We start from the raw sequence: 57,671 nt of genomic DNA, 5'->3' as shown, positions 1-57,671 counted from the left end.
CCTGGTGCTGCCGGGTCAGCTGTCGCGGGGGCGGGCGTCGGCCGGTCTGCCGCGGAGGGCCCGGGAACGGGGGAAGTGGGCTCGGCTCCAGCGGGGACCCTTCCGGAAGGGTCGGCGTCCGGCGGCCAGGAGGGGGCGACGTCCGGTCGTGCCCTGGCGGGTGGCTCGTCAGGCGGCTCGGTGCAGGGCACGGCAGGTGGCACGGAGCAGGGCACGGCGGGAGGTGGCCAGGCCACGGGCACCACGGGTGGGCGGGAGCCCCAGATCCCGGGATCAGGCGTGGCAGGCGCGGTGCCCGCGGCGCCGGGGGGCGCGGCCACCAGCACGCCCCAGCCCGCCGTCGAGCGGGCGATGACGCCCTCGAAGAGCGCCTCGACCAGCTCCGCACCGGTCTCCGGGGGCGATGACGGCGCGGGCCTGCTGTGGTCGGACGAGTTCGGCGGCGCGGCGGGCGCGGCCCCGGACCCGGACACCTGGATCACCCAGACCGGCTCCGGCTGGGGCGACCGGGAGATGCAGTGCTACACCCGCGACCCGCGGAACCTGGCGACCGACGGCCGCGGCCACCTCGTGATCACCGCGCGCAGGGAGCCGTCCTGCGACGGCGCGGGCTTCTCCTCCGCGCGAATCGAGACGCTCGGCAGGCGAACCATGCGCTACGGCTACCTGGAGACCCGGGCCGTGCTGCCTACCGGCCGCGGCGCCTTCCCGGCGGTGTGGCTCCTCGGCTCCGACATGCCGGCCGTCGGCTGGCCGGCGAGCGGCGAGCTGGACGTCGTCGAGGCGGTCTCGACGGCGCCCACGACCGTGCACACGAACGTCCACGGCGTGGACACCGCCGGCGCTCACTGGCAGGCCACCTGGGGCAACGGCGGGATGTACGACGCCGGGGCCGACCTCGCGGCGGCCTTCCACACCTACGGCCTGGAGTGGACGCCGTTCGCGCTGCGGTTCTACTTCGACGGCCGGCTCATCCGCACCGTCACCCGTGATCAGGTGCCGGTCTGGCTGTGGGACCGGGAGCACTACGTGATCCTCAACGTTGCGGTGAACTCGGAGGGCGCGAGTGCCTCGGCCGCTGACTACCCGCAGTGGATGGCGGTCGACTACCTGCGGGTCTACGGCGCCAAGCCGTGATACTCCGACTGCCCTGGCACCCCAGCCGCCCTGATGCCACCGCGCAGGCTCCGGCCGCCGCGCCGCGCCGCGCCTCGGCCCGGTCGGCCCGGTCGGATCAGGAGGGGACGGCCAGGGTCAGGGCGAAGTCGCCGTCCGGGTCCGTCCACTGGTGGCTGACGGAGAGTCCGGCCGCGGCCAGCTCGGCGGCGATCGAGTCGAGAGTGAACTTGGCGCTGATCTCGGTGCGCATCTGCTCGTCGGCGTCGAAGCGGGCGACCAGATCCAGGGCGCGGACCCCGACCTCCTGCTCGCGGACGCTGCGCAGGCGCATCTCGATCCAGGAGTTCTCCGCGTCCCAGGCGGCGACGTGGGCGAACCCGCGCAGGTCGAAGTCGGCCCCCAGCTCCCGGTTGATCACCGAGAGAACGTTGCGGTTGAAGGCGGCTGTCACGCCGGCGCTGTCGTCGTAGGCCGCGACGAGGCGTCGCGGGTCCTTCACCAGGTCGGCGCCGAGGAGCAGGGCGTCGCCGTCGGCGAACTGGTCGCTCAGGGCGCGCAGGAAGGCGGCGCGCGCCGCGGGCCGCAGGTTGCCGATGGTTCCGCCGAGGAAGGCCACAAGCCGCCGGTCGCCGCGGCCTTCACCGTGGCCGCCATCAGCACCGGCAGCGCCGGCGCCCGCCGCCGCGCCCGTATCCGCGGCGGGCCGGGCGCCGGGGAGAAGGCCGAGGTGGCGCTCGAAATCCCCGACCACCGCGTGCACCGAGATTCCCGGATACGCCCGCAGGATGTCCTGTCCGGCCTGGAGCAGGGTCTCCTCGTCCACGTCGAAGGGGACGAAGCGGCGTAGCACCCCGGTGGCGCGCAGCGCGTCGAGGAGCAGGCGGGTCTTCTCCGAGGTGCCGGAGCCGAGCTCGATGAGGGTGCCGGCCGGGCAGACGGCGGCGATCTCGGCGGCGTGCGCGGTGAGCACCGCGTGCTCGCGGCGGGTCGGGTAGTACTCGGGCAGGCGGGTGATCCGGTCGAACAGCAGGCTGCCGGTGGCGTCGTAGAACCACTTGGGTGGCAGCTCACGAGGGCGGGAGGTCAGGCCGGCGCGCACGTCCGCGGCGAGCGAGGCGTGCCGTTCGGTGGCGGCGAGGTGGCGGTCCACGGTGATCTGCGGGGCCTGGTCCGTTCGGGCGGGTTCGTCGGGCCTGCCCGACGGGGCGGACCCGTTGGTGGCCGTGGCGGGATGCGGCTGCCTGCCGGGCACGGGAATCGTCTCCGGGGCGGTAGCCGGTGTCCTCGATGTCATCGTGGTGCCCTCCGTCTGCCTCGTACGACTCACCGTAGTCGTTCTAAGAGATCAAACTACTAAGAGTAACTTTGTGTGTGTCGGCCACCAGGAGATATTGGTCCGGTACGTCGACCCAACCGGATTCGTCATCATCTGGCTCACTGGCGACGACGATCCCGTCCACCTCCTCGCGGTAGCTGAGGGTGTCCCGCCAGGTGCTCGCCACGAGCTGCGTGCCGTCGGTCACCAGCAGGTTCAGCCGGGACGGCGTCCCGTCCGGCTCGCGCAGCCCGCCCAGCGTCAGGACGACGTCCGCCACGGCCCGCGGCAGTGGCAACCGGGACGCGCTCTCCCACAGCAGGGCGGCCACGATGGCCGAGTCGCAGCGGGAGTCCGGCACCGGCGCGCCGGGCCGGGCCGCCAGCTCCCGCAGCGCGCCGTCGGCGGCCACCCGCCCGTTGTGGCTCAGCAGCAGCCGGCCTTCGGCGAAGGGGGCGGTCGCGGTCTCCTCGACGGGCATCCCGACGGTGGCGCTGCGCACCGCGGCAAGCACACATCCCGAGGTCACGGCGCCGGCGAACGAGCTGTAGGAGGCGTCCGTCCACATCGGCACCGCGCGCCGGTAGCGGGCGGGTTCGGGGCGCAGGCCGGGCGCGTACCAGCCGACACCGAAGCCGTCGGCGTTGACGGTCCCGTGCCGCATCCGGCGGGGCGCCCACGACTGGCGCAGCAGGCTGGACGGCCGGTCGAGGGTCAGCTCCGCGAGCGTGCGCGGGGCACCGAGCCAGGCCAGGTGACGGCACACGGGCAGGCGTGACCTTTCTGCGCGCGGGACTCGGCGCCGTGCCCCCGGCGGGGTCAGGGGGTGTCGGCGTCGCGGGCGAGCCGGAACCCGGCGAAGATCTGCCGTCGGATCGGAAAGTCCCAGTTGCGGAACGTGGAGCGGACGGCGCTGGGATCGGTCGCCCAGGAGCCGCCGCGCAGCACCCGGAACCGGGCCGGGGCCGCATCGCGAGGATAGAAGACCTCGCTGTACTCCCGGTACGGGAACGACGCGAAGCCCGGATAAGGGGTGAACCCGCCGCCGGTCCATTCCCAGACGTCCCCGATCATCTGTTCGGCGCCGTACGGGCTCGCGCCGGCCGGCCTGCCGCCCACCGGTGCGGGCCGCGCAGTGCGGTGCCCCAGGTTCGCAAGCTCGGGAGTCGGGTCGGTGTCGCCCCATGGATACCGTCGTGAACGCCCGGTGACGGGGTCGTGCGCACACGCCTTCTCCCACTCGGCCTCCGTGGGCAGCCGTCGTCCGGCCCAGCGGGCGTGGGCCTCGGCTTCATACCAGCACACGTGCTGCACGGGCTCGTCGAGAGGCACCGGTTCGACCCGCCCGAATCGGCGGCGTGTCCAGACGTCGCCGTCGCGTGACCAGAAAAGCGGCGCCGTCAGGCCCTCCTGGCAGCGCCACGCCCAGCCCTCGGCGGACCAGAGCCGCTCGTCGGCGTAGCCGCCGTCCGCGATGAACGCCAGGTGGGCCCGGTTGGTGACCGGGTAGCGGCCGAGGCGGAAGGCGGGCAGGAACACCCGGTGCGCCGGCCGCTCGTTGTCGTACGCCCACGGCTCGGTCGACGTGCCCATGGTGAACTCGCCGGCCGGCACCAGGACCTCGGCCGCCTCGTCCACCGGCCCGGCCGGGGATGGCGGCGCCGGCCGCGGGTCGGCCAGGACGGGCGGGCCCGCGCGCAGCTGCAGCGTCGCGAGCATCGTCTCGTCGTGCTGGTGCTCGTGCTGGATCACCATGCCGTAGACGAACGACCCCGACAGCAGCCGAGCACGCCGGTGGACGGCCGCGCCGCCGTCCCGCTCACCGTCCCCGTTCGCGGCCCCGTTCCCGTTCCCGGCTTCGGGTCCGGCGGCCTCGCCGGCCGTCTCCGGGGCGTGCAGCAGGTCGGGGTCCAGCCCGGTCAGGACGTCCATCGCCCGCCCGCGGACGTCCCGCAGGTACGCGCGGGCCTCGTCCGGGCCGAGCAGCGGCAGCGCGGTCCGGCTGGCCCGGCTGTGCCGGAAGGCGTCGTAGACGTCGCCCAGGCCGGGGCGCAGCTCGGCCGCGCCGGTCAGGGCGCGCAGCAGCCAGATCTCCTCGTAGTTGCCGATGTGCGCGAGATCCCAGACCAGCGGTGACATCAGTGGCGAGTGCTGGCGCAGGAGGTCGTCCTCGGTGAGGTCGGTGTAGGCGAGCGACCGGTCCCGGGCCGCCGCCAACCCCGCCGCCAGCGCCTCCGCGTCGAGGGCAGGAGCGGCCGTCGGGCCGGCAGGGGCTGCCGGGTCGGGAGCGCCGGCCCGGCCGGTGGCGGCCGCCACCGCGGCGGCGGCGGGGCCACGGGTGGTGGTCGGGTCGCCGGTCAAGGGACTGGAACGCACTGGGACGCCTCCTCGCGCAGCAGCTCAGCCGGCCCGCGCGCCTCGAAACGCGCGTTCAGGTCGTCGGCCGGGGAGCGCCCCCGCCGCGTGTAACGGTTGGCGAATGCCTCCACCGCGGCCCGCAGCCCGGGATCGGCGTCCGTCCGGGCGAGCGCGTCCAGGGCCAGGTCGACGCACCGCACCGCCGCACGGTGCAGTGCCGGGTTCCGCAGGCCGAGCTGGGCCGCCAGCCGCCCCTGCCGGGTGACCGGGAGGCACGCGGCGAGCGCGGCCCGGGCGGCGGCCGGCTCGTCGAGGAGCACCGCCGGCACGGCGACGGCCACCGGCCACAGGTCGGACGGCTGAGCGTCCAGGTAACGCAGCTCCAGCCAGCCACGTGGCCGGACGGGCGGGAACAGCGTCGTCGCGTGCCAGCCGAGGTCCTGGGCGGTCGGGGGGCGTGCCACCGGCCCCGCCCCGGCCATCCAGTCCCCGAAGGTCGTCCGGTTCCGGACCGGCTGGTACCGCCCGTCCGGCTCGCCGACCATCATGAGGTCCGCGTCGTGCAGGTAGCGGGCCCAGAGCCAGGCCAGCTGGGCGTCTCCGGTGGGCGGCGCGCCGGGGGCGTCGCCGCACCCGCCCAGGCCCGCCTGGGCGAGCCACGCCGTCGCCGGCGCCGCCGGGTCGGGCAGGACCGGCCCGGTGCGGCTCGCGTCGATACCGGCCCAGACCGCCTGGCGACCCGACTGCCAGGAGATCTGCCGGCCGTGGGCCAGCGGCGACGCGGCGAACATGGCGATCAGTACCGGCTCGAGCGCGTGCGCGAGCCGGAAACGCTCGACGGCCTGCGCCGTGTCCGTGCCGATGTCCAGGTTGACCTGGACGGAGGCGGTCGAGCACATCATCGTCCGGCCGTCATCGCAGTCCCGGGTCAGGAAGTGCTGCTCCATGGCCACGTACCGGGAGGCGGTGGTGTGGCGGACGGGCGTCCGCAGCGGGTCGACACCCATGCCGACCAGGCCGAGCCTGCGCCGGGCGAGGGCGCCGCGGACGAGCGTGAGGTCGGCGCGCATCGCGTCCACGGCGGCGGTCAGGTCCAGCGGAGGACCCGAGAGCTCGAGCTGGCCGCCCGGCTCGAAGGTGAGCCGGCTGCCGCCGGGAAGCCGCGGGGCCGAGTCGGTGCCCGGCGGGCCGCCGTCGCGGGCCTGGCCGTTCTCCCGGCCTCGGTCCGGTTGTCGGCCCTGGTCACCGGGGGCGAGGACGCTCTCCAACGCCGCGGCGGTCTCGTCCGCGGGGACGGGCCGGCGCGGGTTCGCGACGTCGACGACGAACCACTCGGTCTCGATGCCGACCCGGTTCGTCGTGGCCGCGTCCGGAGCCGGTGAGCCCGGGGCGGCGGGGGTCACGTCCCGGGCGGCGAGGCGCAGGAGATCGTCGAAGGTGGCGATGGGAGTCGCGGCTCCAACCGCGGTTGGAGCCGCAGTAGGAACAGTGGTCTCTGTGTGATCTGCTATGTGATCTGTCCCGCTGATCAACTCGGGTCGAGCGGCCGGTGCCTCCTCGCCGGTCGTGCCCCGTCGTCGGCGTCCAGAAGCCTCAGGTGTCACGCAGGGTGGCATCGAGTGGCTCCTCTCTCGGCGCCTCGATCCTCAGAAGGCGCCTGTCGTGAGGGCGTTCTCCCCACGGCGGCGGCCCGGCTACCCCTCGTGGGGCCGCCGTGGGCTGATGCCCACCCGACACAACCCGTGGTGATGGCTTCCACTTCCCCAAAGGTGGGACATGGGACCTCCGTGGTTCTTCCGGTTATTCCACGCTTCAGGGCTGTTGTGGTTGTGAATTGGATGGAAGTGTGACTCTGATGGGGGAGATTCCCGGTAGCGCGCGGTGACCAGGGCACGGCAGACTCGCAGTCACCCCCCTGCGGTCCGCCGAAGCGCGGCGGCGATATAGACCTGACGGGAGGTGGTGACCGCGGACACGTCCGATCGCGTGTCGGCCGGTAGGTCGGCCATGGCCGAATACCTGCGCCGAAGACAGTTGTACGCCGCCGAACGCGGCGACAGATCACGACGGGTGATGATCACTGCGGCGGCGGGCGCCATCGGTGCCGCCGTGCTCGTGGGGCTCGTGTGCGGTGCCGCCGGGCTCGCGGGCGGGACGGTCGCGCAGGTCGCGGTGCTCACCGGGCTGGCCGTGCTCGGTGTCCTGGCCGCCCGGCACTACCGCGTGCCGCCGGAGATCGAGGCCTGGCGGGTGGACGCGGAGGCCGAGCGCCGTACCGCCCGCTCGCTGGACCGCCTCACCCGCGCGGGCTACACCGTCCTGCACGACCGCCAGCTCGCCGACTCGGCGGGCAACATCGACCACCTGGTCATCGGGCCGTCAGGCGCCTGGGTGGTGGAGACCGACGCCCACCGCGGGCCGATCCGGCAGAACGCGGCCGGGGTGTGGGCGGGCAAGGTGCCGCTGCGCGCCATGCTCGGCCTGGTCGCCTGGATGGGCGAGGAGGCCACCGGCCAACTCGTCGCCGAGCTCCCCTCCGGATGGCAGCTCGAGGCACAGTCGGTCGTCGCCTTCGCCCGTACCGAGGTGCCGAACGGCCTGGCCCTGGTCGACGGCGTGCTGCTGCTGCCGATGGCCGGAGTCGCCGACTACATCCTCTCGGCCGGGGTGGTGCTGCGCCCGATCGATGTGGCGATGCTGGTCGACGTCGCCGAGCGGGTGTTCCCTCGCTACGAGGTCGCCGGGCCGCCCCCGTCGTGGCCGACCCGCTCGCGGCTGCGCGGCCTGCTGCGCCGGTAACGGCGCCAGGCCTCTGGCGCGGCGCGCCGGGCTCACCCGGTCGCGCCGCGACCGGGTCTGCCCGGGCCCTTCGGCTGGCGCGTCGAGCCGGGTTCAGCCGGGTTCAGCCGGCGGTGTCGGGCCCGCTCGTGCGACCGCCGCGGCCGTGGTGCGGCGGCGAGTCGATGATGTGCGGATCGCCCACCTGGATGTGGTGGAAGCCGTCCCCGGCGAGCGGGGGCGCGGACCAGCGCGGCTGCTCGGCGACGAGGTTCTCCTCGACCTCCTCCGCCGGGTCGTGCCCATACCCGTAGCCACTGTCGTGGTAGCCACCGTCGTGGTGACCGCTGCCCGGGCCGGACCGGTCGCCGGCGGGCGTGCCCGGCGGCGGGTCTCCCAGCGGATGTCCGGTCTCCAGCGCCGGGGCGGCGGCCCGCCGCACGAAGGCCGGTGGCCCCGGGGGGTCGGTCCACGCGCGGGGGGTGAGCTCGGGCGGGTCGAGCTCGCTGGGGTCCAGGTCGTCCGGCACGAGGTTGGTGTCGTCGATCTCGCCGTGCATCTTCGAGCCGTTGAGGACGACCGGGATCTCCAGGTCGCCGACGACGTGCTCGACGTAGAAGGCGCGGTTCTGGATCAGCCACAGCGCGTAGCCCGGGTCCAGGCGGGGGAGCAGGTCGGCGGCCACGTCCGTGAGCCCGAGGGCCTCCTGGGTGTCCGAGATCTGGTCGGACGCCTGCTTGTACAGGATGCGGATCGCGGTCTCGGCGAGCAGGCCCTTGGCGATCTCCACCGAGTCGGGGGAGGCGGAGAGCAGGTCGGAGATGCGGTGCGCCACGATCGCGTTGGCACAGCCCCACTGACGCGCCAGCTTCTGCTGGGCCGACAGCCGGCGGACCAGCCCGGCGAAGCGCATCAGCCGCCAGCACTCGTCGTAGACCACGTAGCGCTGCACGCCGTCCTGGCGCATCAGCGCGGCTTCCATCCATGCCTGCGCACAGGTCATGATCAGCGCGATCATCTCGTCGCTGCCCTGGACCCGCTCCAGGTTCAGCACCGCGATCGGCCGGTCGAAGTCCAACGGGGACGTCGTCGGGCCGTCGAAGAGACCACCGAGAGCACCGTGCGTGAGCCGGCGCAGGGTCAGCGTCGCGTCTCTGGACGCGTCGCGCAGCTCGGTGGCCGTCATCGGCAGCGCCGAGCAGTCCTCCTCGCTCGGGTCGGTCATCGCCTCGAGGACGTGTGGGAGCAGAGGGGTGGCCCAGCGGTCCGGTGTCGCGCCGGTGATCTGCCGGGTGACGACGTCCAGCGCGAGATCGACGGCGGTGTGCTCGGCCGGGGTGAGCGGTACCCCCTTCGCGGTCTCGATCAGTGACGAGAGCAGGGACGAACGCGCCCGCTTCACCTCGCGCGCCCAGTCGGCGTCCGCGATGCCGCGCGGGCGCGGAGGGGCGTCCAGCGGGTTGAGCCGGGTGGACATGCCGGGCCCGATGTATGTCGGCTCGCAGCCGAGCCGGCGCGCGAGCCGGGTGTACTCACCCTTCGGGTCACAGGGGACAGCGGCCTGGTACCCGAAGGCCGAACCCCGCGAGATCAGCGTCTTCAGCAGCGCGGACTTGCGGGAGCCGACGGCCCCGAACACCGCGAAGTTCGGGTTCTCGATCACCTGCTGCCGGTAGAGCTCGAAGACATCGAAGTCGAACGAGTTGCCCGACCAGACATGCCGGCCGATGTACATGCCGGGCGCGTCGAGCCCGGAGTCGACGACGAACGGATAGATCCCGGCGATCTGGGCCGTGGTCTCCATATGGGCTGGCAGGCGCAGCTTGTGATACGCCCGTCCGGCGAACGGGCCGAGCAGCTTCGGGGGCTGCGCGCCGCGGCGCAGGGCGGCCTGCGCGCGGCGCATCGCGGCCCGTTCGGCGTTGGCCGCGGCCCGCTCGGCTCGCCGCGACCGGCGGTCGTGCGCCGCCGCGGCCTTCGCGCCCCGGCGGCGGGTGCGCGGGCTGCCGCCGAGGTCAACGAACCCGTCGGCGTCGCGGCCGGGATCATGGCCCGGGTCGATCTGGTCGGCGTCGTCGTACTCGTAGTCCGCGTGGTAGTCGTCGCTCGCGCCGGTGCCGCTACCAGGGGCGTCGTAGCGGATCGGGTCGCCCCAGGCGGCGTCGCCCCCCACCGCGGGCGGGCGGGAGGTCACGCAACCCCCACGGCGAGCGGCAGCGCGCCGACGCTGAAGCCCTGGTCCTGCTCGCCGACGAGACGGACCATTTCGAGGCGGCTGCGCGAGGCCAGGGTCTCGGCCTCACCGCAGGCGTCCGCGAGCGACTCGAGGTCGTCGGCGGAGACGGTGACGAACCCGTGGAACCGGAAGGCGCCGAAGCCCGCGATCAGCTCCTGCTCACGGCGTTCGACCTCGTCGGCCTCGGCCACATCCCGCTGGGTCGTGACCTTGCCGACCTTGTCCCGCATCTGCTGCTCACCGAGGTGCGCCATCCGGCGCCGGTTGACCGCCTTCTCCGCCTTCCGGCCGGGCAGCGGCTCCACGACGAGCGACACCGTGCGCCGGCACGTGGTCTCCATCAGCAGCGGCGCGAGGAAGGCTGCCGGTGAGGGAACCCGAGGCCAGCCGTTGATCCAGTACGTGGTGTGGAAGCCGGAGTCGGTGCGGTAGTGGTCCCAGGCGTTGACCGTCCGGACCGGGCCGGCGATCGCCGGGTCGATGCCGGACGGCAGGCCCTTCAGCCCACCCGCGAGGTCGGTGCTCGCCCCACCCCGCGCATCGATCATCTCGATCGAGTACGGGTCGTAGGTGGTGCGGATGACCGCGGCCAGCGCCCGCGGTGGCAGCCAGCCGACGGTGCTGATCGACGCCCTGGCGAGTGCCGCCTCCATCGTCCGCAGCTCACCGAGCAGGACGGCGCACGCGGCCTGGTCGCCGCCGCCGGCGCGTTGGATCGCCCGGCGGGCGTCCTTCGCCCGGAGCTGGAAGGAAAGGTAGGTCTCGTGCCGCTGCGCCACCGGCCCGGCCGCGTCGATGACCTGCTCGTACGCCTGCGACGCCCACGAGTCGTCGTGATGACCGCGCACCCGCCAGTGCCGCTGGAGCTGGTCGCCCGAGTCCGGCAGCGTCCGCTCCAGCCACTGGATGCGGGACAGCTTGCCGCCACCACCGGTGAGACCGGCCAGCAGTTCGCCCCAGGCATCCACCCGGGCCTGCTGGTCCCCGGACTCGAGCAGCGCGAACTGGCTGCCCTTCACCTGGAGGACAGCGGTGTAGGTCTGCTTCTTCACGTCCTTGACGACAGCCACGTACCGGCTGCCACCGACCGGAACCGACAACATGACCAGGCTCGACAGCGGTCCTGGCAGGACCGTCCTGGTGATCCGGTCGTCGCCGGGACCGAGCCGGAAGAACCCTCCACGGAACACCGTCTCGCCCGTCACCTTCTGCATCGTGAAGCCGAACACGATCGGCACCCACTGGTCGAGGTTACGATCCTCCACCCGGACGAACGCGACGAAGGCGAACCCCGCGGCAAGCAGCAGCCACACGGGCACGAATACCAACGGCGAACGCAGCGCTCCCAGAACACAGAGCATCACGCCGATCAGGAGCGCGAGCTGAGGCCAGCGCATGCCGAGGAGCACACCGCCGCGCTCCAGCGGCCCGAAGCGGTAGCTGCGTTCAGCGGCCATGAGCTGCTCACCCACCCCCGGTACGCGCCGGCGGGGTGACCCGCGGCTGTGGTGACGGCGTCACCGGGGGCCTGCCGGCCGAGGCGCCCGCCGATCCGCTCGGCGCGGACGCGGTACTGCGCCCGCCGCCTGACGTGCCCGGACGGGCCGCGCCGCCGCCACCTGACGTGATCGCCCGCGCTGTCTGGGGCCGCGCGGTGGACGTAGCCCGGACCGAAGCGGTCGCCCGCGTGCCGCTGGACGCCGCCTCGCGGCCGCCGGCCACAGCCGGGGCCGCGCCCGAGCGGGTGACCCTGGCACGAACGCCGCGGACCGCCGCGGTTCCGGCGGTTCCGCCAGCCGCCCCCGCGGCGGCCCGGGCCGGAACTCCGAGCGGGGAGCCGACGCCACCGCGACCCGGGCGAACACTCGGGCGGGCCGTCGGCACACCGGCGCCCGCGATGGCACCGGCGTCGCCGAGCATTCCCCGGTTCCGGGTCTGCAGACGCGAGCCGATCCCACGGAACGTCTCCCGGGACGAGGAACCGAGCAGAGCACCCGCTCCGTGCCCGAACGATGCGGCGCTGCGGCGCCCGGCCGATCCGACCGCGCGCATGAGCTGGACGTCGGCGAACCCGAGCAGGTGCATCAGCATGAACGGCGAGAACACCGCCGCGATCATCACAACGACACCACTGAGAATGCTCAGCGTCTGGTCAACGGCCGATCCACTGGGATCCTGGGCGATGCCCGCCCCGAGGGCAAATATTGCGTAGATCACCGGCTTCGCAAAAATCAGCGCCACCAGCATCTCGGTGGCCCGCTTCATCCAGGCACTCGTCGTCATCGTCGGCTGGCCCGCCAGGTACAGCGGGATGAACACGGCCACGACGATGATCGCGACCTTGCGGATGTAGAGCACCACGAACAGCGCGAACGAGAAGATCGCCACGAGCAGCGACAGCACCAGGTCGAGGGCGAAATTTCCCTGTTCGGGTAGTTGTCGCAGCTGCCCGACCAGGTCGGCGCCCAGCGCCTTGTTGTCGCCGAACGCATCCGCCATGCCGTCCGAGGCGGCGAGGACCATCTGCAGCAGCGTCAGGGCGATGAACGACCCGATGATCGCCGTGCCGGTCGTGGCGAGGGCCCGGACGAACACGTGCGGATCGCCCCGCAGGGCCGCCACGGTGCAGGAACAGAGGAAGAGCCCGGTGACGATCAGCACCGACATGCCGAAGACGATGTTGTAGTTGTCGACGACATACTGCGCGTTCAGGTCGACCGCTGTCTTCTGTGCCGCAAAGCTGAAGACAGACGACGACAGGTCAGCCGCCATGTTACAGAAGGCTTTACCAACCGAACTCAAAAACTCGTCAGCCGCACCACCAGCTAGGCCCGCGATTGCATCGCCAATGCCAGATACTGGATTTGGAACAGCCAGGATCTCCACTGTAGGAGTGGCAGTCATGATGTCACCCCCGAAAGAGCGAAGCGCTCGAAGGCCTCTGAGCTTCGCTCAGTCATAGCGTGTCCTTCTACTCCACCTGAGACGTCACGAAGCTTCCAATCCGAGCCGTCCCAGTTGATCGTACATATATCGGTGCCCCAATGCATGGCGGGTTGCAGATTGGGGCTTTCTCCGCTTACTCCAGCAGCAATGGCAGAGAGTACTTCGACTTTACTTTCGCCGCCATTGAAATTGCTGACACGATATCCAATAACTCGATGATTCAAGGTGAATTGTGGAGAGATTACCGAGGGAACGCCAAAATTTTTTGCTGTCTCCGCGTCGATCCCGGAGAGCAGGTCGGAAAGCCTCTTTGCAGTCTCTTCGTCTGAGATCGAAAGAATCAAGTCATGTGATCTCGTGTGCTCGCGGTTGCGTGCCATGCTGGTCGCCGCGATGTAGTTTCCGCAGGCGCTTATTGCGCCGGCTTCTGTGTGTGGGTAGCCGACGGGTACGCCGAACTGGTTGACCCGGGTGGGTGCTCCGATCGGGCTGTCGCCGGCCGCGGTCGCCTCGCTGCTCGGGGGCACCACCACGGCAGGCGTCCCGGTCGGGGGCGCCTCGGTGGGCACGTCGGAGACGGGCTCCGGGTCGGCCGAGGCCTTGGGACCGTCGTCCGATGAATTCCGTCCCATGAAGAAGCCGAGCGCTCCGGCCCCGATCGCGCTCACCGTGGCTGTCGCGACGATGACGATGATCAGGCGCCTGATCGCCCACTCTGCCAGGCTCACCAACGCCTACTCCCCTCCCGTGCCGGCAGGGTCATCATCGCAATGTCGGGGCCCAGATACCCCCGGAACCGCTTAGAAGCCTGTGGACGGCAGCTCATGGACCACGTCGGGGTCATCGACGACGTCTTCGGCGGGCTGGGGGGCAACAGTCTGGACCACGGCGGGTGGGCGCATGCCGTTCGTATCGTCGGTGCTGTTGGATGCCGAGGCGCCCGTCGCCAGGAAAAAGTTGACGAAGGCAGCGGCGGCGCCCACCAGGAACGCCAGGCCGAAGCCGGCCAGTACGCCGCTCTTACCCACCATCGAGGCGCGGTCGAGGCCCATGCGCTCGCCGAGCGCCCACGCGATTCCGCCGAGGAGCACGGCGGCCACGGCGGCGATCACGGCGTAGGCCGCAAGTCCGTTGACCAGGTCTTTCAAGGCGTTGATGCCGGGCGCCTTCGAGTCGTCCGGGTTGACCTCCACGGCCAGAATGGCCGCTGCCGAGGCCGCGGCTGCATCGACGATCATCGTGGTTCCCTTCCTGCGGGCGGTTGGCCGCCCGGACGATCCGGCCCGGACACCCGCGTGGGTGTGCTTCCGTGCCGCAGGTCGCCAAATGATACGCCCGACACCTCTGCGTGATCAGTATCGGCGTTGCGTGGCAACACCGGAGCGGTGCGTATCGGTCGTTCGAACTGCGGTTGAAAGGAGGGATGTTCTCCGCCGGCCGGTGTCCCGACATCAGCGTTGGCGATGCCGGCGAGCGCGTCGACGGTCTCGGCCGCCAGCCGGAGGTAGGACCTCCTGGTCGCCCACCGCAGCCGCGGGATGCGGACCGGCGTCCCCCTGCTCGGGTCGAGCCGCGGGTCGTACGGGACCCGCACGATGCCGTCGACGTGGCGGGCCAGCCGCGCCGTGGCGGTGCGTGTGCGTGGTGACGGGCGGCCGCGGCGGGGCGACACGACGGCCGCGATCACCGCGGGACCCGTCCGCTCGTGCGGCGGGTGGCCAGGGCCCTGGCCTGACGGGGTGCGCTCCCGCGCGCTCACGCCGACCTCCGCGAGTGAGCCCTGGGGATCGCGCAGGTCAGCGAGGGTGGCCTCGAGGTCGGACGCGGTCGCGAGGGTCACGAGGAGGATCACATCGGCGGCGCGGATCGCTTCCGGGGTCAGCGGTGCGGTCGCGGGGGCGTCCATCAGGATCAGCGGGTACGCGTGACCGAGCGCCCCCAGGGCGGAGCGCAGCATGGCCGGGGTGATCGGCTCGTCGACCGGCACCAGCGCGTTCGTGGTCTCCTCGTCGCCGACCGGGCGGTCGACCGGCAGCACGTCAAGGTCGAAGACGCTGCCGGACCGCCGCGCGCCGACGAGCGAGCGCAGCTCGTCGGGCGTCGCCTTGGCGGTGGAGCGGCGCCGGCGGGCGATGTCCGCAACCGTGGTGGTGCCTCGGCTGCCGACCCGCGCGACCAGGTTGTCGCCCCGCGACTCGTCGATCTCGGCGCTCTCCGACGAGGTGGGCGGCACGAAACCGGGCGTGGCGGCCCCGGGGTAGAGATCGATCGCGAGCACCGGCTCGGCACGCACACCGGCCAGGGTAAGTCCGACGACCCCGGCCAACGTGGTGGTGCCGGAGTAGGGGAACAGGGAGGTCACGGCGATCCGCCACGAGCCCGGCAGGGCCACCGCGGCCCGGTCCGAGAGAGTGATCCGTAGCGGGATCTCCTCCCATGGCTCGAGGTCGTCGAGGTCGGCCCAGGGCTCCTGCCAGGGCCACAGGCCCTGGCCTGGGCCCTGGTCGGTCAGTGCCGGCGCGCGGTCGGCGCCGGTGCCCGGCCTCGGGAGGTGACCGGCGGGAACCAGCTCGGTCGAGGGCCGCGGGAGCACGTCGGACGTCCGCTCGGGTGCCGCGACGCCGTGACCAGCCCAGGCCGCGTCCGTGGACGCGGCCTCGTCGGCGGGCGGCGCTCCGCCTGTTGACGGGCTTCCGGCCGCGGCCGAATCGTCGGTCTCGGTCTCGGTCTCGGTCTCGCCGGCCGCCGCGCCCCGCCGGGTGCGCTCGGCCGGGCCGCTGCCGCTGGCGGGATCGCCGGGCGGGGCCGCCTCGCCCGGCTGGGCGGGCTCCCCGAGGCTGACCGGTTCGCCGGCCTCCTGCCAGGCGTCGACGGCGCCCCACACGGGAGCACCGGTTGACTCGTCGTTCCCGGCATCCGGCGCCGGATGGGGGGCCCAGGGGTCGTAGTAGGACCCGCTGCCCGGCTGGTCGCCGCTCGGCGAGCGGCTTTCCGTCGGGAGACCACCGAGCTCCATGGGGAGACCACCGAGCTCCACCGGGGGGCCACCGGGCGACGGATCCACCAACGGGACGTCGGCCTGCCCGTAGCCCTGAGAGGGCCACGCCGGGGCCGGCGAGCCAGCTGCCTCGCCGGGCGCGAGCGGCTCGGACCGGTCGTACGGCCCTTGCGCGTCGGATGGGTGGCGCGGGTCGGGCGCTCCGGGCGCGCCGGTGGTCTCGGGCGAACGGAAGGCATCCGGGGCGTGGAAGGCGTCGGCGGGGTGCAGACCCGTGGGCGCGTCGAACGGCCCTGGCCCCATGCCCGGCGTGGGCTCGCCGAACGAGCCACCGGACGCGGGACCAGCCGGTGGTGAACCCGCCGCCGGGTGGTCCGCCTGTGGCGATCCCGTGGCCGGGGTGGGCCATGCGGTCGATCCCGTCTCCGGCCCCGCCGGCGGGGGGTTGGCGGCGGGGGTCCTGGGCGCGAGGGCGGACGGGCGCCCGGGACGGCGCGGGCCGGCCGACGTCGGCCGGCGGCTGGGCGGGGGCGCGCTGGTGCCGCCCGATCCGCCGGCCCGCCGGACCGGCGCCTCCGGCGCCTCGGGACGCTGAGAACGCGAGGCTGCGGACCCAGCCGAACCGGCGGCCCGGCCGGTTCCACCGGACCGCGCGCCACCGGACCGCATCGCGCCCGAACCACCGGCACTCGAGCTACCGGAACCCGAAGCACCGGAACCTGACCCGCCGGAACCAGGACGGGCCGCACTACCGGGAGTGCTCGAACCCGCGTACCCACCCGAGCCGGCTGACGAGCCCGGGCTCCCGGTGGCTCCGGCGCCGCCGGGGGTGCCCGGAGCGGCCGTGGTGCTCGTGCCGGCGGCGGCCGCTGCCGCAGCGGCCGCCGCGGCCGAGGTCGCGGGCGGGAAGCTCGGGTCCTTGCGGCCCATCGGCGCCGGCGGCGGGACGGCGCGGGGTGTGGCGGCCCGGCGCAGCATCGGCCGGCGCGGCGGGGCGGAGCCGTCGAGGGAGCCGTCGGGCGAGTCGACCGCCGCCGCGGCGCCCGCGTCGAACCGCCGTGCCTGGTCAGCGGCCCTGGGCGATTCGGGGCGCGGCGAACGGGGCGGCACGGCGCGGCCGCCGCGGGCAGCGTCGCCGGGCGGAACGGGCGTGCCGGGCGGAACAGACGACCTCGGCGGGACGGGCCCGGCTGCCGGCGGCGTGCGCGGCAGGCGCCGCCCCCGACGCTGCCCGGGCTCGCGCGGCTCCGGGGCGGTGCCGCGGGTCATGCCCGTCCGGCCTGATCCCGATATGCCGGACCGGCCTGCGGGGGGCGGGTCGCCGGACACCGCATCCTCTAGATGGAACGCTTGGTCCTGCCACGATCCGTCACCATCGTCGGTGGCGGAGACATCGTCGGGATCGCCGCGCCGACGGTTCCGACGGCGGGCAGCTCGGGCCGCCGAGCGGTCGTCGCTCTCGCCATCGCGAGCCGGGAGCTTGGCCGCGGATGGCGTAGGTGAGGGGATTCGCGCACCTATCAACGAAACGGGCCGCGCGTCCCCTTCCTCGCCGTACGGTGCCTGTGGCACATCGCTCACGCGCCGTCGCCCTCCTGGCAGGTCTGGGCTGATTGCAGGTCTGGGCTAGTTGGTGCCAGTTACGGTTACTTACTGTTACTTGCTCTCGGCTGCGGTCGGATCGATGTAACACGAGCCGTTCAAGTATGACAAGCGCCAGTTGGGACTCGCCAGGGCGGGCATTGCGGTGTTAGCCTCCCTCGCCGGTGCGTACCGGCGGACGATCGCCGGCTGAGAAAGGGGCCCTGGGTGGTGCAGGACGGCTTCTCGGTGGCCTCGTCGCGCCCGGCGCGGATGCCCGCGCGGCCTGTCTCCAGGACCGCGGAGCCGATGGCCCCGCCCGCCGCGTCGGGCGCTCCACCTGCGACGACGCCCCGCCCGCCGCGTCATGCGGACGACGACGACGTGCTGACCGTCGACGAGTTGGTCTCCTGGCTGCGGCTGTCCGAGAGCACCGTGCTCAAGCTCCTGTCGGAGCGCGCGATCCCGGCACGCAAGGTCGGGCATCAGTGGCGGATCCGCCGCGGCCGGGTTCGTGACTGGTTGGACGGCCACGAGTGAGACCACGCGGGAACGAGAGAGAATCACCGCATCGGCACTTTGGTTGCTCTCGGTCTAGGGCACCCGCGGCCTCCGTGATTTTGATCTCGTCGCTGCTGGTGGTCACGGCCGGGTGCGGGGCGATCGGCGACGCCACCCAACCGCCACCCTCGGCGACCACCGGGCCTCCGCCGGGCGCCAGCCAGGCCCCCGGCCCCCCGCTCGCCACCGCGACGGCCGACCCTCAGGGCACGGTCGATCCCACAGACCCGGTCTCCGTGGCGCGGGACTGTTTCACGAAGTGGCAGTCGTTCGACGCGCGGACCGACTCCGGCCCGTCGGCCGGGGTCGAACGCGCCCGTGACTGTCTGACACCGGATTTCGCCGCGGAGCTGAGCGGATCCGGCGCCGGCGCCCCGGCCTCCGGCGAGCCCGGCACCGGCGGTCCGGCCGCCGACCCGCAGGCCGGACCCGCCTGGGACGAGCTGCGTGCCGCCGGCACGCGGTCGACCGTCACGGTGCTCGCCGCGACCCCCGTCGGCGGCGCGGACACGACCGCATCCGGGCAGGTGTCGCTCCTGCTCAACGTGCGCCGGGAGACCGTGACCGGTGACGGGCCGCCCGAGGTCACCGTCTCCACGCCCGCGGTGACGATGCTCGTCGGCACCGACGGCACCTGGCGCCTTGCCGGCGCCGACCTCGCGAACGCCGCCGGCGACGCGCCGGGCCGGTAGCGGCGAGACGGACGGGGGCGGCTGGGATGGCGCTGAGATCGGGCCGGCGGAGAAGCTGGCTGGTCTGGCTGGGCGTCGGCGGCTTCGTGACCGTCGCCGGAGCCTTCCTGCTGATCTCCGTCCTGATCCTGCTGATCGCCGCGCCTTTCCTGGACGACAAGAACATCGGTGGCCGCACGATCGTCAACTCCGAGGGCATCCCGGCGGAGTACGTCCAAATGATCATTGACGCGGCCAACGCGGCGGGGTGCCCCGAGGTCACGCCCTCACTGCTGGCGGCGCAGCTGCGCCAGGAGTCCGGGTTCAACCCCCGGGCGCAGTCGCCGGTCGGCGCGATGGGCATCGCCCAGTTCATGCCGGGCACCTGGGCCTCGCACGGCACCGGCGACGTGTGGAACCCGGTGGACGCCATCCCGGCCGCGGCGCGCTACGACTGCGCGGTGGCTGCGTCGGTCGCGTCCGTCCCGGGGTCGGGGCAGGAGAAGATGCTCGCGGCCTACAACGCCGGGCCCGGTGCCGTGCTCGCGTACGCCGGTGTGCCGCCCTACCCGGAGACGCGCAACTACGTGCGCACCATCCTGGCGCAGGCGCAGGTGTACGGCGACGCCCTCGACACCGGGGAGACGGTCTCCGTCGAGGCACTGGGTCCGGTGATCGACTTCATGCGCTCCCAGATCGGCAAGCCCTACGTCTGGGGGGCGACCGGACCGGGAGCCTGGGACTGCTCGTCGCTCGTCCAGGCCGCCTACCGGATGATCGGCATCTCCATCCCCCGGGTGACCACCGACCAGCTCGCCTTCGGCCCGCGCGTGTCGGGAGTCGACCCGCAGCCCGGCGACCTGCTGTTCATCCCCGGTTCGGACGGAACGGCCCTGGCTCCGGGCCATGTCGGCATGTACATCGGGAACGGGCAGGTCATCGCGGCGAAGGGAGCACGGTGGGGGGTCGTGCTCTCGGAGCTGTCGGACTGGACGACGGTCGTCGCGGTCACCCGTCCGCTGGCCCGCGACTTCTGACGGGAACGGGGCGGGTCAGACGGCCACGTCGGAGACGAAGTTGCTGAGGCCGTCGGCCACGGAGCCCAGCGCGCCGACCGCGCTGTGGATCACATCGGCTGCGTCTCCCGGCGAGTTGACCATGTAGAACAAGACGAAGATGGTCACACCCCACGGCCAGATCAGTTGCTTCATGTGGGTCCTCCCGAGGAGCTGTGGGCAGCCGGCGGCGTCGGCGACCGGTGCTGTTGGTAACCGTCGGCGGTTACCGACAGCACAGGTGTACTGACTTCGAGTAGCGGTCGCAAGAGGAACCGCCGTGCCACGGCGGGGTCCGCGCCGGGCCTACCGGTGGTCCTCCGGTGCCTCGATGTGGCGTCCTCGACGGGGGTGTGGCCTTCGTCCGGCCGCCGCCGGACCCGGCTGGCGTGGGCGGCGCCCGGATGCCGGGAACGCCTGTCGTCGCGCGAACACCGCCATGTGTCGGAAGACACAGAGTGGACAGTGGTTAGACCATCCGTAGCCAGTAGTCGGGCCGGAGGATCAACGGGTGTACTGATCCGTGTCGCTCCGGGCAGGTTGACGTCGACTCCCTGCTCGGAGCGACAGCCAGCCGTCCCGTCCGGTTACCTGGAGTAATGATCGCTCGGGTCGATCAGGCAGGAGGGATGCTCTGGGCGAAGCGGAAGACGTTGTCCGGGTCGTAGGCGCTCTTGACCGACCGCAGGCGCGGCAGGTTCGTCCCGTAGTACGCCTCCGCCCAGTTCCTGAGCTCCGGATCGATGTAGTTCTGGTAGGCCGATGCCGACACATGGGGCGCCATGGCCGCCACCGTGGCCCGCAGCCACTCGGCGTTGCGGCGGCGCAGGTCGGCGCTGTCCCGCACGTCGTAGCCGGCGATGTACTGCGCGCTGGCCAGCACGTCGCGGTGCACGAACGCCGTCTCCCCCGCCCCGACCCGGCCGATCGCGCCGCCCCAGGAGTCGAGGATGACCCCGCCGGAGCGCAGACCGGCCTCCCGCTGACGGCTCTCGATCGCGCCCAGCAGCGCCTCCGACCCGGCCGCGGACAGCGGCTCGGTGAGGAAGTTCGAGGCGGCGAGCTGGGCGACCCGTTCCAGGGCCCCGCCCGGGCTCCGCCCGGCGAGATGGCACTGCGCGACCGTCCGCCCCGAGCAGCCGGCCTCGATCAGCATCGCCTCCAGCGGTTCCCGCTGGGCGGCGAAGGTGGACGTCGGCGCGCTGCCCACGGCGTCGACCAGCTCCGCCAGCAGCGCCCGGGCCGACGACGGAACCCCGGGCGGTTCGCTGATCACGCCGCTGATCCGGATCGTGGGCGTCCCGGTCCCGTCGGGCGTCGGCGCGGTGGTGATGACACAGGTCGACCACAGTTCGTCCGGTGCGCCCGGGCGCAGGTTCCACTCCTGCCAGGCCGCGACGACGACGGCGGCCGCCGCCCACGGCCAGCGGTAGGTGAACAGGGTCAGCGGGGTCGCCCGGTGGGTGGCGAAGGTGAAGGACGTGACCACGCCGAAGTTGCCGCCGCCGCCGCCACGCAGCGCCCAGAACAGGTCGGCGTCGCGTTGGCCGTCCACCTGGATGATCTCGCCGGAGGCGAGGACCACCTCGGCGGCGAGCATCCGGTCGCAGGTCAGGCCGTGGCGCCGGCCGACGACCCCGATCCCGCCGCCGAGCGTCAGCCCGGCGATCCCGACCGTCGGGCAGGAGCCGGCCGGTAGCGCGGCGCCCGCTGCCGCGAGCTGGGCGTAGACGTCCACGAGCTGGGCGCCGGCGCCGATCGTCGCGATCCCGGAGCCGGGGGTTCCGGTGCCGCCGGTCGCGCCGCCCATCCCTGACCGGATTCCCGGGTGCACCGCGTTCAGGGTGGAGACGTCGAGGAGCAGGCCGCTCGTCGTCGAGTAGCCGCCGTAGCTGTGCCCGCCCGCGCGGGCGGTGAACGGGATGCCGGTGGACCTGGCGAAGGCCACACCGGCGGCCACATCGGCCGGGGAGGCACAGTAGGCGATCGCCCGCGGCCGGATCCGGTCGAAGGCCGGGTCGAAGAGCTGGCTGGCGGTGGGGTACTCGGCGCCGCCGGGCCGGACCAGCCGGCCGGAGAGCCGGTCGGCGAGCCGGCTCCAGTCCCGCTCGGTCGGCTCGCCGTTGTCGTCGTCGCCGCAGCCGGCGAGGCCCGCGCCGAGCCCACCCGTACCGAGCGCCACCAGGCCCGCCCCGGCGAGCCGCAGCGCCCCGCGCCGATCGAACATCCTGCCTGTCTCGTCCATCCCCGCCCGGCCCGTAGCACCTCGCCCGGACTGTTTACTCCTCCGCCTGCCGCAGAACGGTCGTCACGGTGCGGTCGAGGGCGATTCGCCGGACGACACCGTAGCTGCCCTCGCTCACGTACACGGCGCCGGAAGTGTCGACCGCCAGCCCCGTGGGGGAGGAGATGCGGGTCTCGGTGGCCAGGGCGCCGTCCGCGTCGTCCGCGGTGGACTCGTCGCTGCCGGCGAACGTCGTGATCTTACCGTCCGGAGTGACCATCCGGATCACGTTGTTGTACGTGTCGGCGATGTAGAGCTCGCCTGCCGGGCCGAGGGCCAGGTCCTGCGGGGAGGCGAGCAGCGCGTCGACCGCGGGCCCGTCGTCGCCCTCGTACCCGGACTGCCCCGGCTTGCCGGCGACGAGCGTGATCTTTCCGTCCTTCGTGATCCTGCGGACGGTGTGGGCGCTGCTGTCCGCGACGTAGAGGGTGCCGTCGTCGGCGAGTGCGAGCCCGGACGGCGAGGTGAGGGTGGCGTTCACCGCCGGCCCGCCGTCGCCGGCCGTACCCGACTCGTCGGCGTTGCCGGCCACCACCGAGATCAGGCCATCGGTGGTCACCTTGCGGACGCGGTAGCCGGCGGTGAGGTAGAGGGTGCCGTCCTCGGCGGCGACCACCGCCGAGGGACCGGACAGCTTCGCGCCGACGGCGCGGCCCGCTCCGCCGCCGAAGCCGGTGCCCGGCCCCGCGCCGGCGACCGTGGTGATGGTCGTGTCGTCGTTGACGCGGCGGACGCGGCCATCGTCGCTGTCGGCGATGTACACCTCGCCGCCGGGGCCGACCGCGACCCCGGCCGGCCCGATCAGGTTCGAGGCCACGGCCGGGCCGCCGTCGCCGAGCACGGGGGTGGGGGACGGGGACGGGCTGGCGCTGCCGGTGGCCGTCGCGCTGCCGGTGGCCGTGGCGCTGGGCACGGGAGCGGGCGGGCCGACCCCGGCGATCCGGGTGACCACGCCGTCCGTGCCGAGCCGGAGCACCTGGCCCTGGCCGGACGAGCCGCCGCCGTCGACGACGTAGAGGGAGCCGTCCGGACCGACGTCGATGCCCTCGGTGGTGTAGAGGCCCCTGACCTCCGCGGCGGCGCCGTTCCAGGCAGGGCGGTCGGGATCGTCGCCGGACCCGGAGACCCAGAACCCGATGCCGATCGCCGCGGCGAGGACGGCGAGGGTGGCGACCGAGGCGATCAGCGCCGTCGGGCGCCGCGGGCCGCGCCGGCCGCCGTTCGCGTGCCGCCGTCCGCCACCCGCCCGCCGGCCGCCGGCGCCGGCCTGATCGACCGCGGTGGGTGCCAGCGTCGCGTACGGACCGGAGCCGCCCCGGCCGGCCTGAGGCCGTCCGAGGTGCGCGGCGAGTTCTCCTGGGGTGGGGGTGGTCCCCTGGGTGTGGCCGGCGGCGGCGAGGATCTCGTCCGGCAGCCGCACCGGCACCTCGCTGGCCGTCAGCCAGCCTGGTCCGAAGACCGTGGTCGCCGCCGTGGCGAGCGCGAGCGCGAAGTCGCGGGCCGTCGGCGGGCGCCACCCCGGCTCCTTGGCGAGCGCCGAGAGAATCACCGCCGCCAGCGGCGGCGGCGCCTCGACCAGCGGCAGCGGGGCCACCGACAGGTGGTGGTGCAGCAGCGCGGGGACGGTCAGCCCCGACGGGAACGGGGTCCGTCCGGCGAGCAGCTCGTAGAGGACGACGCCGAGCGAGTAGAGGTCGGTGCCCGGCCCGAGGCGGCTCCCGGTGATCTGCTCCGGCGCCATGTAACGCGGGGTGCCGACGAGGCCGGTCGTGGTCGCCGCCGTGGTCTCGAGGATCTTGGCGATGCCGAAGTCGGTGACCTTGGGGATGCCGTCCCCGGTGAAGAGGAGATTGTCCGGCTTGATGTCGCGGTGCAGCACGCCCCGGTCGTGCGCGGCGGCCAGCGCGCTCGCCGCGGCCAGCCCGATCGCGCAGACGGCCCGCGGGTCGCGCATGGCCGGGCCGCGGTTCTTCAGGCTGCCGCCGGTGAGCTGCTCCATCACGAGCAGGCACAGGCCGTCGCGCTCGACGTAGTCGTAGATCCGCACGACGTGCGGATGGTCCAGCCCGGCGAGGACACGGGCCTCGGCGAGGAACCGCCCGCGCAGGTCGCCATCACTGCCGCTGTGGCCGTCGCCGCCCGGCTCCAGCAGGACCTTGACGGCGACGTCGCGGTCGATCAGCCGGTGCCGGCCGGCCAGGACGGCACCGAAGCCGCCCCGGCCGAGCTCGCCACCGAGCTCGTATCCGGTCAGGGCCGCGGCGACGCGGTTGGTGTCGACGAACGTCACGTGACGGCCCCCCACCGGGCCGCGTGCACTGCTCGCTGTCGGGTCATCTCCGCGCCGCCCTACTGCGCGACCGTCGTGATCGTCCCGTCCGGAGCGATGCGGCGCAGCCGGTTGTTGCCCGAGTCGGCGATGTAGAGCGCGCCGTCGGCGTCCTCGGCGACCGAGCTGGGCTCGTTGAACTGGGCGGCCGCGGCCTGGCCCCCGTCGCCGCCGGAACCCTCGGCCCCGGTGCCGGCGATCGTGGTGATCGTCCCGTTCGGGTCCACCTTGCGGACCCGGTTGTTCCCGTAGTCGGCGATGTAGATCTCCCCGCCGTTGCCGAGGGACACCGACGGGACGGAGAGCTGGGCCGCGGTGGCGGGGCCGCCGTCGCCGGAGAAGCCCTTCTGCCCGTTGCCCGCGACCGTGGTGATGATCCCGTCCTTGGTGATCTTCTGGATGGTGTTGCTGCCGAGGTTGGCGATGTAGAGCGTTCCGTCGTCACCCAGCTCGACGTCGTTCGGGCCGTCCAGCTTGGCCGCGGTGGCGGGGCCGCCGTCGCCGGAGTAGCCCTGGAGGCCGGTGCCGGCGATCGTGTTGATGATCCCGTCCGGGGTGATCTTCCGGATGCGGTGGTTGTCGTAGTCGGCGATGTAGATCGAGCCGTCCGGGCCGATGGCGACCTTCTCCGCGCTGTTGATCTGGGCGGCCGTGGCCGGGCCGCCGTCGCCGGAGAAGCCCGCGGTGCCGGTGCCGGCGATCGTGGTGATGATCCCGTCCGGGGTGATCTTCCGGATGCGGTAGTTCTGTGCGTCCGGGATGTAGATGTTGCCGTTCTTGTCCGGCACCGCGGAGCCGGGGCCGTTGAGCTTGGCGGCCGTGGCCGGGCCGCCGTCGCCGCTGTATCCGTCCGCGCCGGTACCGGCGAGGTCGGAGACCTCCCCGGTCCTGGCGACCTTCTGAATCCGGTCGGACGACAGGCTCGTGATGAACAGCGTGCCCTGCGGGTCGATCGCGACGCTGTACGGGCTGAGGCCCTGCACCGTCACCGGCGTTCCGGTGTAGGCGACACCGGGGACCGGGAGCACCGACACCTGGTCGCGGCCCGAACCGCTGTCGTCGCTGCTGCCGCCGCCCGACAGGCCCACGATGAGGCCGATGGTCAGCACCACGACCACGGCGGCGGCGACGGCGGCGAGGATCAGCGTCCGGTTGTTGCGGTTCGGGGGTCCCGGCTGGGGGCGGTGGCCGCCCATGGGCGGCCGTGGCGGGGCCTGGTGCGCGGGCGGGCGGGGCCCGGAGCCCTGCCAGCCCTGGCCACCGAAGTTCTGGGCGCCGGTGGGCCGCGGACCGCCCGGCCCCGGCTGGCCCGGGCCGGGCTGCCTGGGCTGCCCTGGCTGGCCGCCGTAGCCGGGGACGGGCCGCGGCGGCGGCGTGGAGCTGGGCGGGCCCATGGGGCCGGGGGGCCGGGGCGTCGCGGCGGGTGGCGTGAGCGGCATCGGCTGCGGGGTGGCCCCGCCGGGCTGGCCGTAGCCGCGCCAGCCGCCAGGGGGCGTTCCGGGAGTCGGCCCGGGCCGGCCCTGACCGCCCGGCACACCCTGCCCGGGCATGACCGGCGTGGCGCCGGGGAAGCCCGAGGTGGACGGATGCCCGCCGGTCGGGCGCATCTGCTGGTTGGGCCGGGGCCCGCCGGGCCCGAAGCCGCCGCCGACGGGCTGCTGCGGGCCGGAGCCCGGCACCGGGCCGCGGTAACCGGGGCCGCCCGGCTGCCCGGGCGCGTAACCGGGCCCGCCCTGCCCGGGCGCGTAACCGGGCCCGCCAGGCCTGCCAGGACCACCAGGACCCGGATAGCCGCCCGGGCGCGTGGCGGCCGGGAACCCGCCGGAGTTCCCGGAGGTGGTCGAGCCGCCGATCACGCCGCGGATCTCGTCGTCCACCCGCAGCTTGACGTCCGAGCGCGCCACCCAGTTCGGCCCGTACGCGCCGGTGCCGGCGCGGGCCAGCTCGAGGGCGAACTCGGAGGCGTCGGAGAAGCGGGCGCCCGGGTCCTTGGCCAGGGTCCGCATGATGACCGCCGAGATCGCCGGCGGCACCGTCGTGAGCGGGTCGGGCATCACGGTCAGGTGGTGGTGGGTCAGCGGCTGCACCGCCATCGGACGTCCGAACAGCGGCCGCTCGGCGAACATCTCGTAGAGGACGCCGGCCAGCGCGTACAGGTCGGTGGCGGGGAACAGCCGGGCGCCCATGATCTGCTCGGGCGCCATGTAGCGCGGTGTGCCCAGGATGGCGCTGGCCGTGGTCTCCGCGCCGTCGAAGATCTTCGCGATGCCGAAGTCGGTGACCTTGAGCAGCCCGGCGCCGTCGAACATGATGTTGTCGGGTTTGACGTCGCGGTGCAGCACGCCCTGGCGGTGCGCGGTGGCGAGCGCTGCCGACGCGGCGACGCCGACGGCGCAGATCGTCTCCGGGGAGAGCTTCCCGGCGGTCATCCGCTGCTTGAGGGTGCCGCCGGAGAGCAGCTCCATCACCAGCAGGCAGGTTCCCTCGTGCTCCACGTAGTCGTGGATGCGCACGATGTGCGGATGGTCGAGCTCGGCCAGGACGCGGGCCTCGGAGAGGAAACGGGCGCGCAGGTCGGGGTCGTCGGTCGTGTCAAGGAGGATCTTGATCGCGACCTTGCGGCCGATCAGCCGGTGCTGCCCGGCGAGAACGAGGCCGTAGCCCCCCTTGCCGAGGTCCCCCTCGACCGCGTATCCGGGGAGCGCCGCCTCCACGAGAGATCTGTCGATAAGCAAGGTCGGTTCCGTCCGTCACCGGCTGCCGGGGCGTCACCACGATCACCACGCGGTGGTGACATCCCGAGGGCCACATCGTGCGGGTCGTGCGTGGGCTGTCCCGCGTGTTGTTCGTACTAGTCGCCGCGCTGGATGGCGCTGGTTCCACCTCGGTTCATCGGGCGGGGTTCATCGGGCGGTTCATCGGGCGAGACGCGGTCGCGTGGGTGCACCGCGGTCTTTTGGTGTTCTTCGTCGCGTTCTCGGCGATCCTACGGCCTGTTCCCCCACATTCCGCCCCTCGCAGGGACCCGACGGGCGCGTCAGATGCGCGACTGCACCATGCTGGTCGTCGTCGACAGGTGTTCGGCCGTGTGGGCGCGCGGACGGCGCGGCACACGACAGCACTCCTCCGAGGAAGGGCCTCCAACGTCATGGCGAACACCGAGTCCACCGCCCTCGCCGCTGGAACGGTCGTCGACCGGACCCCGGAGTGGGCCGCGCTGGCCGCGCACCACGCGGAGATCTCCGGGGTGACCCTGCGGAAGCTCTTCGCCGATGATCCGGGCCGCGCCGATTCGTTCACCGTCGAGGCGGACGGCCTTCGGCTCGACTACTCCAAGAACATCGTCACGGCCCGGACGGTCGAACTGCTGCTCGCGCTGGCGCATCGCGCCGGCCTCGGCGCGCGCATCGAGGCGATGTTCGGCGGCGAGCGCATCAACGTCACCGAGAACCGGCCGGTGCTGCACGTGGCGCTGCGCACGCCGCTCGGAACCAGCATCCACGTGGACGGCGTCGACGTGGTGCCGGAGGTGCACGCCGTGCTCGACCGGATGTCGGCGTTCTGCGACCGGGTCCGCTCCGGGGTGTGGACGGGGGCGACCGGCGAGCACATCACGACCGTCGTCAACATCGGCATCGGCGGCTCCGACCTGGGGCCCGCGATGGCCTACCAGGCGCTGCGGGACTACTCCGACCGCTCGATCGCCGTCCGGTTCGTCTCGAACGTCGACCCGACGGACATCTGGGAAGCCACCCACGACCTCGATCCGGCCAGGACGCTCTTCATCGTCGCGTCGAAGACGTTCACCACGCTGGAGACGCTCGCGAACGCCCGCGCCGCGCGGGCCTGGCTCACCGCCGCGCTCGGCCAGGACGCCGTCGCGCACCATTTCGTTGCCGTGTCAACGAATGCGGAGAAGGTGGCCGAGTTCGGCATCGACACGGCCAACATGTTCGAGTTCTGGGACTGGGTGGGCGGCCGGTACTCGATGGACTCCGCCATCGGTCTCGCTCTGATGGTCGCGATCGGCCCGCACCACTTCCGGGAGATGCTGGCCGGATTCCACGCGATGGATGTTCATTTCCGGAACACCCCGTTCGAACGGAACCTGCCGGTTCTGCTCGGCGTGCTCGGGCTGTGGTACCGGGACTTCTTCGGCGCCCAGAGCCACGCCGTGCTCCCCTACAGCCAGTACCTGGACCGCTTCCCGGCGTACCTGCAGCAGCTGGACATGGAGAGTAACGGCAAGTCAGTTGATCTGGCCGGCCGGCCCGTACCGGTGCCGACCGGCCCGGTGGTGTGGGGCACCCCGGGAACCAACGGTCAGCACGCCTACTTCCAGCTCCTGCACCAGGGGACGACGGTCGTCCCGGCCGACTTCATCGGCTTCCTCGCGCCCAACCACCCCGGTGTCGGCGACGTCGACCAGCACGTCCTGCTGATGGCCAACTTCTTCGCCCAGACGGAGGCCCTCGCCTTCGGCAGGACGGCGGAGGAGGTCGCGGCCGAGGGGGTGGACGCCGGCCTCGTCCCGCACCGGACGTTCGCCGGAAACCGTCCGACGAACACCCTGCTGGCGCCGAAGCTGACGCCCTTCGCCCTGGGCCAGCTGGTCGCCCTCTACGAGCACAAGGTGTTCACGCAGGGCGTCGTGTGGGGGGTGAACAGCTACGACCAGTGGGGCGTGGAGCTGGGCAAGGTGCTGGCCGGACGGATCATCCCCGAGCTGGCCGACCCGTCGGCGTCCCCGCGGCACGACAGCTCCACCAACGCGCTGATCAACCTGTTCCGGTCGGTCTGAGCCGCGACCGCCCGGTCCAGTCCGGTCGCGGGCTGGGCTGGGCGTCGTCAATTAGTCATCAAGGTTTAACGATTCCTTGATCTATGTTACTCTCTGTAATCGACTCACGGGGTGGTGGCCCGTGCTGCGACGGATGGAGATCCCGGGGGGCGCACGCATGCGGGTCGACGCGACAGCCACGCGGATGACCGTGCGGCGGACCGGGGACGACGTCGTGATCGAGCTCGGGGGCGAGTTCGACACGGTCGGCAGGCTACGTTTCCGCGAGCAGGTCGGCGAGCTGCTGGGCCGGGGCGGCGGAGTGGTGACGGTGGATGTGGCCGAACTTCGGGCGATCGACATCGCTGGTCTCGCCGCCCTGCTCCGGGCGGATCTCCTGCTCCGTCGCGTCCACGCCGAGCTGCGTATTCGCGCGGCCGCGCCGGCGTTCGTCGAGCTCGTCCGCGAGACCGGGCTCGCCGGCCGGCTTCGCGTCGAGGAGGCCGGCCGCCGCCGCGGCCACTGAACCGCCGTCGAAGCCTTCGTCCAAGCCGCCGTGCAGGCCGCTGCTCGGGCCGTCGCCGCCGCCCGGCGTGATCCCCGCCGCCAGCGCGAGCGGCGGGCCCACCTCGGCGATCGTCCGCGCGGCGCGGCCGGTGACGGTGAGGCTGCGTTCGACCCGGCTCATCATCAACATCCCGGCCATCGCGAGAAGCGGGAAGCCGAGCATGATCAGAATCGCGGGTGATGTCAGGTCCACCAGTGCCCCCAGTGGTCGGGCCGTCGGGGATCCGGATCGGTGTCCCCGCAGGTCCGCCTACCCGAACCGGCGGTCGCCTCACGTGCGGGGGGCGGTGCGGATCCGGACTCACCCGAGCCGGGTAATCACCCACCCGGTGCGTCAGGTCGCCAGAGTGTGGGCTATCCGGTGCTGTGCTCCCAGCCCAACTCCTCGTACCCTTCCTTCACCATGTCTGTGCGACGCGCCGATCTCTCCGCCGGCGGGGGAGGTCCGACCGTCAGTACCGAGGACATGCGCGCCCGCCTCGCGATGGTCACCGAGCAGGTGGATTTCGCCCTGGCGGAGGTCGCGTTGCGTGGAGCGGCCTACCGGCGCGCGGCCCAGGACGCCGCCGACTGGCAGTGGCCGCCGGAGTCGCCGCAGAATCTGGCCAGGCCGGTCGTCGCCCGGGCGCTGTTGGCGCAGCTCACGGCGGTCGCCCGGCTCCGCCTGTGGGCGCAGGAGCTCTACTGGCTGCAGGAACAGGTCCGGCTCAGGGCAATGGTGCCCTGAGCCGGACCTGCTGGATCTGGCGCGCGCCCCGCGTCAGGCGGACGAGCAGTCGATGTTGGACGGCCCCGATGACGCCCCGCTGACCTGGTTGTCGCAGCTGACGATGTTCTGGGTGTCGGCACCCTCGTGGATGTAGACGCCGTAGCCCTTGGCGTTCACCGGGAGCCGGTTGCGGCGGAAGGTGTTCTGCCGGCCCCAGTTCTCCTGCTCGACGTGGGTCTGGAAACCGTCCTCCAGAGTGCCGCCGCCGATGCCGGTGTTGTCCTCGATCAGCCAGCCGTTGCCCTTGATGTCAATCCACGAGTCGGCCTCGACGAGGGAGTCCGAGGACAGGGTGTTCCCGCGGATCACCCCGCCGCTCGTGCCCTCCTTGATGTCGATGTTCTCCGAGGTCGTGCCGGCGATGTCGTTGCCGATGACCGAGTTGCGGTCGCTGCGGTCGGGCCCGCAGTCGGTGTACTTGCACCAGTTGCTGTGCGCGCTCCCGACGTAGACGCCCTCGCCGAACTTCTCCCGCCGGTTCCCGGTGTCGCGGATGACGTTGCCGACGACCAGGTTGTCCGAGCTCGCCGTGCGCAGGTGGATCGCCTCGTCGCCGATCGTGTTCACCTGCAGCTGGGCGATGATCGAGTGCTGGACGCGGTCCGCCATCACGCCCTTCTGGCCGTTGCGCACGGTGAAGCCGACCACCCGTACCCAGGACGCGCCGTCCAGGTGCAGTACGTAGTCCGTGTCGTCCTCGCCGTCGAGGACGGCCTTGGGCGAGCCGCACAGCCAGATCGGCGCGGCCTCGGTGCCCGAGGCGGCCAGCTTGTAGCCCCCGGTGTAGACGCCGTCCGTCATCCGGATGATCGCCCCCGGCTTCGCCGCGGACAGGGCGCTGCGCAGGTCACCGCCGTTGTTGACGGTGGTCCCGCCGGCGGGGCACTCGACCGGCCGCTCCGCGGCGACGGGCGCCGCCGTCGCGAACGGGTCGGCGGCCGCGGTCGCCGGGGCGCTGGACGGGGCGGCCGTCCCGGTGCCGGCGGACGGCGTGGCGCTGGGCTGCGGGCCTGCACCGCCGCCGCCGGAGCCGCAGGCGGTCAGGGCGACCGACGCCGCCGCGAGCGTGCCGGCCGTCAGCAGCACCGCGGCTCGTCGCCGGGATCGTCCCGGCGAGATGGTCCTCACCTGTTGTTTCCCCCTTTGGAACGGCGGCGGCGACCTGGCGCCGTGCCCACCGGATCGATGATCTCGAGGTTTCCGTCGGCGTCCGGACCGGGCCCGGACATCGCCGGCTGGGCGCCGTGATCCGCCATCGGCTGGCGGGTGTCGGGGATCGGGGCACTGGTGATCCGCCCGTCCGACCACTGGCCGTCCGGGCCCTGGTTGCCGGACCAGTAGGGGTCCGGCTCCGGCGCCTGCTCCCATTCGGCGCGCGGCCACTGGGCGGGACCGGCGAGGTGGTCGGCGCCGTCGAACGGCCGTGTCGCGATCTCGGTCGTGACCTCTCCCGCCGACATGTCCGGTCCGACCGACAGGTCCCGGGGGGTGCGGTAGAAACGCAGGCCGCGCAGGGTCGGGTGGGCGTCCTCGCTGATCGGCGCGGCGGCCGGAGTCAGTGTCGCGGCCGGCGACAGAGCGGCGCCGACGTCGTCGGTGCCACTGCGGTCGCCGTCAAGGTCGCCGGTACCGGAGTGACCGGTACCGGCGCCACCCGTACGGAGCGCGGCCGTGTCGCCGGAGCCGGCCGTCGCGGACCGTGGCCGCGCCGGGGATCGACCCGGCTCCGCCGCGCCGGCGCGGCGGCGGGAGCCAGGCCTGGCCCGACCGCCGGGGGCTGGCTGGACGTCCAGCGCAGCCCCCGCCGGGCTCGCCGCGGTGAGCACGGGTGCCGCGGGGGCCAGGACGCCCGCGTCAGCCCTGGCCGGGGTCGGCCGCACTCGGCCCGGCGTGGGGTAGCGCTCCGCGGGCACCCGGGGAAGTGCGGTGCCCGCGGGCGAATGGGCCGCCGAGGACTCCGTCCGCTGGTCGGGGATGCCGGAGAATGCGGGATCGGGGCGCATCGTGCCCCCGGTCAGGCGGCGGACCAGCAGCTCGGACTCGGGGTAGGGGTGCTGCGGCGGCCGGCGCCGGGCCCGCCGCCGCGCCCACCAGCCGGCGAGCGGGAACAGCGCCACCAGGCCCCACACGATGAGGGCGGGATGGCGGCGGATCAGCGTGTACCAGTGCTTCGGCTCGCGTGACACCCAGGCGTCGGAGTTGTTGCTGTGCACGTCGCGCGGGTTGATCCCGACCGCCTTGCGGGTGTCGACCGCGCGCCAGCCCTCGCCGGCGAGGGTGTTGTGCTGGATCGTGCTGCCGTCCGACACGCCACGCAGCGTGATGGCGAAGTCGGTGGCGCCGCTCACCTGGTTGCGGCTGACGATGGTGGTGAGGGCGTCCTGGGTGATCACGCCGAGGCGGCCGTCGGCGAGCTTGTTGTCGACGATGGCGGTGCGGCGGGCGTCCGGGCCGATCTGGATGCCGGCCTCCTCCGCCCCCGTCACCTTGTTCCCTGTGATCTGGGTGCCGTTGGCGCCGCTCTTGACGACGATGCCGAGCTGGCCGCCGCTGATCGTGTTCGTGCGGACGACGGTGTTCTCGCCGCCGACGACCCGGATGCCGTACCGGCCGTTGCCGGAGACGGTGTTCTCCTCGATCAGGGTGTCCTTGATCTGGTTGACCTGGACTCCGGTCGCGGTGGCGACCACGCCGAGGCCACGGCCGTCCAGCGAGATGCCGTCGCCGCTGTTGTCATTCACGGTGCTGCGCATCACCCGGGAGCCCGAGGCACGGTCGATGGTCATGCCGTCGCCGTGGTTGCGGGCCGCCGTCACCCCGGACACGAGCGTGGTGATGGCGTCGCGGTGCACGGCCAGGCCGGAGCGCTCGTTGTCGGTGAGGCGCACACCGACCATCTGGATGCCCTCGCTGCCGGAGACGTACGCGCCGTAGATGTTGTCGCTCAGGGTCGAGTTCGCCGCGCCGCCCGTGCTCGGCTCGCCCTTGCTTCCCGTCCAGGCCACGCCGCCGGTCCGGCCGTTCCAGAAGCCGAGGTGGTTGGCGCTGGTATTGCGCATGATCAGCTCGCCGCCCATGGTGCGGATGTAGGCGCGGCCGTCCACGGTGAGCTTGTCCGGCTCGAGGTTCTGAACGTCCCATCCGACGACGGTCAGCGGCTGCTCCGGGGACCGCCCGGCGAACTCCAGCCCGCCGCGCCAGGTGGCGACCGAGGCGAACCCGGACGCGCCGCTGGCCAGGCGCAACGCGGTCACGCTGGAATCGATCACGAGCCGGGCCTGCGGGCCGACCAGCACGTTCGCGGTGAACAGCACGGCGCCGTCCACCTCGCGGCGCCCGCCGCCGGCCGCGACGACGTCCCCCGCGGTGTAGGGGGCCTGACGCGCCGGCAGCAGCAGGGTGGGCAGGCTGCCCGCGACCTCGACGAGCGTCGGCGCGGTCAGTACCCCGAAACGTTCGAACATCGAGCGCAGCCGGATGTCCTCGGCGTCGACGAGATTCGACTGCTTCTTCGCGTCCGCCGAGCTGACCGGGGGCAGCGGCGCCACCGGTTCGGCGTGCGCGGGGACGGCCGTCAGCAGGCCACCGCCCCCGATCGCGGCCGCCGCGAGGGTGGTCAGCGCCGCCCGCCGTATCCAGGACGGGACCCGCGCGGTGACCGGGCGGCCGACTGGGAACGGCGATCCGGCCAGGTGCGGGGGCCTCATCGGGTACCACCCGTCGCGGTCGCCGTCGCCGGGCGGGGGCTCGCGGCCGGGCTGGTTCGCGTGGAGGCGTCGGTCTGACCCTCCCCGCCGATGAGGTCGGAGCGCCGGGTCAGCCAGCCCTGCTTGTTCATCGACACGAACGCCCAGGTCTTGATGGGCAGCGCGACGACGATGATCATCAACACGGTGAGCGGGAGGATGAAGACGTCCCGCGGGTGCTCCTTGAGGTGGGAGAGCCCGCGGATGAACCGCCCGAGCAGCAGCCAGGCGATCGCGATGATCGGGGCGTTCGCCTCCGGCCGGAACATCCACAGCACGAAGTAGGTCATCGCGACACCCATGGTCACCGGCGTCAGCACGATCTGCAGCACGCTGACCTGGGTGATCAGCGGCTGCCGCCACAGCCAGCCCTTGTAGATGGCTGTCAGGTAGGTCCGGTAGGAGTTCCGGCTCCAGCGCACCCGCTGCTTGATGAAGGCCCGCAGGTTGTCGGGGAACATCGACATCGCGTGCGCCGTGTGCTGGTGCATGGTCTTGTAGCCGGACGCGAGCACCAGCCAGGTCAGCCGGCCGTCGTCACCGGCGATGCACCGCCGGCCGAGGAAGAACTCGTGCTCCAGGTTGTGCAGCACGGGCAGGATCGCCGAGCGCCGGTAGGCCGCTGTGCGCCCGGACAGGCAGGCGACGGCGCCGACCCGGCCCTGCGCCGGCACGTAGTCGAGGTAGCGGATGTCGACGAGCCAGTTCGCGACCCGCCGCCACACGCTGCTGCGCGGCTCGTAGACGTTCTGCCGGGTTCCGACCCCGCCGACCTGCGGGTCGACGAACGGCATCTGCACCGCGGCGAGCAGTCCCGGCTCCCACGCGGTGTCGGAGTCGCAGAGCACGACGATGTCCTTGGTCGCCGCGGACAGTCCGACCCCGAGCGCCGAGCGCTTGCCCTCGTGGACGAACGGGATCACGCGGACCGTCGGGTCGGCGCGCTGGGCGAGCCTCGCGATGAGCTCGGTGTCCTCCACGTCCGGGATGATGATGATCTCGTCCGGCTGCTGGGAGAGCCAGGTCTCCAGGCACCGGATGAGGACGTCGGGGTCTTCCCGGAACGAGGGAACGATCACCGAGGTGCTGGCTCGGAAGTTGTTCCGGACGGGGCGGTACCGGGTGGAGAGCAGGCGGCGAGTGAGCCACACCACCCAGGAGACAACGCCCGCGATCCCGATCGGGACCAGAGATCGATGATCGCGAACGAAATCGATCGCGACGCCGAACCACTCCATCTTGTGTGTTGCCCCCCCAGCTGCAGGCCACCGAGAACGCCAGGGTCATGGGGAAGCGTGTTGGGACGTGTACGAACCATCCGGCGCGCCAGCCGGATGGTTCAGGTCCCCACCGCACCCCCGCCGGTGGTCGCTGATGTCTATCCATTGACAGACGAAGCAGACATTAGCAGTGGTCGGGACAGGGCGTAACTGATCACCGTACCCGGGCGCCGGCAACGACAAACCATCAACGTTAGGTAGTCAACCGGCTACCTGTCGCGGCGTCCGCCCAGCCCCGGCACCCCGCCTCATCTCCCGGAAACGCGAGCGGTCCACAATGCGCTCCGCGGCCTTGCAGCCCGACGTTGAGTGGGGGGATACACACAATGAGCACACCAGAAGCGGGGAGCCCGCTCCGGATCAGCGTTATTGGCACCGGATATCTCGGGGCGACACACGCGATCTGCATGAGCGAGCTGGGTTTCGATGTTGTCGGCGTCGACGTCGACCAGGACAAGGTGCGCCGGCTCGCCGGCGGCGAGGTGCCCTTCTTCGAGCCGGGCCTCGAGGAGCTCCTGCGCAAGAACCTCGAGACCGGCCGCCTGGCCTTCACGACCTCCTTCGCCGACGCGGCGAGCGCGGACGTGCATTTCCTGTGCGTGGGCACCCCGCAGCGCGCGGACTCGGGCGCGGCCGACATGAGCTACGTCGACGGCGCCGTCGAGCGGCTCCTCGCCGCCCAGCCGAAGGCCGGTTCCCTGCTGGTGGGCAAGTCGACCGTCCCCGCGGGGACGGCCGTGCGCCTCGCCGACTGGCTCGCCCGGGAGGCACCCGAGGTCGATCTCGCGTGGAACCCGGAGTTCCTGCGGGAGGGCTTCGCCGTCGAGGACACCCTGCGCCCGGACCGGCTGGTCTTCGGCCTGCCCGCCGACGACGAGTGGTACGGCGTGGCCGACCGCACCGACCGGGGCGACCACACCGGGCGCCGGGTCCGGGTCGAGGCCAGGCTGCGGGAGGTGTACGCGACCGCGCTGGCCGCCGGCACGCCGGCGGTCGTCGCCGACTTCGCCACCGCCGAGCTGGTCAAGGTGGCGGCGAACGCGTTCCTCGCCACAAAGATCTCCTTCATCAACGCGATGTCCGAGGTCTGCGAGGTGGCGGGCGCCGACGTCAAGACCCTGGCCTCGGCCCTCGCCTACGACACCCGGATCGGCGGGCGGTTCCTCGGCGCGGGCCTCGGCTTCGGTGGCGGCTGCCTGCCCAAGGACATCCGCGCCTTCCAGGCACGCGCCGAGGAGATGGGCGCCGGCCCGGCGCTCGGCTTCCTGAGCGAGGTCGACCGCGTCAACCTGCGCCGCCGCAGCCGGACGGTGGAGCTGGCCATCCACCTGCTCGGCGGCGGCGCGGCCGGGCGGCGGGTCGCCGTGCTCGGGGCCGCGTTCAAGCCGAACAGCGACGACATCCGCGACTCGCCGGCGCTCGACGTCGCCGACGCGCTGCGCAAGGCGGGTGCCCGCGTGACGGTCTACGACCCCGCGGCCATGGCGAACGCCGCCCGCAAGTTCCCCGACCTGCGCTACGCCTCGGGCGTCTCCGAGGCGGTCACCGACGCCGACGTCGTGCTGCATCTCACCGAGTGGGCCGACTTCCGCGAGATCGAGCCGTCGCTGCTGACGTCGCTGGTGCGTCGCCCGGTCATCATCGACGGCCGCAACACCCTCGACCCGCAGCGGTGGCGGGCCGCCGGCTGGATCTACCACGCGCTCGGTCGCCCCAACGTATGAGCGGTCCGGGCAGGCCGGGGGAGGCCGGTCCGGACCGGCGCGGCTGGACGAGGCGGGCCCTGCTCGCCTCGTCCCTTGGCGCGTTCGCGCTGGCGGGGACCGGCTGCGGCCTGGTCTCCGACGACCAGCCGTTCGACCCGGCCAGTGAGATCCTGCCGCCGGACACGGCGGCGCCCGTCGCCGCGCCCGCGACCACCGCCGCCGCGCGGCGCACCCTCGCGGACCCGGCCGGGGCGAAGGAGTTCTTCGGCAAGGACCTGGTGGCCCGGAGCCGGTCGAGCTTCGGGCTGGACCGGGCGGAGATCATGGCATCGGACGATCCGCGCTTCCTGAAATTCCTGCGAATCTCACTTCCGGTTGACGCGATGAACCCCGCGGACGCCAGAATCTACGGCGACGGGCCCACGTACGGCGGGACGCAGGTCTTCGTCGATCACACCCTGAGATCACCCTACGAGTTGTACATGCGTTACTACCTGCGGTTCCCGGAGGGTTTCGCCTTTGGTAAGGGCGGTCGCCTGCCGGGATTCTTCGGCACCATCGTCAAGAACCGTCAGCGCACGGAAACGTTGCGAAGCGGATTGGCGACCCGTTTTGCGTGGCGGGACGGTGACGAAGGAATCGTCTATGCGAACACCGCGCGCACCGATCACCCGATCAATGTGATCGGCAAAGGCGCGTGGCACTGGCCGGCCGGCCGCTGGATCTGTGTGGAGCAGGGCGTCAAGCTCAACTTCGAAGGCTTCGCGGACGGCGTCCTGCTCGTCTGGCTGGACGGTCAGCTCGTCCACAAGGAGCAGAGCTTCAACCCGAGGATCTCCAACGACCTGCGCATCGGTGGGATTCTCGTCACAGCGACCTTCGGTGACGGCGGGACCTCGTTCGCGCCGACCTCGCCGCAGACCATGGACCTGGCCGGGTTCACCTACGGCACCGCGCGGCTCAACCCGCTCCCGAAACCCGAGGCGACCTGAGCCGGCTCCAGACCTGAGCCGGTCCGGTCAGCCGAAGCGCTCGGCGTCGAGGGTCTCGAACAGCCGTCGGCTGGTGGCCGCCGCCGCCCGGTTCCCCTTCTGCAGGAACCGGGCGCTGGCCGCCTCCAGGCTCTCGGCGGCGTCGTCCTTGCGCCCGGCCCGGTAGAGCACCTCGGCGCGGGCGAGCAGCGCGTTGCCCTGCCCGTCGATGTCGTCGGTGCGGCCGGCCAGGTCGCACGCGGTGTCGGCGAAGCGCAGCGCCTCGGCGTCCCGCCCGGAGATCGCCAGCAGCTTGGCGTGCACCGAGCACCAGCCCGCCTGGGCGGGGAGCTGGTCGCCGGCGGCGGCGTCCCGGCACCGGTTGACGTACTTCTGCGCCTCCTCCAGCTTGCCGCGCCGGACCAGCACGTCCGACAGCAGGGCGGCCCGGGTGGCCAGGTGCGCGCGCTCGCCCATCCGGGAGAGCTGGCGGCAGCTGCGGCGCAGCTCGCGCTCGGCGATCTCCGGCTCGTCGGCGAGCAGCGCCACGCGGGCCACCACGAAGCCGCTGTGGAACGGGTCCGTGCGGGCGCCGCGGATGTCCCCGACGATCTCCTCGGCATCCTTGAGGTGGGTGCGCGCCGCCTCCAGGTCACCGGACATGGCGTTGAGCAGCGCGAGCTGCGCGAGCACCGCCCGACGCAGGCCGCGGTCGTCGCCGGCCGCCTCCAGCGCCCTGGTCGCCTTCGCGATCGCGTAGGGCACCGGGCGCGGCACGAGGCTCAGCAGCAGGACCTGCTCGCGCCGCAGCGAGTGCGCGGCCCTGGGCACCCCGGACTCCTCGGCGTGGCGCACCGCGGTCTCCATGGCCTTCTCCGCGGCCGCGAACTGGCCGGCCGCGCCGTACGCCGCCGACTGGCTGCGGCAGGCCAGCGCCGCGCCGACATCGTCACCGTCCCGGACGAACGCGGCCAGCGCCGCCGTGGCCTCGGTGAGCGTGCTGGCGACCAGGCCCTCGGGGTCGGTCGCGAACAGCACCCGCAGCTGGGCGAGCCGGGCGTGCGCCCGCAGGCCGTCCTCGCCGGCGCGCCGCGCCCGCTCGGTGACCTGCCGCAGGATGCGCTCGGCGTCGGAGAGGCGGCCGAAGGAGTACAGCGCCCAGCCGAGGTCGATCTCAGCCCGCAGCCGCAGCGGGTCGGTCTCCGGCAGCAGCGTGATCGCGCGTTTGAGGAGCTGGGCGGCGCCGGTCTCGTCACCCTGGCGGACGCGGTCTGCCGCCTCGATCAGGCAGGTGGCCGCCGCCCGGCCGAGTTCGATCATCTCGTTGTCGCGCTGCCCGAGCTCGACCCGGTAACGGTAGGCCTGCTCGAGGTGGTAGCCCACCAGCTCGTCGTGCTCACCCGGCCCGCCGACCATCCGCGCCTGCAACCAGCCGGCGAAACGCTGGTGCAGGTCGGCGCGTTGGCGCTTGGACGTCGCCTGGTACGCGCAGTCGCGCAGCAGGACGTGCAGGAACCGGTAGGCGTCGACGCCGGGCAGGTCCGAGCGGTCCGGGTGGACGAGCTCCTTGCGGACCAGTGACAGGCAGTGCTCCGTGACGTACGGGCGCTCGGCCGGGTCGGAGAGCTCGGCGACGGCGTCCAGGTAGAACCGCTCGCCGACCACGGCGGCACGCTCGAGCACCCGGCGCTCCGGGGGCTCGAGGCGGTCGAGTCGGGCGGCCAGCAGCGCGGAGATCGTCGGCGGCACCGTGACCCCGCGCAGGTTCCCGGTGGCGATCCAGCGGGAGCCCTCCCGGCGCAGCAGTCCGTCGTCGACCAGCGCGGCGACCATCTGCTCGACGAACAGCGGGTTGCCCGCCGCCGAGGTGGTGATCCGCGAGACGAGCGCGGGGTCGAGGTCGTCCGAGCCCATCAGGGTGCGGATCAGCCGGTGGCAGCGTGCCTCGGTGAGCGGCGCCAGCAGCATCGACGTGGCGTTCAACTTGCCGCCGCCCCACTCGCGCCGGTCCTCCAGCAGCTCCGGGCGGGACAGGCACAGCAGCAGGATCGGCGCGTCCCGCGACCAGTCGGCGACGTGCTCGATCAGGTCCAGCAGGGTCGGCTCGGCCCAGTGGACGTCGTCGAACCACAGCACCAGCGGGCGCTTCTCGGCCAGGGCCTGGAAGAAGGTGCGGACCGCCCAGAAGCTCTCCTGGGTGCCCAGCTCCGCGCCGCCGAGTCCGACCAGCGGGGCGAGCGCGTCGACCACCTCGGCGGCCTGCGGGACGTCCGCCAGCAGTTCCTTGAGGCGCAGGCGGCCGTCCGGCGCGCTCTCGTCGGCGGACATGCCGGTGGCCTGGCGCACCATCTCCATCAGCGGCCAGTAGGCGATGCCCTCGCCGTAGGACAGGCAGCGGCCGGTGAGCACGGTGGCGCGCGACGCGGTGGCCTGGCAGAACTCGCCGACCATCCGCGACTTCCCGATGCCGGCCGGGCCGAGCACGGTGAACAGGTGGCAGGTCCGCTCCTCGACGACGGCCTCGAAGGCGTCCTGGAGACGGCGGCGCTCCCGGTTTCGGCCGATCACCGGCGCCGCGAAGCCCTGGGTGGGGGCCCGACTGCCCGGGCCCGCGGTCGGGTCGACCAGCCCGATCAGGCGGTGCGCCCGCACCGGCTCCCGCTTGCCCTGCACGACCAGCGGGCCCACCGAGCTGACGGTGACGCTGTGCCGGATGAACCGGTACGTGCTGTCACCGATGAGGATCTCGTCGGGTGGCGCCGCCTCCTCCAGCCGGGAGGCGACGTTCACCGGGTCGCCGGTCGCGCCGCCGCCGGCGACGGTCACCTCGCCGGTGTTGATGCCGATGCGCACCCGCAGCCGCAGGCCCCACTCGCGCTGGAGGTCGGCGTTGAGCTCCTCCATCGCCGCGCGGATGTCCAGGCTGGCCCGCACGGCGCGCAGCGCGTCATCCTCGTGCAGCACCGGGATACCGAACACGGCGAACACCGCGTCCCCGATGAACTTCTCGACCGTGCCGCCATGGGCGTGGATGACCTCGCGCACGGTCGTGAAGAACCGCCACATGACCTGCTGCAGCGGCTCGGAGTCGATCTTCTCACCGATGTCCGTCGAACCGGTTATGTCGACGAACATGATGGTCACTGTCTTGCGCGACCCATTGCCCGCGACGGGCAGCGGGTTCCCGCACTCGGAGCAGAAGCGCGCTCGCTTCGGGTTCTCCTCCGCGCATGTCGGGCACGGCACCATGTGCGGGATCGTAGGCCGATCGCGGTGCGGCGCGGCAGGGGATGGGGACACGCGCCGCGCCGGCAGTGACCTATGCCACATCACGGATTCGGTTGGTCCCTTGTTCAGGATGGCAGGTCCCGGTGCAGTGAGGCGCTCGCGGCGGCGGTGAGAACCACCGCCCACGAGATCGCGGCGAGCAGGGACGAGACATGTTTCTCGCTGGTGGGCCAGAGCAGGACGCCCAACGGTGCGGTCGCCGGGCCGTGGAAGCGGGCCCCGTCGAGCACGGCCTCGGCCAGCCCGGACAGGGCGATGGCGCCGGCGGCCGCGGGCGAGCCGCGGGTCAGCGTCCCCACCCCCACTCCGGCCACCCCGGCCGCGCACACCATGAGGACCACGATCACATAGGCCGACAGCAACTCCGCCGGCCGGTCCGCGCGCATCGCCGGCGCGCCATGCCGGGCCGCCCCGCGCGCCCACCAGGCGGCGAACGTCGCCGTGCTCAGCGCGGCGCCGATGGCGAGCACGGTGAGCACCTGGGCGCCCAGCACCCGGGACCGCCGCGGGGTGAGCAGCCAGGTGTGGGTGACCGTGCGGTACCGGTACTCGCCGGTCACCAGGATCACCCCGAAGAACATCATCGCGTAGGCGAGCAGGAACCCCGAGCGCGAGCGCAGGCTGTTCCAGGCGACAAGCGGTTCGGCCTGGGCACCCCACAGCAGCAGCAGCGGGACGTGGACCGCCAGTGCGACGCAGAGGCCGACGAGCTGCCACCGCCCCGTTGTGATCTTGAGTAGCTCGGTGGCGACCAGCCGGCCCGTGCCCGGCCCCGTGCCCCGGCGCCCGCGGGAGCGGCCGGAACGGCGGACGACCTCGACGGTCGGGCGGGCCTCGGTCACCGCCACCCGCCTCCGGCCCGCTCGCGCGCCCCGCCGCCGGCCCCGCCGTGCGTCTCGTCGTCGGCCCGGCTGGTCAGGTCGAAGAACGTCCGCTCCAGGTCGGGGCCGGTCGTGTGCAGCTCGACGAGCGGGATCCCGTGGGCCGCGCAGAGCCGTCCGACCTGCTCGGCGAGGCCGTGTGGCAGGCGCAGGCCGTCGGGACCGGTCCGGACGACGTCCTCGGGGCGCAGCAGCTCGGCGAGCCGGTCCGCCTCCGGGGTGCGGACCTCGACGTGCCCGCGGCCCACCTCGGTGGCGGGCGCGGCCAGCACCACCTGGCCGCGGTCGACGATGACGACGTGGTCGACCGTCTGGGTGACCTCGGCGAGCACGTGGCTGGACAGCAGCGCGCTGCGGCCGCTCGCCGCCCACGAGCGCAGGAACCGGCGCAGCCAGCGGATGCCGTCCGGGTCCAGCCCGTTCGCCGGTTCGTCCAGGACGAGCAGCTCGGGATCCCCGAGCAGGGCGCCGGCGATGGCGAGCCGCCCGCGCATCCCCAGCGAGTAGGTGCCGACCGGGCGGTCGGCGGCGGCGGTGAGGTCGACGGCGGCCAGCGCCTCGTCCACGGCCGGGCCGCGCCGCCGCCGGGGCAGGCCGAGCGGCAGCGCCAGGCAGCGAAGGTGGTTGCGCCCGGTGCGGGCCGGGTGCGCCGCCGGCTCGAGCACGGCACCGACTGTGCGGGCCGGGGCGGGCAGCTCGCGGTACGGCCGACCGTTGATCAGGGCGTGCCCGTCGGTGGCGGCCACCATGCCCAGCAGAATTCGCAGCGTCGTCGTCTTGCCCGACCCGTTGGCGCCGAGGAACCCGGTCACCGTCCCGGCGGGCACGGTGAACGAGACATCACGCAGTGCTTCCACTCGCCCGTACCGCTTCGTCAGCCGGTGGACGTCCACCACCGCCGGCGCGGTGCCGGTGCCGGCACTGGGCCAGGCGCCGGGCTCGCTGGCCACAGCGGGGCGCGCGCCGCCGGCCCGGCCGCTGGTGGGGCGGTCGCCGCCGCGGCGCGGGGTTTCACCCACCGTGAGAGCTCCGGTTACCGTGGCCTCCTCGGGTTGGCGCGCCCAGGTGCTCACCTCACGGTAACGGCACCGTGTTAACGGCAGCCGCGTTGTCCCGCACCTGCGCCAGGAGCCGGCCCAGAGTGGCCCGATCGTCCGCCGACAACCCGTCGGTGAAGCGTCGGACGGCGGCCGACGCGCAGGCACGCCCAGTCTCCAGTGTGGTCTTTCCCTCCGGCGTCAGCTCCAGCAGGATCGCGCGGCGGTCGGCCGGGTCGATCTGGCGGCGCACGAGGCCGTCGGCCTCCAGCCCGTCCACTGTCTCGGTCATCGTCCGGGGTGCCACGGAGACGGCGCTCGCCAGGTCCCGCAGCCGCAGGGGGCCGGTCTCCGCGACGAGCCGCAGGACCTTGAGTCGGGGCAGGGTCAGGCCGGCGCCGGCCCGCAGCGACTCGTTGACCCCGCGCCTGACCTGGTGGCCGAGGGCGAGGATGAGGTCGACGACCTCGTCGCCGGTGTCGGGTGGGGGCATGGGCCGGCCGTCCTCTCTGCTGGCGGTGCACGGCTGCACGCGGTGCGCAGCTGCTGGTGGTGCGGGCTGCCGGAGGTGCGCGGCCGGCAGCCCGGATTTCTGAGCCTCATATATTATGAGGGAACCTCAGTGAAATGGGAAGAGTTCGTCTGCGGAAAGTGAACGATCGGGAACCTGGCGTGCGCGGCGCCGATCCGGGTCGATCCTGGCCAAATTAGATCAAATTGCAAACGCGCGGACGCGAACCCGAACCGAATGGAGCTGCTGTGGACGCCCTCGACTGCCTGATGACCCGACGCACCGCGACCCGGCTCGTGGAGCCCGGCCCCACCGACGAACAGCTCGCCGTCATGCTCGCCGCCGCGACCACCGCGCCGGACCACAAGATGCTGCGTCCGTGGCGGTTCGTGGTGGTGCGCGGCGAAGCCCGCGAGGTGCTGGCGAACGCCATCACCGCGGCGGCCGAGGCGGTCGGCGGCCTGGCCGAACCGGTCATCCGTAAGGCCGCGGGCAAGGCGACCCGCTCGCCGGTCCTCATCGCCGTGATCGCCTCCCGGGTGCCCGGCGCGCGCGTCCCCCGCGCCGAGCAGGACGCGTCCGCCGCTGCCGCGGCGCAGAACCTCTGCCTCGCCGCGCACGCCCAGGGAGTCGCCTCGGCGTGGAAGTCGACGCCGCTGCCCGACAGTGACCAGGTCCGCGCGGTGTTCGGCCTGACGGGCGGCGAGGAGCTGCTCGGCTGGGTGGAGCTGGGGACGCTCTCGGACGCCATCCCGCTGCCGCCGCGTGAGCCGGTCGTCCTGTCCGCGGTGGCCTCCGAGCTGACCACGGGCGGCCAGCTCGCCCCGGTCGAGTGGGCGGCCCAGCCCGTCCCCGTCGACGCCTAATGACCGGCCCGCCGGCTGGTACGCGGGCGATCGTCCGGGCTCTCCCGCCCGGGCCGCCCGGCCCCGGCGGCACCAGAAGACATGGCACCAGGAGACACGGGTCGGCACCCCGGGATGGCGGACTCGTCGGCACCCGTAGGAGGAATGTGGGCCTCAGTGGGGTAGGACACCCCCGCGGTCGGACGCCCGCGCCGATCCGAGCCGGATGGAGGAGCTTCCGGGAGAGCGCCGATCACCCGGCCTGGAATCACATCCAGACCACTAGCCAGCAGCAACGGGACGACGGTCTCGGGCCCGGACAACCGGCCCGTTCCGGCCGCCGCCCGGCGCCCGTTCCGGTCAACTGGCCGCATTCGGTGCCAGCGGCTACCTAAGCTGGATCGAGGCTGTGGGCCGGACCTGCGAGGGGAGGGATGCCGTGACCGGTGATCGTCCGTTTGGCGTGGCCTCCCGCGGCACCTCGTCGGGGCACTTTCGGGGTGCCCCCACCGCCCTCGATTCGCTACATCGGAACAACTTCGACGGCCCGGTTCGCTCCACCGTTCTCTCACGTGCCGGTCTTCGTGTGGTGATCGTCGGTGCGGCCCTCGCTGCCGCGCTCGCCGGTTGCGGCGAGGCGGGGAGTGACACGACGACCACCCGGCCCGAGCCGGCGGTGGCCGCGGCCCCGCAGCCACCGGGAGCGGGTTCGTCCTCGTCCGCGGGCTCCGGCGAGGACGCCGGGTCGGCGGGTGACGGTCAGACCACGGCCGGTGCGGGCACTCCCGGCGCGGACTCCGCGGCGGGCGGGCCGGGGAGCACCGGCTCGGCTTCGGCGGGCGCCGGTGCGCCGGGTTCCAACCCGCAGGCGGGGACCGGCCCGAGCACGCCGGCCGGCCCGGAGGCGCAGACCAGCCCGGACGCGCAGTCCGCGGAGCCCACCGGCCCGGTCGTGCCCGACCTGCCGTCGGTGGCGCCGTCGCCGGTGTTCCTGGGCGAGGCCTGCGTCCCGGGGCGTGATGAGGAGCCCGCCGTCGCCGTCAACGGGCTGGTTCTCTACTGCGTGCCCGGCGAAGCCGGTACCGGGTCGGCCGTCTCCGGCCGGTGGTCGCCGGAGGCTCCGGCGCAGTCCACCCGGTCACGGCCCGAGCCGGGCAGCGAGTGCGAGCCCGCCGACGCGGGGCAGATCGTCCCGGGTGCCGACGGCCGTCCGGTCACCTGCCTGCGTGAGCCCGACGGCGGGATGCGCTGGGCGGACGTCTCCTGACCGCGGTCAGCTCGCCGGTCGGTGCCAGTTCGCCGGACCGAGCCGGTTCGCTGGCTGGCTGGTGTCAGCTTGCCGGCCGGTGTCGGCTCCGCCGCCGCGGGCGCAGGAGTTCGGCGAGTGACCACACCGGCGGGAGCATCAGCAGGCCGAAGACGGCCGCCCATGCCCAGGGATGATCGGCCAGGTAGGGCACCGCGTCGTCGTGTAGCCAGGGGAAGAGATGGTCACCCACGACCGGGATCACCCCCGCCGCGGCCACCACCGCCAGCCCCGCCACGCCCACGACGGCCAGCCCCGCGGGCAGCACCCGCCAGCCCGTGAGGCTGATCAGCAGCAGCCCCGTCACGGCCACCAGCAGCCCCACGCCGCCCATCGGGCCGGACAGGATGAGCGCGCCCGCGAGTCCGGCGGCGAGCAGCACCGTGCCGAGGGCGATCGTCGCCCGGCGCCGGCCGCGAGTCACGTCGTCCACCAGCGTGTAGGCGACGCGGGCGATGGCGCGCACCGCCGCGACCGCCGGACGCAGCGGCCGCGGCAGCGCGCGCAGCGACGCCAGCCACCCGGTGAGGACCGCCAGCACCTGGGCGACCGTGATGGCGAGGATCGGGCTGTTGGCCCGATCGGTCAGCCGCTCGTCCGAGACGCGGCACGCCCGCAGCACCCGGGCGGCGTCGGCGGGATCGAGCTGGGCCGGGCCGGGCGCCATCGCGTCGAGGAACTCCCGGGTGGGCGCGGAGCCGACCCGGGCACCGGCGATGTCCGCCCGGACGGCGTCGGCGACGCTGGTCAGCTCGCCGGCGGCGATCTCGCGTTGGATCCCGGCGGCGACCCAGGCCGCGGTCTCGGGCAGGGCGGCCGGCACGGCCGCGTCCGGGTCGTCGAGCCAGGCGAGCTCGTCGAGGACGTCCGCGGTGACGGGGCCCGCGGCGACCGTCGCCAGCAGCTCCACGAATTCGGTGAGCCAGGTCGCGGTGCTGTCGGGCGGTTCCGCGCCCGGCGCGGCGGCATCGCGTAAGTGGACCAGCCGCCGGGGGTCGAGCAGGATGCGGGCCAGCCAGGCGGCGCCGTCCAACCGGCCCCACATCCAGTCGCTGGCCCGCCAGGACGACTTCGCGAACGCGCCGAAGTTGCCGAGTTGGAGCCCGGTCAGCTTCCGGTCGGCGCTCGCCCGTGACGGGTCCAGATCGCAGCGGATGTCCGCGCTCACCTGGACCAGCTCCACCGGCTGGTCGACGACGTCCCCGCCGGTCAGGGCGTGGGTGACCAGGTGCAGGTCGAGCAGGGCCAGCGCGGCCCGCGAGCGCCGGGTGGGGAGGTAGCCGACGAAGTCCCGCAGGGTGCGGGTGGCGACCCGGCGCCGCCCGGCGAGGCTCAGCCCGTTCGCGTGGGTGCGCGGCCCTGGCGCGATCAGCGCCGCGGGCCCGAAGGGCCGGTCCTCGTCCTGCCCGTCCCGCTCGTGTCGACCCCCGTGCTCCTCGTCCCCGTGGCCGGGCCTGTCCGCGCGGTCGGTTGTGGCCGTCCGCGATGGTGCTGAGCGGGCGAGGACGCCGGTCAGAAGACCGCGCAGGTTCTCGGTGACCGAGCCCAGCGTGCTCCAGGCGAGCGTGAGGTCGGTCCGGCTGGTCTCCTCGTCGCCGGCGCCGCGTAGCCAGCGGCGGGTCGCCTCGGCCACCACGGCGGCGGACGACGCCCCCGCCAGGTCGCGCAGGGTGTGGCGGACGACGGTGAAGCCGCCCCGGTTCGCCGGCGTCGACGGGAGCGGGAGCAGCTGTGCTCCGGCCTGCTCGCGGGGCGCGACGACCGCCGCGTGCACCTCCCGGGCCAGCGTCGCCAGCGCCACCCGGTCGTCCGGGCCGGTCGACAGGAGGTAGGCCTCGTTGATCATCGAAATCAGGATGCCCTTGGCGGCGTCCACCGCGGGGCGGCCCAGCCGCCAAAGGTCACCGAGGTCGTCCGGGCCGGGCAGCCGGTCCGGGAACTCCGCCAACGCGGCCGCGACCGCCGCGGCCCGCAGGTCCGTCCGTCCGGCCGGGTCCGCGAGCAGCGTCGCCGCGTCCGCGCCGACGTCCGCGCTGATGTTCGTGTCGGCGTTCGTGTCGGTGACGATCCGGTCCAGCGTGCTCAGGACGACGTCCGCGGCGCGTTCGGCCTCGCGGTGGCGGTAGGCCTCGTAGATTGCCTCGTCGGCGAGGCGGGGGCCGCCGGCCGGGGCGAGGCGGAACAGCCCGCGCCGGCTCGCGCGGACGCCGCGTACCGCCTCGTTGTGGTCCCTGATGCGCCGCAGGTCGCTCGCGATCGACTGGTTCAGCGCCGCGCCCAGGGCACCGAGCAGCGTGTCGGAGACTGTCGGCGTCGACCCGTCGTCTCGGCTCGGCGTGGGGTCGTCCGGCGGGTTGGGCGCGGGCACCACGTAGGCGAGCACGCGGCGGACCTGCCGCCCGTGCGCCGGCCGGTCGAAGATCTCTTGCAGGGCCGGCCCGATCGGGCGGTTCACCAGGATGCCGCCGTCGGAGCCGTAGAAGCCGCTGGCCGCGTTGACGTAGTCGGCCATGTCGGGATGGTCCGCGTCGGGCGAGCTTTGGACGGGAATGTAGGCCGGCTCGAAGGCACCGGGGAAGGCCGCGCTGGCCCGGGCGGCAAGCGCCAGGCGGTTGGCCGCCTCGGGGTCGGTCAGGTCGTCCTCGCCGAAGACGAACAGGCCGCGGTGGTCGAGGTCGCGGACGATGCCGCCGAGGTCGTCCGACCAGCGCGCCGACTCGCCGCGCAGGATCGTGGTCGTGATGAACACCGAGGTCGGGCGAACCGTCCGCGCGGATCTGGCGCGCCTCGCCTCGGCGGTGTGACCGCTTCGGGACGGGGGCTCGAGGCTGCGCAGCGCGGTCTGCAGGGCGGGCAGCATCACGGCGTCGCCGCGCAGCAGCGACGGGAAGCTCCGCTCGCCCGGGCGTCGCATCAGCTCGCGCAGTGATCCCAGCGTGATCCACAGATCGCGCAGCGGGCCCAGGTCGGCGTCGTGGGCGTTGGCGTAGCCGAGCAGCGCCGCGTTGATCCCACCCGCAGAGGCCCCGGCCAGGACGTCCACCGACACCTCGACGTCGAGGATCTCCAGTAGCGCCGCCCAGCGGGACGCGGCCGCCGCGTCGGCGGCAGACAGGCCCTGGTCTCCGGTCCCGGCCACGCCGACGTGACCGTCACCCGCGGCGCGGTCGCGGTGCGCGGCCGCGCCGATGTGAGCGTTCTCCGCGGCGCGGTCGCGGTGCGCGGCCGCGCCGATGTGAGCGTTCTCCGCGGCGCGGTCGCGGTGTGCGGAGGCGCCGGTCAGGAGGTTGATCTCCCGGGCGACGCCGCCCATCCACACCGCCAGGCTCGCGCCGCCGGTCATCACGACCGCGAGCCGGACCTCCTGGGTCGACCCGTCGTCGGACTCGTCGGCGACCGCCGCCCTGCCCTCCGTCATGGCCGCAAGACTAAACGTGCCGGACATTACTGACTCGAAGCACTTTCCGCCCCGCTCCGAACAGATGCGGCTTTCGTCGGCGGATCACCTGGAACCTTGGTTACTCGCGGGTAGCATGGGGCATGACCTACCAGCGAGTAACTACGCCCGCGCCGCCGATGATCATGCGGTGAGCCGGAGGGGAGGAGCCGTCCATGGGGCACTACCGGAGCAATCTCCGCGACATCGAGTTCAACCTGTTCGAGGTGTTCGGCGTGGACCGGACGCTCGGGACCGGGCCCTTCGCGGAGATGGACCGCGACACAGCGCATGAGGTGCTCGCCGAGCTGGAGCGGGTCGCCGTCGGGCCGGTCGCCGAGTCCTTCGAGGACGCCGACCGGCACCCGCCGACACTCGACCCCGCCACCGGCACCGTCACGCTGCCCGAGTCGTTCCGCAAGTCCTTCGCGGCGGCGCAGGAGGGCGAGTGGTGGCGGCTCTACCTCCCGCCGCACCTGGGCGGCATGGGTGCCCCGCCGACCATCGCCTGGGCGGCGTCCGAGCTGCTCCTCGGGGCGAACCCGGCGGTGTTCATGTACATGGCCGGGCCGACGTTCGCCGCGATCCTCGAGGGCATCGGCACGCCGTGGCAGAAGAAGATCGCGACCTGGGCCATCGAGCGGCACTGGGGCGCGACCATGGTGCTGACCGAGCCGGACGCCGGCTCCGACGTCGGCGCCGGCCGGGCGCGGGCCGTCGAGCAGCCGGACGGCACCTGGCACATCGAAGGTGTGAAGCGCTTCATCACCAGCGGTGACTGGGACATCCCGGAGAACATCTTCCACCTGGTGCTCGCCCGCCCCGAGGGGCACGGCCCCGGCACCAAGGGCCTGTCGATGTTCGTCGTGCCCAAGTACATGCCCGACCCGGAGACCGGCGCCCCGGGCGCCCGCAACGGTGCCTACGTCACGAACCTTGAGAAGAAAATGGGCCTGAAGGTCTCGACCACCTGTGAGCTGCGCTTCGGCGAGCGCGAGCCGGCCGTCGGATGGCTTGTCGGCGACGTCCACGACGGCATCGCGCAGATGTTCCGGGTCATCGAGTACGCCCGGATGATGGTCGGCACGAAGGCGATCGCCACGTTGTCCACCGGGTACCTCAACGCGCTGGCCTTCGCCCGCGAGCGGATCCAGGGCGCCGACCTGACCCGGGCGTCGGACAAGACCGCGCCGCGGGTGGCCATCATCAACCATCCCGACGTGCGCCGGATGCTCATGCAGCAGAAGGCCTACGCGGAGGGGATGCGTGCCCTCGTGCTGTACACCGCTACCTTCCAGGACGCCGTCACGCTGGCGGCGGCCCGCGGCGAGGTGGACGACAACGCGGTGCGGATGAACGACCTGCTGCTCCCGATCGTGAAGGGAGTCGGCTCGGAGCGCTCCTACGAACTGCTGGCGAGCTCGCTGCAGGTCCTCGGCGGCTCCGGATACCTGCAGGACTACCCGATCGAGCAGTACATCCGCGACGCGAAGATCGACACCCTGTACGAGGGCACGACGTCCATCCAGGGCCAGGACCTCTTCTTCCGGAAGATCGTCCGGGACAAGGGTCGGGCGCTGACCACTCTGTTCACGCAGGTCCAGGAGTTCGTGAAGGGCGAGGCGGGCAACGGCGCGCTCCGCGCGGAGCGGGAGTCGCTGGGCGCGGCGCTCGACGAGTGCCAGGCCATGGTCGGTTCGATGGTCGGGTTCCTCACCGCCACCGCCCAGGACAAGTCCCAGGTCTACCGGGTCGGGCTGAACACCACGCGGCTGCTGATGAGCATCGGCGACCTCGTCGTCGGCTGGCTGCTGCTGCGCGGTGCCGACGCGGCGCTACGCGGGCTGGACGGCTCCCCGTCCGAGCGCGACCGGGCGTTCTACGAGGGCAAGATCGCGGCCGCGCGCTGGTTCGCGGCCAACATCCTGCCGGAGCTGCGCACACGCCGGACGGTGCTGGAGGGCACCGGTCTCGGGCTGATGGAGATGTCCGAAGCGGCGTTCTGACCGTTCGTCCCAGCTCGTTTCAGCCTGGTCGGATCGGTCCAGCCAGTGTGATCCTCCCGGGGCCGCGGTCGTGTCGGCGCGGCCCCGGGAGGATCTTTGTCCGGGCTGGTTCGCGTGGAGTTGTGGCTACCCGCGGCGACCAGGGTCGCGCTCCGTCGTGGAGATGTGCCGATCGTGGTTCTACGGTGTCCGATCTGGGGTAGACGAGCCGTATGGGAACCCCGCTGAGCCTTCTCCTCTTCGCACTGGGTGCCGTGCTCGCCTTCGCCGTCCGTTCCGAACCGTCCGGCCTCGACCTCACGGCGGTCGGGGTGATCCTCATGATCGTGAGCATCGTGGGCCTGGGCGTCACGCTCTACCGCGATCAGTGGCGCCGGAAGATCGTCGAGGAGTCGATCGAGCACGGCGCCGCGCCTCCGATCAGCGTGGACGACACCGTGCTGGTCGACCCGTCCATGCAGATCGAGGCCCCGTCCCACCAGGATCCCGTCCGCCCCGAGACCGGCCACGAGCGCCCCGAGACCGGCCACGAGCGCGGTGTGCCGCACCGGCCGCTGCAGTCGTCCGACGGCAGGTGACGACATGCGGGCATCCCGGTACGGGCCCGGATCCAGGTAGGGGCCGGCTGGCTCAGGTGGTGCGCAGCGGCGGGAACGCCTGGTCGAGCTCGTTGCGCATGTCCCGCTTGAGCAGGTCGTCGGCCTCGGAGGACGACTGGCCCTCGAGAAGGAACCGGGCGACCCGCAGCGTGAGGTCCACGCGCTCGGCCAGGTTGAGCGCCCCGTTGAACCGGCCGCTGGTGCTGGCGGAGGTCAGAACCTTCGCGACGAACTCGTCGGCGGCCTGCAGAGCCTCCACGCGCGTCATGCGTTCACCTCTTCGTGGTGGAAGTTGAGCCGGATGCCGGGTGTGAGGCGCAACCGTACCAGGCAGGACACCTGTCTCCGTTGTGCACCCCTATGCGTCCGTTGTTCCCGGGGGGGTGTATGTGGCGAACTGCGTAGTTCGCCCCGATCAACCAGCCGGCCGGAAGCCCCACCAAAAGCTCACTCCAAGCCGCGGCCGGACGTCCCGCCGAGGCTCGAGTCGTTGTGCGTCGTGTGACCGGGCTGTGGGGTGGCTGGCGCGGCCCGGTTCGCCCGGATCCTCCGCTGTAGGCGGGCTTTCCGGGTCGCCGGCCGCCCCACGGGTCAGCTCCAGGCGAGCGCGATGACGGGGTCGGCGAGGACGGCCGCGACGTCGGCCAGGACCGCCGAGCCGAGCTCGCCGTCCACGACGCGGTGGTCGAAGGACAGCGCGAGGTGGGCCACCGTCCGTACCGCCAGCTCGCCTTCGTGCACCCAGGGAGCCGGGCGGATCGCGCCGAGGGCGAGGATCGCGGCCTCACCGGGATTGAGGACCGGTGCCCCGGTGTCCACCCCGAGAACTCCGACGTTGGTGATGGTGATGGTCCCGCCGGAGAGGTCGGCCGGGCGCAGCCGGTCGGCGCGCGCGGCCTCGGTGAGGGAGTGCAGGCTGCGGGCGAGGTCGACCAGGCCGCGCGATCCGGCGTCCGGGATGTTCGGGACGACCAGGCCACGCGGCCCGGCCACGGCGATGCCGAGGTTGATCCGCTCGTGCACCTGGATCTCGGCGTTCTCCCCGGACGTGTCGCCCACCCAGGTCGAGTTGATCATTGGGTGGCGCCGGACGGCGGTGAGGAGCGCCTTCGCCACGAGCAGCAGCGGCGTGACCCGGATGCCGGCGAAGTCCGGCAGGGCGGCGATCCGCTCGCGGGCCGCCATCGTCTCGGTGACGTCCACGCTGAGGAACTCGGTGGCGTGCGGGGCCGAGAACACGCTGGCCACCATCGCCCGTGCCATGGTGCGCCGCACGCCCGTGACGGGGATCCGCCAGATCCGGTCGGTGTCGTTGAATCCGGCGTCGGGCGGGATGGCTCCGGGCACCCGCCGCATGGTCTCCGCGTGTCCGTTCAGTTCCGGCCGGCGCGGGCCGTCGATTCCGTTGGACGAAGGGACAACGCCAGGGACACGGACCGGCCCAGTGCGGGTCGTCGGAGTGGCGGTGGAGGGGACGGGCGCGGGCTCGGGGGGCGTGGCCTGACGCGCCGCGGTTTCGACGTCGGCGCGGCTGATGGTGCCCGCGGGACCGGTGCCCGCGAGCGTGGAGAGGTCCACACCCAGATCACGCGCGAGCTTGCGGACGGGTGGCTTCGCCGCGACGCGCCCATGCCGCGGGGCCGCCCCGATCGGCACTACGGCTGATCGGTCCGGCGCACCGGCCGCGGCCGACGCCGGGGATACGGCTGGCGCCGAGGCCGGCACCGACGACACGACGGGTGCCATGGCCCCGGGCGCCGAGCTGGCAGTGGGCGCTGTGCCGGGAGCGGGCGCGGGGGCGGCGATGGTCGCCGCGGGCGTCGTCGAGCCGGGCAGGGGGCCGTCCGGGTTGCGGGGGCGCCGCCGGCGGCGCGGGCCGGAGTCGCTGCGCGGGCCGTACCCCACCAGCATCGGGGTGCGCCCGGCGGCCATCGGTGACAGGTCGGCCGTGCCGGGCCCCCCTGGGACGTCCGCGGCCTCTCCGGTCCGGGACACGGGCAGGGATGCCGCGCCGTTGCGAGTGGCGTCCCCCGGCATGGTCTCCTGGCCGGTGGCTTCGGTAGCTCCGGTGACTGACCCGGTCGTCGGGCCGGTCGCGGGCTCGTCGCCCGGCTCGTCGATGGTCAGCAGCGGCGCGCCCACGGCGAGCTCGGTGCCGGCCTCGCCGTGCCGTTCGACGAGCACACCCGCGAACGGGGACGGGATCTCGACGACCGCCTTGGCCGTTTCCACCTCGACCAGCGGCTGGTTGACCGTCACGGTCTCGCCGACCTCCACCAGCCACCGGACGATCTCCGCCTCGGTCAGCCCCTCGCCGAGATCGGGGAGGCGGAACTGTCGATGGGTCACCGGAGATCTCCTCAGTAGCCGAACGATCGGTCGACGGCGTCGAGGATCCGGTCGACGTCGGGGAGGTAGTGGTCTTCCAGCCGGGCCGGGGGGTACGGGGTGTCGAACCCGGTGACCCGCAGCACCGGCGACTCCAGGTGGTAGAACGCCTGCTCGGTGACCCGGGCCGCGATCTCCGAGGACAGCGAGACGTTCGACGGAGCCTCGTGCACCACCACGAGACGTCCCGTGCGGCGCACCGACTCGACGACCAGGTCGAGGTCGAGCGGCGAGAGCGAGCGCAGGTCGATCACCTCGAGCGAGCGGTCGTCGTCCTCGGTGGCCACCTGGGCGGCGTCCAGGCAGGTGCGGACCATCGGGCCGTAGGCGACCAGGGTGGCGTCGGCCCCGGGCCGCACCACCCGCGCGGTGTGCAGCGCGAGCTGCTCCTGCCCCGGCATGCTGGCGAGTGGGGTGGTGTCGACCTCGCCCTTCTCCCAGTAACGGCGCTTGGGCTCCAGGAAGATCACCGGGTCGTCCGAGGCCACCGCCTGCTGGATCATGAGGTGCGCGTCGGCAGGGCTGGAGCAGGTGACGACCCGCAGCCCGGCGGTGTGGCAGAAGTACGCCTCGGGTGACTCGCTGTGGTGCTCGACCGCTCCGATCCCGCCGCCGTAGGGGATGCGGATCGTGACCGGCAGCCGGATCCGTCCGGCCGAGCGGTAGTGCAGCTTGGCGAGCTGGCTGACGATCTGGTCGAACGCCGGGTAGACGAAGCCGTCGAACTGGATCTCGCAGACCGGGCGGAACCCGCGCATGGCCAGGCCGATGGCGGTACCGACGATGGCCGACTCGGCGAGTGGGGTGTCGATGACGCGGTCCTCGCCGAACCGGGCCTGCAGGCCGTCGGTGATACGGAAGACGCCGCCGAGCTTGCCGACGTCCTCGCCCATGATCACGACCTTCGGGTCGGCGGCCATGGCCGAGAGCAGGCCCGTGTTCAGCGCCTTCGCCAGGGTCAGGGTCTGGCGGGGGCTCGCCGGCGGCTCCCCGTCCGTCGCCGGGCCCACGGAACCGACAGAGTCCGGAGCGATCGAGCCCGGAGTGATCGAGTCCGGACCGATGGAGTCCGGATCGACCGGACCCGGGTCGATGGCGTCGATAGAGCCGATCGGGCCGGTCGCCGCCCCCGTGGCCGTATCGCTGGTCGTCAAGGCAATGCTCCCCGTAGTTCCGTGAACGCGGCGCGCTCGGCGGCAACCAGATTGTTCTCCGTCACCTGGACGTGGTCGAACAGTGCGGCCTCGGGCGGGTCGGGGAGCGCGAGGCAGCGGGCGCGCAGGTCCGCCGCCACGGCGTTCGCCTCAGCGGCCAGGCCGGCCTCCCGCTCGTCGGTCAGCGCGCCGCGGGCCCGCAGATGGATCGTCAGCCGCTCGATCGGGTCGCGCATCCGCCAGCTGGACACCTCGTCCGCCGGGCGGTAACGCGACGGGTCGTCGGCGGTGGTGTGCGGATTGATCCGGTACGTCAGCGCCTCGACCAGGACGGGGCCGCCCCCCGATCGGGCCTGCCGCAGCGCCCACCGGGTCACGGCGAGGGTCGCGAGGACGTCGTTGCCGTCCACTCGCACGCTGGGGAAGCCGAAGCCGCGCGCCCGCTGGTAGACCGGCACCCGGCTCTGCCGCCGGTACGGCTCGGAGATCGCCCACTGGTTGTTCTGGCAGAAGAACACCAGCGGCGCGGAGAAGACGCTGGCCCAGCCGAAGGCCTCGCTCACGTCGCCCTCGCTGGACGCGCCGTCCCCGAAGTAGGAGATCGCGGCGCCGTCGCCGCCGTCCCGGGTGATGCCCATGGCGTAGCCGGCGGCGTGCAGGGTCTGCGACCCGACGACGATCGCGTAGAGAGCGAACCCGTGTTCGGCCGGGTCCCAACCGCCGAGCGACGTCCCCCGGAACAGGCCGAAGACGTGCAGCGGATCGACCTCCCGACACCAGGCCACACCGTGTTCCCGGTAGGAGGGGAAGGCCATGTCGGATGGGCCGAGCGCGCGACCGGAGCCGACCTGCGCCGCCTCCTGGCCGCGCAGGCTGGCCCACAGGCACAGCTCACCCTGGCGCTGCAGCGCTGTTCCCTCGTCGTCGAGACGCCGGACGATGATCATGTCCCGCAGCAGGCCGAGCAGGTCGTCGTCGGTTACGTCGGCCACGAATGCCTGGTAGTCGGTCTCCTGCCCGGAGTCCGAGGCGATGCGGCGGCCGTCGGGGGTGAGCAGCTGCACGAGCTCCGTCACACGGGCAAACGATAGTCCTCGTCCCGGCCGCGGCAACCCGACAACGCGATGTTCGTCGCGCCTGGTGAGATCCCGGCGGACGATGTTCGCCGGGCCGGGTGGGACCCCGACAGGCGACGCCCGCCGCGGCGGGTGGCGGTCGGGTGCCCCCGATACGGTGACCCCGTGAGCGACCCCGTGAGCGACCCAGTGAGCGACCCAGTGAGCGACGCAGCCAGCAGCTCGGCGGGCCATCCCGGCACGCCCATGACCGCCGGGAGCCCGCGGGGTTCGGAGCCGCCCGGCGAACGCCCGCCGGCCGGGGCGATTCTCGGCAAGGTCGGCATCTGGAGCGGGCAGTTCGACTTCTCCAACGCTGCCACGGTGCGCGAGGCGGTGTCCGAGCTCGACGAGCTCGGCTACTCCACCTTGTGGACAGGCGAGGTCAAGGGCCGCGAGGTGCTGGTCACCGCCGGCCTGATGCTCGCGGCGACGTCCCGGATGACGATCGCGACCGGGATCGCGCAGATCCTCGCGCGCAATCCCCTGACCATGGCCGCCGGCCAGCTCGCGCTCGCGGAGGCGTACCCGGGGAGATTCCTGCTCGGGCTCGGCGTCTCGCACGCGGAGCTGATGCGCATCCGCGGCGCGACCTACGCGAAGCCCCTGGGCCAGATGCGGGCCTACCTGGACGAGATGGACCGGATGGCCGCCGAGCAGTACCGGGCGGTCCCGCCGGAGGGAGTCCAGCCGCGGGTGCTGGCCGCGCTGGGGCCGAAGATGCTCAGCCTGGCAGGCGAGCGCGCGGACGGCGCGCACACCTACTTCGTGCCGCCGGAGCACACCGCCGACGCCCGCGCGGCGCTCGGGCCGGGGAAGCTGCTGATACCCGAGCAGGCGTTCGTCCTGCACCGGGACGCGAGCGAGGCGCGGGAGCTGGCCCGCCGGCACACGGGGTCCTATCTGCGGCTGCCGAACTACACGAACAACCTGCGCCGGTACGGCCTCACCGATGACGATCTCGCCGGCACCGGGTCCGACCTGCTGGTCGACACGATTGTTCCGTGGGGGGACGCCGACGTCCTGCTCGGCCGGGTCAAGGAGCACCTGGACGC

At 73.0% G+C, this 57,671-nt stretch carries 41 protein-coding genes (1 of these 41 only partly in view); 15 read left to right on the top strand and 26 right to left on the bottom strand.

The genetic code is table 11. From position 1 onward, the window contains the following. Positions 1–180: 180 nt before the first annotated feature. The gene (locus AC559T_RS02725) at positions 181–1,137 is read left to right on the top strand and encodes a glycoside hydrolase family 16 protein (protein WP_498867623.1); all 957 of its coding nucleotides are present in this window, start codon (positions 181–183) and stop codon (positions 1,135–1,137) included. Between the two features lie 97 nt (positions 1,138–1,234). Here the strand turns inward: AC559T_RS02725 and AC559T_RS02720 are convergent, their stop codons facing one another. The 4 genes from AC559T_RS02720 to egtA are packed head-to-tail and all read right to left on the bottom strand — an operon-like array spanning position 1,235 to position 6,195. After that, positions 1,235–2,413: an L-histidine N(alpha)-methyltransferase gene (locus tag AC559T_RS02720; RefSeq protein WP_498867622.1), complete on the bottom strand. Its 1,179-nt coding sequence runs from the start codon at positions 2,411–2,413 to the stop codon at positions 1,235–1,237. Between the two features lie 43 nt (positions 2,414–2,456). Beyond that, positions 2,457–3,200, bottom strand: a complete 744-nt coding sequence (gene egtC / locus AC559T_RS02715; protein WP_368952572.1) for an ergothioneine biosynthesis protein EgtC — start codon at positions 3,198–3,200, stop codon at positions 2,457–2,459. A 53-nt stretch (positions 3,201–3,253) separates the two neighbouring features. Next, entirely contained in the window at positions 3,254–4,810 is a 1,557-nt protein-coding gene (gene egtB / locus AC559T_RS02710) for an ergothioneine biosynthesis protein EgtB (protein WP_498867621.1), read from the bottom strand. Next, positions 4,792–6,195 (bottom strand): ergothioneine biosynthesis glutamate--cysteine ligase EgtA, encoded by a 1,404-nt coding sequence (gene egtA, locus AC559T_RS02705; RefSeq protein WP_498867620.1) that lies wholly within the window; start codon positions 6,193–6,195, stop codon positions 4,792–4,794. Before egtA ends, egtB begins: the two co-directional genes overlap by 19 nt. Positions 6,196–6,799: 604 nt before the next feature. On the opposite strand from egtA, the gene AC559T_RS02700 reads away from it, so the two are divergent. Further along, complete coding sequence (locus AC559T_RS02700) at positions 6,800–7,591, top strand: nuclease-related domain-containing protein (RefSeq protein WP_020464673.1); 792 nt, start codon at positions 6,800–6,802, stop codon at positions 7,589–7,591. Positions 7,592–7,694: 103 nt separating this feature from the next. On the opposite strand, the gene AC559T_RS02695 is transcribed toward AC559T_RS02700, so the two are convergent. The 6 genes from AC559T_RS02695 to AC559T_RS02670 all read right to left on the bottom strand — a co-directional run bounded on the left by AC559T_RS02695 (position 7,695) and on the right by AC559T_RS02670 (position 17,019). Beyond that, positions 7,695–9,764: a putative type IV secretion/conjugal transfer ATPase gene (locus AC559T_RS02695; RefSeq protein ID WP_498867619.1), complete on the bottom strand. Its 2,070-nt coding sequence runs from the start codon at positions 9,762–9,764 to the stop codon at positions 7,695–7,697. After that, a complete protein-coding gene (locus AC559T_RS02690; protein WP_248829318.1) occupies positions 9,761–11,263 on the bottom strand; it encodes an SCO6880 family protein in 1,503 nt (500 codons plus the stop codon). Before AC559T_RS02690 ends, AC559T_RS02695 begins: the two co-directional genes overlap by 4 nt. 7 nt (positions 11,264–11,270) lie before the next feature. Further along, complete coding sequence (locus AC559T_RS02685; protein ID WP_112104887.1) at positions 11,271–12,578, bottom strand: TrbL/VirB6 family protein; 1,308 nt, start codon at positions 12,576–12,578, stop codon at positions 11,271–11,273. A gap of 128 nt (positions 12,579–12,706) precedes the next feature. Beyond that, the gene (locus AC559T_RS02680; RefSeq protein ID WP_498867618.1) at positions 12,707–13,480 is read right to left on the bottom strand and encodes a DUF8175 domain-containg protein; all 774 of its coding nucleotides are present in this window, start codon (positions 13,478–13,480) and stop codon (positions 12,707–12,709) included. A gap of 72 nt (positions 13,481–13,552) precedes the next feature. Beyond that, the gene (locus AC559T_RS02675; protein WP_071064984.1) at positions 13,553–13,990 is read right to left on the bottom strand and encodes a DUF6112 family protein; all 438 of its coding nucleotides are present in this window, start codon (positions 13,988–13,990) and stop codon (positions 13,553–13,555) included. Beyond that, entirely contained in the window at positions 13,987–17,019 is a 3,033-nt protein-coding gene (locus AC559T_RS02670; protein ID WP_498867617.1) for a MinD/ParA family ATP-binding protein, read from the bottom strand. The genes AC559T_RS02675 and AC559T_RS02670 overlap by 4 nt, the downstream gene beginning before the upstream one ends. Before the next feature lie 540 nt (positions 17,020–17,559). Here AC559T_RS02670 and AC559T_RS02665 point away from each other — a divergent pair. From AC559T_RS02665 to AC559T_RS02655, 3 genes are all read left to right on the top strand, one after another. Continuing rightward, the gene (locus AC559T_RS02665; RefSeq protein ID WP_235013835.1) at positions 17,560–17,871 is read left to right on the top strand and encodes a helix-turn-helix domain-containing protein; all 312 of its coding nucleotides are present in this window, start codon (positions 17,560–17,562) and stop codon (positions 17,869–17,871) included. A gap of 74 nt (positions 17,872–17,945) precedes the next feature. Then, positions 17,946–18,584, top strand: a complete 639-nt coding sequence (locus tag AC559T_RS02660) for a hypothetical protein (protein WP_498867616.1) — start codon at positions 17,946–17,948, stop codon at positions 18,582–18,584. A 26-nt stretch (positions 18,585–18,610) separates the two neighbouring features. Then, complete coding sequence (locus tag AC559T_RS02655) at positions 18,611–19,600, top strand: C40 family peptidase (protein WP_112105634.1); 990 nt, start codon at positions 18,611–18,613, stop codon at positions 19,598–19,600. Between the two features lie 15 nt (positions 19,601–19,615). On the opposite strand, the gene AC559T_RS02650 is transcribed toward AC559T_RS02655, so the two are convergent. The 4 genes from AC559T_RS02650 to AC559T_RS02635 all read right to left on the bottom strand — a co-directional run bounded on the left by AC559T_RS02650 (position 19,616) and on the right by AC559T_RS02635 (position 26,966). After that, a complete protein-coding gene (locus tag AC559T_RS02650) occupies positions 19,616–19,774 on the bottom strand; it encodes a hypothetical protein (RefSeq protein ID WP_165938629.1) in 159 nt (52 codons plus the stop codon). 460 nt (positions 19,775–20,234) lie between these two features. Further along, on the bottom strand, positions 20,235–21,863 hold the full coding sequence (locus AC559T_RS02645; protein WP_498867615.1) for an FAD-binding oxidoreductase: 1,629 nt from the start codon (positions 21,861–21,863) through the stop codon (positions 20,235–20,237). Between the two features lie 34 nt (positions 21,864–21,897). Further along, positions 21,898–24,192: a serine/threonine-protein kinase gene (locus tag AC559T_RS02640; protein WP_498867614.1), complete on the bottom strand. Its 2,295-nt coding sequence runs from the start codon at positions 24,190–24,192 to the stop codon at positions 21,898–21,900. Between the two features lie 59 nt (positions 24,193–24,251). Continuing rightward, entirely contained in the window at positions 24,252–26,966 is a 2,715-nt protein-coding gene (locus AC559T_RS02635; RefSeq protein ID WP_498867613.1) for a protein kinase domain-containing protein, read from the bottom strand. Positions 26,967–27,379: 413 nt separating this feature from the next. Here AC559T_RS02635 and pgi point away from each other — a divergent pair, with 413 nt between their 5' ends. From pgi to AC559T_RS02620, 3 genes are all read left to right on the top strand, one after another. After that, positions 27,380–29,032 (top strand): glucose-6-phosphate isomerase, encoded by a 1,653-nt coding sequence (gene pgi / locus AC559T_RS02630; RefSeq protein ID WP_498867612.1) that lies wholly within the window; start codon positions 27,380–27,382, stop codon positions 29,030–29,032. Between the two features lie 157 nt (positions 29,033–29,189). After that, entirely contained in the window at positions 29,190–29,537 is a 348-nt protein-coding gene (locus tag AC559T_RS02625) for an STAS domain-containing protein (RefSeq protein WP_498867630.1), read from the top strand. Positions 29,538–29,981: 444 nt separating this feature from the next. Further along, positions 29,982–30,305 carry a hypothetical protein gene (locus AC559T_RS02620; protein ID WP_241831719.1) on the top strand — a complete coding sequence of 108 codons (324 nt, stop codon included), beginning with the start codon at positions 29,982–29,984 and terminating at the stop codon, positions 30,303–30,305. 33 nt (positions 30,306–30,338) lie between these two features. On the opposite strand, the gene AC559T_RS02615 is transcribed toward AC559T_RS02620, so the two are convergent. Genes AC559T_RS02615 through AC559T_RS02605 form a run of 3 tightly spaced genes read right to left on the bottom strand, consistent with a single transcriptional unit; the run spans position 30,339 to position 35,331 of the window. Further along, a complete protein-coding gene (locus tag AC559T_RS02615; RefSeq protein ID WP_498867611.1) occupies positions 30,339–31,475 on the bottom strand; it encodes a right-handed parallel beta-helix repeat-containing protein in 1,137 nt (378 codons plus the stop codon). Continuing rightward, complete coding sequence (locus AC559T_RS02610) at positions 31,472–34,054, bottom strand: right-handed parallel beta-helix repeat-containing protein (protein WP_498867610.1); 2,583 nt, start codon at positions 34,052–34,054, stop codon at positions 31,472–31,474. Before AC559T_RS02610 ends, AC559T_RS02615 begins: the two co-directional genes overlap by 4 nt. After that, positions 34,051–35,331 carry a glycosyltransferase family 2 protein gene (locus AC559T_RS02605; protein ID WP_131626119.1) on the bottom strand — a complete coding sequence of 427 codons (1,281 nt, stop codon included), beginning with the start codon at positions 35,329–35,331 and terminating at the stop codon, positions 34,051–34,053. The genes AC559T_RS02610 and AC559T_RS02605 overlap by 4 nt, the downstream gene beginning before the upstream one ends. Before the next feature lie 449 nt (positions 35,332–35,780). On the opposite strand from AC559T_RS02605, the gene AC559T_RS02600 reads away from it, so the two are divergent. Then, positions 35,781–37,097: a UDP-glucose dehydrogenase family protein gene (locus tag AC559T_RS02600; protein WP_498867609.1), complete on the top strand. Its 1,317-nt coding sequence runs from the start codon at positions 35,781–35,783 to the stop codon at positions 37,095–37,097. Continuing rightward, positions 37,094–38,071: a polysaccharide lyase gene (locus AC559T_RS02595; protein WP_498867608.1), complete on the top strand. Its 978-nt coding sequence runs from the start codon at positions 37,094–37,096 to the stop codon at positions 38,069–38,071. Before AC559T_RS02600 ends, AC559T_RS02595 begins: the two co-directional genes overlap by 4 nt. A gap of 27 nt (positions 38,072–38,098) precedes the next feature. Here AC559T_RS02595 and AC559T_RS02590 read toward each other — a convergent pair whose 3' ends face one another. The 4 genes from AC559T_RS02590 to AC559T_RS02575 all read right to left on the bottom strand — a co-directional run bounded on the left by AC559T_RS02590 (position 38,099) and on the right by AC559T_RS02575 (position 43,749). Then, positions 38,099–41,299: an adenylate/guanylate cyclase domain-containing protein gene (locus AC559T_RS02590; protein WP_041255187.1), complete on the bottom strand. Its 3,201-nt coding sequence runs from the start codon at positions 41,297–41,299 to the stop codon at positions 38,099–38,101. Positions 41,300–41,403: 104 nt separating this feature from the next. Next, a complete protein-coding gene (locus tag AC559T_RS02585; RefSeq protein ID WP_498867607.1) occupies positions 41,404–42,186 on the bottom strand; it encodes an ABC transporter permease in 783 nt (260 codons plus the stop codon). Next, the gene (locus tag AC559T_RS02580; protein WP_498867629.1) at positions 42,177–43,115 is read right to left on the bottom strand and encodes an ATP-binding cassette domain-containing protein; all 939 of its coding nucleotides are present in this window, start codon (positions 43,113–43,115) and stop codon (positions 42,177–42,179) included. Before AC559T_RS02580 ends, AC559T_RS02585 begins: the two co-directional genes overlap by 10 nt. Positions 43,116–43,293: 178 nt before the next feature. Continuing rightward, on the bottom strand, positions 43,294–43,749 hold the full coding sequence (locus AC559T_RS02575) for a MarR family winged helix-turn-helix transcriptional regulator (RefSeq protein ID WP_071064968.1): 456 nt from the start codon (positions 43,747–43,749) through the stop codon (positions 43,294–43,296). Between the two features lie 266 nt (positions 43,750–44,015). Between AC559T_RS02575 and AC559T_RS02570 the strand changes: the two genes are divergently transcribed. Together AC559T_RS02570 and AC559T_RS02565 are read left to right on the top strand one after the other, a co-directional pair. Then, positions 44,016–44,633, top strand: coding sequence for a nitroreductase family protein (locus AC559T_RS02570; RefSeq protein ID WP_498867606.1), 618 nt, complete (start codon positions 44,016–44,018; stop codon positions 44,631–44,633). A 565-nt stretch (positions 44,634–45,198) separates the two neighbouring features. Further along, entirely contained in the window at positions 45,199–45,879 is a 681-nt protein-coding gene (locus AC559T_RS02565; RefSeq protein ID WP_112107287.1) for a hypothetical protein, read from the top strand. A gap of 64 nt (positions 45,880–45,943) precedes the next feature. Here AC559T_RS02565 and AC559T_RS02560 read toward each other — a convergent pair whose 3' ends face one another. Then, entirely contained in the window at positions 45,944–49,336 is a 3,393-nt protein-coding gene (locus tag AC559T_RS02560; protein ID WP_498867605.1) for a patatin-like protein, read from the bottom strand. A 194-nt stretch (positions 49,337–49,530) separates the two neighbouring features. Here AC559T_RS02560 and AC559T_RS02555 point away from each other — a divergent pair, with 194 nt between their 5' ends. Both AC559T_RS02555 and AC559T_RS02550 read left to right on the top strand, forming a co-directional pair. After that, a complete protein-coding gene (locus AC559T_RS02555; RefSeq protein WP_498867604.1) occupies positions 49,531–51,360 on the top strand; it encodes an acyl-CoA dehydrogenase in 1,830 nt (609 codons plus the stop codon). A gap of 212 nt (positions 51,361–51,572) precedes the next feature. Beyond that, positions 51,573–51,938: a DUF6458 family protein gene (locus AC559T_RS02550; RefSeq protein ID WP_235014220.1), complete on the top strand. Its 366-nt coding sequence runs from the start codon at positions 51,573–51,575 to the stop codon at positions 51,936–51,938. Between the two features lie 52 nt (positions 51,939–51,990). Here the strand turns inward: AC559T_RS02550 and AC559T_RS02545 are convergent, their stop codons facing one another. The 4 genes from AC559T_RS02545 to AC559T_RS02530 form a co-directional block, all read right to left on the bottom strand. Next, positions 51,991–52,227, bottom strand: coding sequence for a hypothetical protein (locus AC559T_RS02545; protein ID WP_018504030.1), 237 nt, complete (start codon positions 52,225–52,227; stop codon positions 51,991–51,993). 323 nt (positions 52,228–52,550) lie between these two features. Further along, complete coding sequence (locus AC559T_RS02540; RefSeq protein WP_498867603.1) at positions 52,551–54,308, bottom strand: dihydrolipoamide acetyltransferase family protein; 1,758 nt, start codon at positions 54,306–54,308, stop codon at positions 52,551–52,553. A gap of 11 nt (positions 54,309–54,319) precedes the next feature. Further along, on the bottom strand, positions 54,320–55,501 hold the full coding sequence (locus AC559T_RS02535) for an alpha-ketoacid dehydrogenase subunit beta (RefSeq protein WP_498867602.1): 1,182 nt from the start codon (positions 55,499–55,501) through the stop codon (positions 54,320–54,322). Next, positions 55,498–56,577: a thiamine pyrophosphate-dependent enzyme gene (locus AC559T_RS02530; protein ID WP_071064963.1), complete on the bottom strand. Its 1,080-nt coding sequence runs from the start codon at positions 56,575–56,577 to the stop codon at positions 55,498–55,500. The genes AC559T_RS02535 and AC559T_RS02530 overlap by 4 nt, the downstream gene beginning before the upstream one ends. A 246-nt stretch (positions 56,578–56,823) precedes the next feature. Between AC559T_RS02530 and AC559T_RS02525 the strand changes: the two genes are divergently transcribed. Then, positions 56,824–57,671: the 5' portion of an LLM class F420-dependent oxidoreductase gene (locus AC559T_RS02525; protein WP_112105247.1), read on the top strand. 100 nt of this gene lie beyond the right edge of the window; the window shows 848 of its 948 coding nt (coding positions 1–848); the start codon lies at positions 56,824–56,826; its stop codon lies off the right edge, out of view.

Origin of the sequence: Frankia sp. Hr75.2 (assembly GCF_949319125.1) — a bacterium.
GTDB classification, from domain to species: domain Bacteria; phylum Actinomycetota; class Actinomycetes; order Frankiales; family Frankiaceae; genus Parafrankia; species Parafrankia soli.
This window is presented reverse-complemented; position numbering and strand designations above follow the sequence as displayed.

Bases quoted from the DNA above. Each gene is read 5' to 3' on its own strand.
- AC559T_RS02720 (WP_498867622.1), bottom strand. From the start codon at position 2,413: ATGACATCGAGGACACCGGCTACCGCCCCGGAGACGATTCCCGTGCCC.
- AC559T_RS02700 (WP_020464673.1), top strand. From the start codon at position 6,800: ATGGCCGAATACCTGCGCCGAAGACAGTTGTACGCCGCCGAACGCGGC.
- AC559T_RS02690 (WP_248829318.1), bottom strand. From the start codon at position 11,263: ATGGCCGCTGAACGCAGCTACCGCTTCGGGCCGCTGGAGCGCGGCGGT.
- AC559T_RS02685 (WP_112104887.1), bottom strand. From the start codon at position 12,578: ATGGCGGCTGACCTGTCGTCGTCTGTCTTCAGCTTTGCGGCACAGAAG.
- AC559T_RS02675 (WP_071064984.1), bottom strand. From the start codon at position 13,990: ATGATCGTCGATGCAGCCGCGGCCTCGGCAGCGGCCATTCTGGCCGTG.
- AC559T_RS02670 (WP_498867617.1), bottom strand. From the start codon at position 17,019: ATGACCCGCGGCACCGCCCCGGAGCCGCGCGAGCCCGGGCAGCGTCGG.
- AC559T_RS02655 (WP_112105634.1), top strand. From the start codon at position 18,611: ATGGCGCTGAGATCGGGCCGGCGGAGAAGCTGGCTGGTCTGGCTGGGC.
- AC559T_RS02650 (WP_165938629.1), bottom strand. From the start codon at position 19,774: ATGAAGCAACTGATCTGGCCGTGGGGTGTGACCATCTTCGTCTTGTTC.
- AC559T_RS02645 (WP_498867615.1), bottom strand. From the start codon at position 21,863: ATGGACGAGACAGGCAGGATGTTCGATCGGCGCGGGGCGCTGCGGCTC.
- pgi (WP_498867612.1), top strand. From the start codon at position 27,380: ATGGCGAACACCGAGTCCACCGCCCTCGCCGCTGGAACGGTCGTCGAC.
- AC559T_RS02625 (WP_498867630.1), top strand. From the start codon at position 29,190: ATGCGGGTCGACGCGACAGCCACGCGGATGACCGTGCGGCGGACCGGG.
- AC559T_RS02620 (WP_241831719.1), top strand. From the start codon at position 29,982: ATGTCTGTGCGACGCGCCGATCTCTCCGCCGGCGGGGGAGGTCCGACC.
- AC559T_RS02610 (WP_498867610.1), bottom strand. From the start codon at position 34,054: ATGAGGCCCCCGCACCTGGCCGGATCGCCGTTCCCAGTCGGCCGCCCG.
- AC559T_RS02605 (WP_131626119.1), bottom strand. From the start codon at position 35,331: ATGGAGTGGTTCGGCGTCGCGATCGATTTCGTTCGCGATCATCGATCT.
- AC559T_RS02600 (WP_498867609.1), top strand. From the start codon at position 35,781: ATGAGCGAGCTGGGTTTCGATGTTGTCGGCGTCGACGTCGACCAGGAC.
- AC559T_RS02595 (WP_498867608.1), top strand. From the start codon at position 37,094: ATGAGCGGTCCGGGCAGGCCGGGGGAGGCCGGTCCGGACCGGCGCGGC.
- AC559T_RS02590 (WP_041255187.1), bottom strand. From the start codon at position 41,299: ATGGTGCCGTGCCCGACATGCGCGGAGGAGAACCCGAAGCGAGCGCGC.
- AC559T_RS02575 (WP_071064968.1), bottom strand. From the start codon at position 43,749: ATGCCCCCACCCGACACCGGCGACGAGGTCGTCGACCTCATCCTCGCC.
- AC559T_RS02560 (WP_498867605.1), bottom strand. From the start codon at position 49,336: ATGACGGAGGGCAGGGCGGCGGTCGCCGACGAGTCCGACGACGGGTCG.
- AC559T_RS02555 (WP_498867604.1), top strand. From the start codon at position 49,531: ATGGGGCACTACCGGAGCAATCTCCGCGACATCGAGTTCAACCTGTTC.
- AC559T_RS02550 (WP_235014220.1), top strand. From the start codon at position 51,573: ATGGGAACCCCGCTGAGCCTTCTCCTCTTCGCACTGGGTGCCGTGCTC.
- AC559T_RS02545 (WP_018504030.1), bottom strand. From the start codon at position 52,227: ATGACGCGCGTGGAGGCTCTGCAGGCCGCCGACGAGTTCGTCGCGAAG.